This is a genomic window from Stenotrophomonas sp. RIT309 (assembly GCF_000632045.1).
GTDB classification, from domain to species: domain Bacteria; phylum Pseudomonadota; class Gammaproteobacteria; order Xanthomonadales; family Xanthomonadaceae; genus Stenotrophomonas; species Stenotrophomonas indicatrix.
The window spans coordinates 1-53,282 of the sequence record NZ_JFYS01000017.1 but is presented as its reverse complement, the minus strand read 5'-3'; the positions used below and the strand labels follow the sequence as shown (position 1 = coordinate 53,282).

Genomic DNA, 53,282 nt, shown 5'->3' with positions numbered 1-53,282 from the left:
CCGAGCAGGCGCTGCTTGGCTTCGTAGCTGTAAACCACCATGCCGCAGTCGAAGAACGCCGAGGATCCGGCGATGTCGGTCATGCACTTGGCGATCCAGCCGCCGCTGCAGCTTTCAGCAGTCACCAGCTGCAGCGAAGCCTGCTGCAGGCGCTGGCCCAGCGCAGCGGCCTGGGCATTGAGTTCGGCGTCGGTCGGGAAGGCCATCGGGGTAGCTGAAAAGTGAAGAACCTGCACGTTGTACCGCAGATGGCAGGGTGGTGTCGCGGCCGCAGGACATGCCGGCCAACGGCCGGCACTACCTCACCATTCGGGCAGCTTCTCCGGCAGCAGGGCCCGGATCGGCTCGCCATCGGCGCTGGCCGCCAGCTTCTCGGCCTCGGCGATGGGAAGATCGACCTGCAACAGCCAGCCTTCTTCATCAGCCTCTTCACTGCGCACCACTTCCAATTGGTGCAGGCGAGCGCGAAGGCGGCCGGCACTGGGTGGCAGGCGCAACTCGCCGGTGACGTGCTGCAGACCCAACCGCTTGCCGAGTACGGCCTGCAACAGCTCGATGCCCTGCCCGTCGCGTGCGGAAATCCACACCCGCTCACGCCGCGATTCATCCGGCACGCCGTCTTGGCCGTCGTGGCGCACGTCGGCACCCTCGATGCGGTCGATCTTGTTGAACACCAGCAACTGCGGCAGGTCGCCGGCACCGACGGCGGTCAGCACTTCGTCGACCTGGGCGATGCGCTCCTCGCGGTGCGGATCGGCGGCATCGACAAGGTGCAGCAGGAAATCCGCTTCCCGCGCTTCAGACAGGGTCGAGCGGAAGGCCGCCACCAGGTCATGCGGCAGGTCGCGTACGAAACCAACCGTATCGGCCAGCACGACGTTGCCACCGGGCACGGCGATCCGGCGTACGGTCGGATCCAGGGTGGCGAACAACTGGTCGGCCGCATAGGCCTCGGCGCCGGTCATCGCATTGAACAAGGTCGATTTGCCGGCATTGGTGTAGCCCACCAGGGCGACGCGCGGCAGTTCGCTGCGCACACGCGCACGACGCATCTGGGTGCGCTGTACTTCGACTTTTTCCAGCCGCTTCTGCAGCTGTTCAACCCGCTTCTGCAGCAGGCGACGATCGGTTTCCAGCTGGGTTTCACCCGGGCCGCGCAGGCCGATCGAACCGCCACGCTGGCGCTCCAGATGGGTCCAGCCGCGCACCAGCCGTGTCGACATATGGCGCAGCTGGGCCAGCTCGACCTGCAGTTTGCCTTCATGGCTGCGCGCACGCTGGGCAAAGATGTCCAGGATCAGACCGGTACGGTCGATCACCCGGCGCTCGAGGAAACGCTCCAGATTGCGCTCCTGGCCCGGGCTCAACGCGTGGTTGACCAGGATCAGGTCTGCGCCGGTGGCTTCGGCGGCGGCCTTGATCTCATCCAGCTTGCCGCTGCCGATCAGGGTCGACGGGTTGGGGCGATCCAGCCGCGCGGTGATGGTCACCGCGATGCTGGCCCCGGCCGAGCGGGCCAGATCACCGAATTCTTCCAGCACATCGTCTTCCAGCTTGCCGAAATGCGGCTGGATCAACAGGGCGTGTTCGCCCTTTTTCGAGCGGTCAAACATTCACCGCTCCAACATCATTCGTCTGCTTCATCACCCGCCTGACCATCCTCACCTGATTGCACGTACCCACCACCCGGGCCGACCTTGACGTTGCGCGCCGGCACCACGGTGGAAATGGCGTGCTTGTAGACCATCTGGCTGACGGTGTTGCGCAGCAGGACCACGAACTGATCGAACGATTCGATCGTGCCCTGCAGCTTGATGCCGTTGACCAGGTACACCGAAACCGGCACGCGCTCGCGCCGCAGTGCATTCAAGAAAGGATCCTGCAGCGATTGCCCCTTGGACATTGCACACTCCTGATTATTGTTCTTATTGGTAGCCGGCGGTTGCCGCGGCCCCCGAGCCGCTTGCCGGCCCATGATGGTACACGGCCAGCGTCGGTTCAGCGTGCAACGAAGGTCGACACCGCGCCTGCGAGGCGCTCCCCATCCATATGGGGGTCGAACCAGCGCGCATCAAGCTCGCCGCGCAGCCAGGTAAGCTGGCGCTTGGCCAGTTGCCGGGTGGCGAAAATGGACTTGTCCCGGAAGCGGGCCGCGTCCCCGTCCCCGTCCAGGTACTCCCAGGCCTGGCGATACCCCACCGCGCGGACGGCGGGCAGGTCCAGCGGTGCGGCCACCGCCCGCATTTCCGGCAATGCACGCAGGGCGCGCACTTCGTCGAGGAAGCCCTGCGCGAGCATGGCGTCGAAGCGGGCCTCGATGCGCTGGTGCAGGACGGCGCGGTCGCGCGGCGCCAGAATCAGCTTCAACGTGCGCACCGGCAACGGGGCCACCCCGGGGCGGCGCTGCCATTCACTGATCGGCGTGCCGGTCAGCCGGTAGACCTCCAGCGCCCGCTGGATGCGTTGCGGGTCGGTGGCATGGATGCGTGCTGCGGCGGCGGGGTCAACCGCGGCCAGTTCGGCGTGCAGCGCCGCCCAGCCTCGCTCGGCGGCCTCGGCGCTCAGCACGGCACGCATCGCCGGGTCGGCCTCCGGCATCGGCGACAGACCCTGCAACAGCGCCCGGAAGTACAGGCCCGTGCCGCCGGCCAGGATCGGAGTCTTGCCACGGGCGACGATGTCGGCCACCACGCGGGCGGCGTCGGCGGCGAACTCGGCGGCGGAATAGGTCTGCCAGGGATCGCGCAGGTCCAGCAGGTGGTGCGGTGCCTGTGCGCGCTCGGCCGCATCCGGCTTGGCCGAACCGATATCCAGGCCGCGATAGACCAGCGCCGAATCGACACTGACGATTTCACCGTCCAGCTGCTGCGCCAGCGCGATCGCGGTGGCGGTCTTGCCGCTGGCGGTCGGCCCCATCACGGCGATCGCCAGCGGCCGCTGATCCACTGCCATCAGTCTTCGTCCGGCCAGCGGAGGGTCGGCTTGGCGTCCGCCCGCTCGGCAGGTACCGCCTCGACCGCCTGCCAGACCTTCAATGCATCGACCGTCGCTGCCACATCGTGCACGCGCACGATACGGGCGCCGCGCTGCACGGCGATCAGGTGTGCGGCCACCGACGCAGCGACACGCTCTGCCGGCGACTGACGACCGGTCAGCTCGCCCAGGCTGCGCTTGCGCGACAGCCCGGCCAGCATCGGCACGCCCAGTTCAAGGAAACGCTCCGAACGGGCCAGCAGCGTCATGTTGTGCGCCGTGGTCTTGCCGAAGCCAAAGCCGAGGTCGATCACCAGATTCTTCTTGGCGATGCCGGCCATCTCCGCGGCGAACAGCCGCTGCACCAGGAAGCCATGGACCTCGGCGACCACATCGTCGTACTGCGGGTCAGTCTGCATGTGACCCGGTTCGCCCTGCATGTGCATCAGCACCACCGGCACGCCCGCGTCCGCCGCCGCGTGCAGCGCACCGTCCTGGCGCAGGCCGAAGATGTCGTTGATCATCCCGGCGCCTGCAGCAACCGCGGCACGCATCACCTCCGGCTTGAAGGTATCGATGCTGATCGGCACCGCCGTGCGCGCTGCCAGCTGCTCGATGACCGGCACGACACGACGCAGTTCCTCGTCGATCGACACCGGCGCCGCGCCCGGACGGGTCGATTCGCCGCCGATGTCGAGCAGGTCGGCGCCCTCCTCCACCAGCTGCAGGCCATGCGCGACCGCCGCCTCGGTGGTGTCATGGGCACCACCATCGGAGAACGAATCCGGGGTGACGTTGACGATACCCATGACCCGGGCACGGTCCAGGCGCAGGATGCGGCCGGCGCAATCGAGCTGGGGCGAGATGTCGAACATGGCAGATCCTGCGGGCAACGAAGGTTAGTTTAAGGCGGCAGGGCTGCGCCCTGCACCCGCAGAGGCGGTAGTGCCGGCCGCTGGCCGGCAACCCCAACAGCAAAAGCAACCGCAGCATTCTGTGGGATGGCGGGGTCGGTCCGGTTGCGGGGGGGCGCTGCAAGTACGTCCATGCAAGCTCGGTCGCCACATCCATGCGGCTCACGCCTCCGCAATCGGGCCCACCCCGCCTTCGACAGTTTCCCGGTGGCCAGGAGATCCACGCCATGCGTGGATGAATCTCCATCGGAATCGAATATCTCGACAATTGAACGAAGAGCATCCACGCATGGCGTGGATCTACCGTGTCGACCAAGGTCGACACCTACCAGCAGCAGCGGGAAATTGTCGGAGGCGGGGCGCCGCCCTGCCGGCAAACCTCACCGCTGCCGGCGACGCTTCCGGTCCACGTACAGCGTCTTGATGATGCTCAGCAGGATACCCACCGCGATACCCACGCCACAGCCCAGCAGCAGATTGTCCACGGTCAGGCCGACAGCGACGCCGACTACGGTGGCGATCACCATCTCGGCGGTGTGGGAAATCGGTTCAGGCTTGGGGGCGGACATGCGGACTCCAGCGGGCTGTCAGGATCGGATGGGCCGGGGCCCGGAAACAACAAGGCCGGGTTGCCCCGGCCTCGTCTTGCATTGCGTACGGCAGGCCGTCAGATCGATTCGGCCGGACCGGCGATCGGCGGCAACGGACGGGCGTCGCCGCCCTTGTCGTTGTTGCCGCCATCCTTGTTGGACTTGTTCCAGCCCATCGGCGGCGGCGGGTCACGACCTTCCATGATCGCGTCGATCTGCGGCGCATCGATGGTTTCGTACTGCAGCAGCAGCTGCGACATCGTATGCAGCTTGTCGATGTTCTCGGTCAGCAGCTCGGTGGTGCGGGCGTACGCCTTGTCGAGGATGTTGCGCACTTCCTCGTCGATGCGACGGGCAGTGTCGTTGGACACGCTCTTGTGCTGGGTCACCGAACGACCCAGGAACACCTCATCGTCCTCTTCGCCATAGGCGATCGGGCCGAGCTGCTCGGACAGGCCCCACTTGGTGACCATGTTGCGGGCCATCTTGGTGGCACGCTCGATGTCATTGGACGCACCGGTGGTGACCTTGTCGGTACCGAAGATCAGTTCTTCCGCCACGCGGCCACCGTACAGCGAGCACAGCTGCGACTGGATCGCCACGCGGTTCATCGAGTACTTGTCGCCTTCCGGCAGGTACATGGTCACGCCCAGCGCACGGCCGCGCGGAATGATCGTGACCTTGTAGACCGGGTCATGTTCCGGCACCAGGCGGCCAACGATGGCATGGCCGGCTTCATGGTAGGCGGTGAGGGTCTTCTCCTCCTCGCTCATGGCCATCGAGCGGCGCTCGGCACCCATCAGGATCTTGTCGCGGGCACGATCGAAGTGGTCCATGCGGACCTCCTTCTCGTTGCCACGGGCGGCGAACAGGGCGGCCTCGTTACAGAGGTTGGCCAGGTCGGCACCGGAGAAGCCCGGGGTACCACGCGCGATCACCATCGGCACGACGTCGTCGGCCAGCGGCAGCTTGCGCATGTGCACCTTGAGGATGTGCTCGCGGCCCTTCACGTCCGGCAGACCGACCACCACCTGGCGGTCGAAGCGGCCCGGACGCAACAGCGCCGGGTCCAGCACGTCAGGACGGTTGGTGGCGGCGATCACGATCACGCCTTCGCCGCCTTCGAAACCGTCCATCTCGACCAGCAGCTGGTTCAGGGTCTGCTCGCGCTCGTCATGACCGCCGCCCAGGCCGGCACCACGGTGGCGACCGACGGCGTCGATTTCATCGATGAAGATGATGCACGGCGCGTGCTTCTTGGCCTGCTCGAACATGTCGCGCACTCGGCTGGCGCCGACGCCGACGAACATTTCCACGAAGTCCGAACCGGAGATCGAGAAGAACGGCACCTTGGCTTCGCCGGCGATGGCCTTGGCCAGCAGCGTCTTGCCGGTACCCGGAGGGCCGACCATCAGCACGCCGCGCGGGATCTTGCCGCCGAGCTTGGTGAACTTGGACGGGTCACGCAGGAAATCGACCAGTTCGCCGACTTCTTCCTTGGCCTCGTCGCAACCGGCAACATCGGCGAAGGTGACCTTGATCTGGTCTTCGCCCTGCAGCTTGGCGCGCGACTTGCCGAAGGACATCGCGCCCTTGGCACCGCCGCCACCGCCCTGCATCTGCCGCATGATGAACAGCCAGAAGCCGATGATCAGGATGACCGGCAGGAAATTCATCAGGATCGCGCCGAGGGAGATGCCGCTGGACGGCTCTTCCTGCACGATCTCGACGTTCTTGGTGCGCAGCACGTTGATCAGGTCGCGATCGAACGGTGCGGTGATGGTGGACGACTGTCCACCACGGGTGGTGTAGGTGATCTGGCTGGTACCGCCGCGCGTATCGCCGCCGAAGGCGACCTTCTGCACGTTGCCGGTGTCCACCTGGTCCAGGAACTGCGAGTACGAAGCGCCCTGCGCCCCGGCCCCCGAGGTCTTGGGCGAGAAGCTCTGGAAGACCACCATCAGCACGACGGCGACGACCACCCATAGCAGGAGGTTCTTGGTCAAGTCGTTCATCCTCATTGGCTCCGGTGTTCCTCTTAGTGCTGGCGTTGCGTTGGGGTCGAACTTACGGGGTCGAGCTTACTTCATGTGGGCGCGTTTTCCCTGACCCAAGGCATACACCTCGGGAGAGCGCTTGCGCGAGGCTTCCGGCTTGCGGATGGAGACCTTGTCGTACCGGCGGCGCATGTCGCGCACGTAGTCGTCAAAGCCTTCGCCCTGGAACAGCTTGATCAGGAACGCCCCACCAGTCTTGAGGTGGTTGTCGGCAAAATCCATGGCCAGCTCCGCCAGGTGCATCATCCGCGGCTGGTCGACCGCGTCCACACCACTCTTATTGGGGGCCATGTCCGACAGCACAAGGTCTACCGGCTGATCCCCGAGCATGGCTTCAAACTGCGATAGGACGGTTTCTTCCCTGAAGTCACCGTGAAGGAACTCCACGCCGGCCAGCGGCGGCATGTCCAGGATGTCCAGGGCCAGCACGCGGCCTGTATCGCCGATCTGTCTCCGCACCTGCTGAGACCAGCCACCTGGGGCCGCGCCGAGGTCGACCACCACCATGTGCGGCTTCAGCAGCCGGTCACGTTCGAGCAGTTCTTCAAGCTTGTAGGCCGCACGGGAGCGCATGCCTTCGGCCTGGGCCTTCTTCACGAAGGGATCGGAGAAGTGTTCCTTGAGCCAGCGCTGGCTGCTTTTGCTGCGGGTAGCCATTGGAAATAGGGGCTGATGGGGTCGCCATGATACCCTGATCGTCCCATTCAACCGTGTTTTCTGCATGCCCACTGCCTTGACCCCTTCCCAGACCCGTTTCCTGCGCGGCCAAGCCCACGACCTGAAGGCCCTGCTGCAGACCGGCGGCAAGGGCGTCACTCCGGCCTTCCTGACCGAGCTGAACGAAGTGCTGGAACGCCACGAACTGGTCAAGGTGAAGGTTGCCGCCGAAGACCGTGACGCCCGCGACGTGATGATCGGCGAAATCGTGCAGGCCACCGACAGTGCGCTGGTGCAGCGTATCGGCCATGTGGCCGTGCTGTATCGCCCGAGCAAGGAACACCGCCAGATCGTGCTGCCGCGCGGCTGATCGGACCCTGCCATGCAGCTGAACCACGAACTGCCCGACTACGCCTACAGCCTGCGCGCCGCTGACGGTCGCTCGGCACGGGTGAATGATCGCGTTCTGGGCAACAGCTTCTTCCTGACCCCGGACCAGCTGGTCGAACAGTGGCCGGTGACCGATGTCGCGGCGCTGCAGGTGGCTGACCTGGAGCCGATCCTGGCACTGAAGCCGGCGTTGATACTGCTCGGCACCGGAGAGCGCCAGGCGTTCCCGCCGGCGGTTGTCATGGCCGCCTGCCTGTCGCGCGGTATCGGACTGGAAGTGATGAACAATCCGGCTGCCGCACGTACCTTCAACATCCTTGCCGGCGAAGGCCGCAAGGTGGCGGCCGCCTTCATCCTGGAAGGCTGAGGCCCGAGGTCGCCGGGCATGGCCCGGCGCCACCTGAAACACACGTTGCGCATATGTAAGCGTCCGAGCCCATGCTCGGGCAGTGCTGCATTGCGGCGTACAGCCGCCGGGCATGGCCCGGCGCTACCCGTATCTGCCCGCGCTAGCGCGCCGGCAGATACTGTTGCGGGTCGAAAGGCAGCCGAGCACGGCGCGGCTCTACAGGCGCAAGGCAATCGCGGCATCTGTGAGCGTCCGAGCCCATGCTCGGGCAGCGCTCCATTGCGGCGTACAGCCGCCGGGCATGGCCCGGCGCTACCCGCGTATCTGCCCGCGCTAGCGCGCCGGCAGATATTGCTGCGGGTCGACCGGCTTGCCGTTGTAGCGGGTGAGCCGAGGGCGCTTGCGGCCCATGGGACGCGCCCTTGGCGAACGCCCGGCGCGCTGCGCCGGGCCGGGGATCCGCCCGGAGAAAGAGCGGCCGGTTACTTCGCCGGCAGATATTGCTGCGGGTCAACCGGCTTGCCGTTGTAGCGGATCTCGAAGTGCAGCATGTCCCGGTTGGCGCCGGTACGGCCCATCTCGGCGATCTGCTCGCCGGCCTTCACGCTCTGCCCTTCATTGACCAGGCGCTTGCGGTTGTGGCCATAGGCCGACAGCCACTGGTCGCTGTGCTTGATGATGATCAGCTCGCCATAGCCGACCAGGCCGGCGCCGGAATACACCACCACGCCATTGGCCGTGGCCTTCACCGGCGCGCCGCTGGTGCCGGCGATGTCCACGCCCTGCTTGGTTGCATCGCCGGCCACGTAGCGGCCCACGACTGCGCCATCGGCCGGCCAGCGCCAGGCGATGTTGCTCTTGACCGGACCGGCCGGACCCGGCGTCGGCGCGGTACTGCCGCCAGACGTGCTGCCAGCCGGACGCGGCGCGGTGACCACGGTGGTCGGCGCACGACCGCCACCGGAACCGGCCGGATACAGGCGGATCACCTGCCCCGGGTAAATGGTCGACGGGTTGTCCAGGTTGTTCCAGGCGATCAGGTCGGCCGGCGTGATGTCGTGGATGCGGGCCAGCGCATAGATGGTGTCGCCCTTGCGCACGACCACCGTCTGCCCCGGCTTGGGCACCGACGTCTTCGGCGTGCTGACGCCACTGCTGCCGCCGCCACTGGGCCGGACCACGGTGGCGGTGCCACAGGCGGCCAGGGTGGATACCAGCAACGCCAGCGCGCCGATGCGCACTCCCTTGCTCAGACGATCTGCACTCATGCGAACTTCGACCTCCATACAAGCCAGGCGATCAGCACCACCACCAACGCGGTGGCGATCCAGCCCAGCGGTTCAATCCATCGGCGCAGCGCAGCTTCCGCGCGCGCACCACCGATACGGATGACCGCAGCCAGCACGAACACGCGCTTGCCACGACCGATCAACATGCTCAACAGGTACTGCGGCATCGGCACGCCGACGATACCCGATGCCCACGTGAAGACCTTCATCGGAATCGGCATGAAGCCGCCCAGCACCAGGAAGGTGAACACCGCCCAGGGCGACTCCACCATCTTCGCCTGCACGGTAGCGATGCCCTGCTCGATCGCCGGCAGCATGCCCAGCGCCTCGAACACCGGCTTGACCGCTTCGAATGCATAGTGGCCCAGCGCGTAGCCGATCAGCGCGCCGACCATCGAGCCGGCCAGGCTGAGGGTGGCGAACCACCAGCCGCGCTTGGGCTGGGCCACGCACATCGGCGCCAGCATCACTTCCGGCATCACCGGGAAGATGATGGCTTCGAAAAAGCTCAGCACCATCAGATAGGTCGGCGCGCGCTCATGCGCGGCCCACTTCATCGCCCGCTCGTACAGCGGCCCGAAAATCTTCATGCAACCCTGCTCCGTGGATTCAATCGAGCATGCCAGACAGCAGCGGCACGAAGGTGACCGGCGCCAGCACGCGTTGTTCGATGCTGCCGTCATCCTTGCGGTCGAGCTGCACCAGCGACTGTGCGCCGGCGCCACCGACCGGGGCGACCAGGCGGCCACCTGCAGCCAGCTGCTCGACCAGCGCATCGACCAGTGCCGGTGCGGCGGCGGTAACCACGATGGCGTCGAACGGGCCATGCTCGGCCCAGCCCACGCGGCCGTCGTCGTGCTTGGTGCGGATGTTCATGCCCAGCGCGCGGAACCGCTTGCGCGCCTGCCGCAGCAGGTCACCGATGCGCTCGACGGTATAGACCTCCAGCCCCAGCGCGCCGAGCACGGCGGCCTGATAGCCCGAGCCGGTACCCACTTCGAGCACCTTCTTCGGCGCCACCTGCAGCACGGCCTCGGTCATCCGCGCCACTACCCACGGCTGGGAAATGGTCTGGCCGTGGCCGATCGGCAGCGCGGTGTCTTCATATGCGCGCGAGGCCAGGGCCTCATCGATGAACAGATGGCGCGGCACCACCCGGATCGCGTTCAGCGTCGACTCGTCGACGATGCCGGCTTCGCGCAGGCGGTCGACCAGGCGGTCGCGCACGCGCTGCGATGTCATGCCGATGCCGACTGCTTCCGGCTGCAGGCGCAGGCGTGGGCTCATGCCGGCCGGTCCAGCGCGGCGCTGAGGCCGCCGACCCAGCTGGCGACCTTTTCCAGTGCCTGATAGCGGGTCAGGTCAACCTGGATCGGGGTGATCGAAATGTAGCCGGTGCGCACCGCATGGAAATCGGTGCCCGGGCCGGAGTCCTGCTCGCGGCCGGCCGGACCGATCCAGTACACCTCGTTGCCGCGCGGGTCTTTCTGCGCGATGCAGCCTTCGGCGCGATGACGGTTGCCCAGGCGGGTGACTTCGAAGCCCTTGACCTCGCTCCACGGCAGGTCCGGCACATTGACGTTGAGGATGGTGTCGGCCGGCAGCGGATCGGCCTTGAGGCGGGCAACGATCTCCACTGCGGCACGCGCCGCCGTCTCGAAATGCTTGGGGTCGTGGTTACGGGTCACCAGCGACACCGCCACTGCAGGCAGGCCGAGGAAACGTCCTTCCATCGCCGCCGAGACGGTGCCGGAATAGATCACGTCGTCGCCGAGGTTGGCGGCATTGTTGATACCGGACACGACAATGTCAGGCTCGAATTCGAGCAGGCCGGTCAGCGCAAGGTGCACGCAGTCGGTGGGCGTGCCGGCCACCGACACGGTGTAGTGGTCGATGCGCTTGAGCCGGATCGGCAGATCCAGGGTCAGCGAATTGCTGGCGCCGGAGCGATCGCGGTCCGGTGCGACCACCGTGACTTCGTGCCCGGCCTCGCGCAGCACGGATGCAAGCATCCGGATGCCCGCCGCGTCGACACCGTCATCATTGCTGACCAGGATGCGCATCTTCGATTTAACCGCTTGATTTTCCAAGAATTCGATCCCGTCACCTTGCAACGTGGGCGAAGCCGGCCCGTCTCCTCCAGGGAGGCGGCAGCTCCGCAAGTGCGCTGACTATTGTGCCGCAAGCGGGCGCTGGGTCCTACCCTGTCTGCGGTCACGGCCGACATCCAACGGTCATAGGCAGACCCGCGCAGGCGGTTTACCCTGTGCGCATGTCGCACCCTGAAGACGAAGATCCGGCTGCATTGTTCCGTGCCGCCATCGGCGAAGTGACGCCGCTGCGCAAGGAAGTGGAGCCCGCGCCTGCTGCGCCGCGGCCGAGGCCGCGTGCGCGCATGGCCGAGCGCGACGACGCAGAAGCCGCCGGTGAGTTCGCCCGGCTGCTGCGCGACAACGCCCCGCTGGAAGCGGGCGACGTTGCCAGCTACCGGCGCGACAACCTGCCGCCACGCCTGTTCCAGCGCTTGAAGCGCGGACAGTACTCGGTGCAGGACGAACTGGACCTGCACGGCGCCACCGCCGCGCAGGCCGAGATGATGCTGCGCCAGTTCCTGCTGGAGGCGCACGCCCACGAGTACGGCTGCGTGCGCATCATCCACGGCAAGGGCCTGCAGTCCGATGGCAGTGCGCCGGTGCTGAAGAACCTGGTGGACCGCCTGCTGCGCCTGCGCAACGACGTGCTGGCGTTCCATTCCGCCCCGACCGGACAAGGCGGGACCGGTGCCATGCTGGTGCTGCTGGCGCGGCGCTGACGTTCTGCCGGTGGGATTCATCCACGCATGGCGTGGATCTACTGACGGCCCGTCCACGCATGGCGTGGATCTACTGTGGCGGGCGGAGGAAGGTGGATCCACGGCATGCGTGGATGCTCTTCGCCTCCGCCACCATTTCCGTCAGGCCTGCGACGCGTCCTCGACCGGGCCGAGCTCGTGCAGGACCGCGGTGGCATAGCAGCCTGGCGGCAGCGCAAAGGACAACTCCAGTACGTCAGCGGCCAGCCACTGGTGCTGCAGCAGCGCTGGACGCAGCCGCAGCGCGCGCCGCTCCTGCTTCAGCCGCGCCTCTTCCAGGCCGGCGCGCAGCGCCTTTGATTCGTCATCATCCAGCGCTGCCAGTTCCAGCTCACGGGCGGCGTCGCTGCTGCGCAGCTCACCCTCACCCCACAACGGAGCACTGGGGTGGATGTCGAAACGTGCCAGGCGCTCGGCCAGCACGTCGCTGTAGGGCTCGGGGCCGAACACGCTGCGGCTGCCATCAAGCATCCACACTTCGCCCTGCAGCGGCTGGTCCCAGCTGCCCTGCTCCACGCGTGCAGCGAGCACGCGGTTGAACAAGGCCGAACGCGCCGCCGACAACAGCAGCGAACGCTGGTCCTTGCGCATGCGCCGGCCACCGAACATCGCCAACGCAGCGGGAACGTTGCCGCCATCGCGACCGAAGCGCTGCTCGCCGAACCAGTTCGGCAGGCCACGCGCGGCGATCTGCTGCAGGCGCTCGTCGATTGCCGCCGCGTCACCCTGCACATCGCGCAGCACCAGCCTGAAGCGGTTGCCCGCCAACGCACCGCGCTGCAGCTTGCGGTTGTGCCAGGTGGAGTCGATCACCTCGATCTCGTCACTGGCCAGCTCGGCCAGATCGGGCGCGACGCGCTTGGGCAGATGTACGCTGAAACGCTGGGTGGTGACCGCGTTGCGGTCCTTCATGCCGGCATAGCTGACCGCCATTTCCGGCAGGCCTGCCCACTTGGCCAGTACCTTGGCCACGTGCACCGTATTGGCGCCACGCTTGCGGATATGCAGCAACAGATGCTCGCCTTCACCGGTCGCTTCGAAAGCGGGCAGCTCATCGACCTGGAAATCTTCCGGCGTGGTGCGGATGCGCGCCTGCAGCAGCGGTGCACCGAACGCGAGCGGCAACGGGATCATGCGGCCACCAGCAGCACGACCGCCTGCGCAGCGATGCCTTCGCCACGGCCGGTGAAGCCCAGCTTCTCGGACGTGGTGGCCTTGACGCTCACCGCATCCAACGGCAGCTGCAACAGTTCACCGATGCGCTCGCGCATGGCCAGCGCATGCGGGCCGACCTTGGGCCGTTCGCAGATCACGGTGATGTCGGTGTTGCCGACACGCCAGCCGCGCTCGCGCAGCAGGCCATCGCAATGGCGCACGAATTCGCTGCTGTCCGCGCCCTTCCAGCGGTCGTCAGTGGGCGGGAAGTGCTGGCCGATGTCGCCCAGCGCGATCGCACCGAGCATGGCGTCGCACAACGCGTGCAGGATGACGTCGCCGTCGCTGTGCGCGAGCACGCCGCAGCTGTGCGGCACCGCGATGCCACCGAGCATGATGTGGTCGCCTTCACCGAAGGCATGGACGTCGTAGCCCTGGCCGATACGGACGGGCGGGAACGGGGAGGTGCTCATGGATGCAGCCCTTGCAGCAGGGCCGCGCGGGCGGTCAGCCGGCGCGGCGGGAGAGTACGAATTCGAAACGATCGAGATCGGCCGGCGTGGTGACCTTGAAGTTGTCCTCGCTGCCTTCCACCAGCAGCGGGCGCTGGCCCTGGCGCTCCATGGCCATGGCATCGTCGGTCACATCGACACCGGCGGCAGCGGCCTCGGACAGTGCGCGGATCAGCTGGTGGCGGCGGAACAGCTGCGGCGTCAGTGCGCGCCACAGGCGCTCACGTGGCTCGGTGCCGTCGATGCCACCATCATCACCAGCACGCTTGAGCGTGTCGCGTACCGGCGCGGCCAGGATGGCGCCGACCGGATCGGTGCGGCCCACTTCCAGCAGGCGGCCAAGATCGGCCTGCGACAGGTTCGGACGCGCCGCGTCGTGCACCAGCACGAATTCATCGGCACGCACGCTGTCCGGCAGGGCCTGCAGCCCCGCCAGCACCGAGGCGGCGCGGGTGGCGCCACCGGTGCAGGTCAGCACCGGTTTGCCGGCCCATTCGCTCCAGCCCGGCCAATCGGCATCGTCCGCACCGATCACCACCATCGCCCCGGCCACGGCCGGGTGTGCCAGCAGTGCGTCCAGGGTGTGGGCGAGCAGGGTCTGCCCGCCCGCCTGCAGGTACTGCTTGGGCAACGGCGCACCAAAACGCGTGCCGCGCCCTGCGGCCGGAACAACCACCCAGATCGCCGCGCTCATGGCACGTCCGCCGGATGGTCACCGGCCGGGGCCGCAACCGGCGCAGGCTGCGCCGGACGCGTCGGTGCATCTTCCACGACGCGATAGAACTTCTCGCCGGGCTTGATCATGCCCAGCTCGCTGCGCGCGCGTTCTTCGATGGCGGACTGGCCTTCCTTGAGGTCCTTCACTTCGGCAGCAAGCGCATCGTTGCGCTGCTGCAGACCGTCATTGTCCCGCTCCTGGTTGGCGACCTGGGCTTCGAGCATCATCACTTCACCCGAATTGCCCGGGCCGAACCAGAAACGGTACTGCAGCCATGCCAGCAGCAGGGCCAGCAACAACAGCAGCCAGCGCCAGTCGCGCATCGGCTCAGCGCTTCAGCGACACGAACGCGTCACGACCAGCGTAACGCGCGCCGGCACCGAGGGCTTCCTCGATGCGCAGCAGCTGGTTGTACTTGGCCACGCGATCGCTGCGGCACAGCGAGCCGGTCTTGATCTGGGTGGCGGTGGTCGCCACCGCAATGTCGGCGATGGTGGTGTCCTCGGTTTCACCCGAACGGTGCGAGACCACGGCGGCGTAACCGGCACGGTCGGCCATGGCGATCGCTTCCAGCGTTTCGCTGAGGGTACCGATCTGGTTGACCTTGATCAGGATCGCGTTGGCGGTGCCCGAATCGATGCCTTCCTGGAAGATCTTCGGATTGGTGACGAACAGATCGTCGCCGACCAGCTGCACCTTCTTGCCGATGCGATCGGTCAGCAGCTTCCAGCCCGCCCAGTCGTTCTCGGCCAGGCCGTCTTCGATGGTGATGATCGGGTACTGCGCGGCCCAGTCAGCCAGGAAGTCGACGAACTGCTCGGAGGTCAGTCGCTTGTTCTCGCCGACCAGGTTGTACTTGCCGTTCTCGAAGAATTCGCTGGAGGCCACGTCCAGGCCCAGCAGCACGTCTTCACCGGCTGTGTAGCCGGCCTTGCCGATGGCTTCGAGGATGGTGTCCAGCGCTTCGACGTTGCTGCGGAAGTCCGGCGCGAAGCCGCCTTCGTCGCCCACCGCCGTGCTCAGGCCGTGGCCCTTCAGCACCGACTTCAGCGAATGGAAGATTTCGGTACCGGCACGCAGCGCTTCGGAGAACGAGGTGAAGCCGACCGGCAGCACCATGAACTCCTGGAAATCGACGTTGTTGTCGGCGTGCGCGCCGCCGTTGATGATGTTCATCATCGGCACCGGCAGCGACGGGGTCGCGCCGGTCTTGCCGGCAAGGTACTGCCACAGTGCCTGCTTGCTGGAGGCAGCGGCGGCGTGCGCGGCGGCCATGGAAACACCCAGCAGTGCGTTGGCACCCAGGCGGCCCTTGTTCTCGGTGCCATCCAGATCGATCAGGCGACGGTCCAGGCCGGCCTGGTCGGTAGCCTCGAAGCCCTTCAGTGCGTTGGCGATGGCGCCGTTGACGTTGTCGACGGCCTTGCGCACGCCCTTGCCGAGGTAACGGGTCTTGTCGCCGTCACGCAGCTCCACCGCTTCCTTGGTGCCGGTCGATGCGCCGGAGGGAACCGCGGCGCGACCGAACGAACCGTCCTCCAGGGTGACTTCGGCTTCCAGCGTGGGGTTGCCACGGCTGTCGAGGATTTCACGGGCATGGATGCTGCGGATCGTACTCATGGTCGGGCCGGTTACCTGTATGGAGAGGGGGCGACAAAAACGAATGCCGCGTGATTATCCCCGGCTACCCCTCACTTGCCAAATGGCGTGATGGGCCTCAGCCCCAGCTGGACCCGATCACGATCAGCAGCAGCGACACCAGCATCACCAGCAGGGCACCGGCAATGGTCGCGCACACCGGCCCGCGCCGGCGTCGCCAGGCCATCACCATCGCCACCAGGCTGCCCACGAAGGACAGCACCAGCGTGACCAGCGCGCCCAGCATCCAGTACTGCATGGCCTGCACGCCGTTGTTGCCATCCCCCGGCGGACGGAAGCTGGCGGCGAAGGCCAGCACGCCCACGAGCAAGCCGCCCCAGGCGAGCACCGACAGCAACAGGGCGATCAGGCCCCACGGCCAGCTGCGCGAGGGTTCAGGCATCGTATTCATCAAAGAAGATCGTGCAGCAGGATGCCCGCCCACAGCGACAGCAGGACCATCGCCAGTGCAGCGGTAACCCTGCCCCGGTTCAGGCGCCAGCCGAGCACTGCGGCGAAAAGCCCTGCGGAAATGGTCAGCACTTCGGCCACCGCCAAGGCGATGACGAAGGGCATCAGGTTCACTACCGGACCGCCGGCACTCGACGGGCGCATGCCGGCACCGAACAGCATGCCGATGGCGAATACACCGGACACCGACAGCAATGCCAGGCCGAGTGCGATCGGGCCCCACGGCCACTGCCGCCAGCGCCGGCGACGACGCTGGATCTCCAGCGCCGCCTGCGGGTGCTGGCTCACGCGAAGCGCGAGAAGCCGTGCTTCTTGGTCACCGCGTCGAGCTCCATCAGGGTCTCGAGCAGGGCTTCCATCTGGTCCAGCGGCCACGCGTTGGGGCCGTCGGACAGCGCCTTGGACGGGTCCGGATGGGTTTCGGCGAACAGGCCGGAGATGCCCACGGCAACCGCGGCACGCGCCAGTACCGGCACATGCTCGCGCTGGCCACCGGAACTGGTGCCCTGCCCGCCCGGCAACTGCACCGAATGGGTGGCGTCGAACACCACCGGGCAGCCGGTATCGCGCATCACCGCCAGCGAACGCATGTCGCTGACGAGGTTGTTGTAGCCGAAGCTGGCGCCACGCTCGCAGACCATGATCTGCTCGTTGCCGGTGGCCTTGGCCTTCTCGACGACAGGCTTCATGTCCCACGGCGCCAGGAACTGGCCCTTCTTGATGTTGACCGGCTTGCCGGCCGAGCACACCTTGCGGATGAAGTCGGTCTGGCGGACCAGGAACGCCGGGGTCTGCAGCACGTCCACCACCGAGGCCACTTCGTCCATCGGGGTGTATTCGTGCACGTCGGTCAGCACCGGCACGCCGATCTGCTTCTTGACCTCGGCCAGCACCTTCAGGCCCTCTTCCATGCCCGGGCCACGGAAGGCCGTGCCAGAGGTGCGGTTGGCCTTGTCGAAGCTGGACTTGAAGATGAAGTTCACACCGAGCCTGTCGGTCACTTCCTTCAGCTTGCCGGCGGTATCCAGCTGCAGCTGCATCGACTCGATCACGCAGGGGCCGGCGATCAGGAACAGGGGCTGGTCCAGCCCGACCTCGAATCCACACAGTTTCATGGCGTTTCCTTGTTGTCCGCTACACCGGCAGTGCCGGTGCGCTGGGGTTGAAGCGAGCAAGATGGGGGCCGGCGGCCCCCATGACAAGTCAGGCGCGCACTTCCTGCAGCAGCTTGCCACCGGCCTTGCGCTCGCGCGCGGCACGGATGAAGCCGATGAACAGCGGGTGGCCATCACGTGGCGTGGACAGGAATTCCGGGTGCGCCTGGCAGGCCAGGAACCACGGGTGCTGGTCGCGCGGCAGTTCAACCACTTCCACCAGGGTGTCGTCCATCGACTTGCCGGCGATCACCAGGCCGGCGTCTTCCAGCTGGGTGCGGTAGCGGTTGTTGAACTCGTAACGGTGGCGGTGGCGCTCGGCGACCACGTCCTTGCCGTACAGTTCGCGGGCCAGCGTGCCCGGCTTCAGGCGCTGCTCCTGCAGGCCCAGGCGCATGGTGCCGCCCAGGTCACTCTTGTCGTCACGCTTTTCCACGTCGCCGGTGGCAGTGCGCCATTCGGTGATCAGGCCGATCACCGGGTTCGGCGACTGGCGATCGTTCTCGGTGCTGTTGGCGTCTTCCAGGCCCACCACGTGGCGCGCGTAGTCGACCACCGCAGCCTGCATGCCGTAGCAGATGCCGAAGTACGGCACCTTGTGCTCACGGGCGTACTGCGAGGTGAGCACCTTGCCTTCGAAGCCACGGTCGCCGAAACCACCCGGCACCAGGATGCCGTCGACATCGGCCAGCGCGGACATGTCGCTGCCTTCCAGGTCCTGCGCTTCCAGCCACTTCAGGGTGACCTTGGTGCGCTGGCGCAGGCCACCGTGCTTGAGCGCTTCGCCGACCGACTTGTAGGCGTCCTGGTGGTCGATGTACTTGCCGACCACCGCGATGGTCACCGCATCCAGCGGATGCAGGGTGGCATCGACGGCGTCTTCCCACATCGACAGGTCGGCCGGGCCAGCCTTGTCGGCCAGCTTCAGCTGGTTGATGACGATCTCGTCCAGGCCCTGTGCGTGCAGGCCCATCGGAATGCGGTACAGCACATCTACGTCGGGCACGCTGATCACCGCGCGCTCGGAGACGTTGGTGAACTGGGCGATCTTGCGACGCTCCGAATCCGGTACCGGCTGTTCCGAACGGCACAGCAGCACGTCCGGCTGGATGCCGATCGAGCGCAGTTCCTTCACCGAGTGCTGGGTCGGCTTGGTCTTCAGCTCACCCGCCGCAGCGATGTACGGCACCAGGGTGAGGTGCATGAACAGCGCCTTTTCCGGGCCGCGCTCGGTGCGTACCTGGCGGATCGCCTCCAGGAACGGCAGCGACTCGATGTCGCCGACGGTGCCGCCGATCTCCACCAGGGCCACGTCGAAGCCCTCGGTGGCTTCGTCCATGCAGCGACGGATCTCGTCGGTGATGTGCGGAATGACCTGCACGGTCGCGCCTAGGTAGTCGCCGCGGCGCTCCTTGCGGATCACTTCCTCATAGATGCGGCCGGTGGTGACCGAGTTCTTGCGGCTCAGGCGGGTGCGCACGAAGCGCTCGTAGTGGCCCAGGTCGAGATCGGTTTCGGCGCCGTCGTCGGTGACATACACCTCACCGTGCTGGAACGGGCTCATGGTGCCCGGGTCGACGTTGATGTACGGATCGAGCTTCATCATCGTGACCTTCAGGCCACGCGCTTCGAGAATGGCGGCCAGTGACGCGGCGGCAATACCTTTGCCGAGCGAGGACACCACGCCGCCGGTTACGAAAATCAAGGGAGTCATGGCTGCAAGCATCCTGTCTGGAAATGGAAAACAGCAGCGCCACGCCTGCCCGGGGGGCGGGCGTGGAGCAGAAAGGGGGTTTTCCGGTTCGCTGGAGCAGCGAGGGAGGTGCGGGCCCGGCCAGCGCAATGCGCCAGCGGGGAACCACCCTGCGAGGTCGGGGCGGCCGTGCCGGTCACTTCGACCGTCACCTGCGACCCGCTTTGCTGGAGGCCACGCTTGGCCGTGCCAGCCCATTCGCAAATGGTGGACACGCACTTACTCCCGGAAAGCCATAGTTTACAGATAGATGGCCGCCAACCCAAGGGGCAGATGGCGCCATCGGCAAAAAGAAACGCCCCGCTGGGCGGGGCGTTCGAGGGGGAAACCCTTGTGGCAAGGGCCTCGGAGGGGCAGAAGAATTACTTCTTCTTGCGTGCCTCTTCCTCTTCTTCCTGCTGCGGCACCGGCTGGCCCTTGGCCTTCATCTCGGCATTGGCCTGCGCGCGGCGCTTGGCCTTGGCCTCGGCTTCGGACTGCGCCTTGTCGGCCTGGTCACCCTGCTGCGGAGCAGGCTGGCCGGCGTTCTGCGCCAGCACCATCGGCACTGCAACAGCGGCGGCAGCCAGGATCGCAATGGTCAGCAACTTCTTCATGGAGTCCTCCTCGCGGTATGGCTCGGATGTGGGGGGCGCCGGTGTTCGGTTCCAGCGGTTGCCATTTTACCCCCTCCCCGCCAACGAGGCTGAACCGCAGGCGTGCAAATTCCCGGTCCAGACCGCACACTTGCCCGTCGCTCCACGCTTTCGAAGACAGATGAACGCCCGCTATAACGCCGCCGATATTGAAGTCCTGTCCGGCCTTGACCCGGTCAAGCGCCGCCCCGGCATGTATACCGACACCGCGCGCCCGAACCACCTGGCGCAGGAAGTGATCGACAACTCGGTGGACGAGGCCCTCGCCGGCCATGCCCGCTCGATCGAGATCACCCTGTTCAAGGACGGCAGCGTGGAGGTCAGCGATGACGGCCGCGGCATGCCGGTGGACATCCATCCGGAAGAGAAGATCCCGGGCGTCGAGCTGATCCTGACCCGCCTGCATGCCGGCGGCAAGTTCAACAACAACAACTACACCTTCTCCGGCGGCCTGCATGGCGTCGGCGTCAGCGTCGTCAACGCGCTGTCGACCCTGGTGGAAATCCACATCAAGCGCGACGGTGCCGAACACCGCATCACCTTCCGCAACGGCGACCGCGCCTCGCCGCTGGAAGTGGTCGGCACCGTCGGCAAGAAGAACACCGGTACCCGCCTGCGCTTCTGGCCGGACCCGAAGTACTTCGATACGCCCAAGTTCGCCGTGCGTGCGCTCAAGCACCTGCTGCGCGCCAAGGCCGTGCTGTGCCCGGGCCTGACCGTCAAGCTGACCGACGAAGCCACCGGCGAGGTCGACACCTGGTACTACGAAGACGGTCTGCGCGATTACCTGAAGCTGGAGCTGGGCGATCGCGAGTCGCTGCCGGCCGACCTGTTCGTGGGCAACCTGAAGAAAGACACCGAGATCGTGGACTGGGCCGTGGCCTGGCTGCCGGAAGGCGAGCTGGTGCAGGAAAGCTACGTCAACCTGATTCCCACCGCACAGCACGGCACCCACGCCAACGGCCTGCGCACCGGCCTGACCGAAGCGCTGCGCGAGTTCTGCGACTTCCGCAACCTGCTGCCGCGCGGCGTCAAGCTGGCCCCGGAAGACGTGTGGGACCGCGTGTCGTTCGTGCTGTCGCTGAAGATGACCGACCCGCAGTTCAGCGGCCAGACCAAGGAACGCCTGTCCTCGCGCCAGGCCGCCGGTTTCGTTGAAGGTGCCGCGCACGATGCGTTCAGCCTGCTGCTGAACCAGAATGTGGAGCTGGGCGAGAAGATCGCGCAGATCGCCATCGAGCGCGCCAGTGCGCGCCTGAAGACCGAGAAGCTGGTCGTCCGCAAGAAGGTCACCCAGGGCCCTGCCCTGCCCGGCAAGCTGGCCGACTGCATCAGCCAGGACCTGTCGCGCACCGAACTGTTCCTGGTCGAGGGCGACTCGGCAGGCGGCAGCGCCAAGCAGGCCCGCGACAAGGATTTCCAGGCGATCCTGCCGCTGCGCGGCAAGATCCTCAACACCTGGGAAGTGTCCTCCAACAGCGTGCTGGCCTCGGAGGAAGTGCACAACCTGGCGGTGGCCATCGGCTGTGACCCGGGCAAGGAAGACATCAGCGGCCTGCGCTACGGCAAGGTGATCATCCTGGCCGACGCCGACTCCGACGGCCTGCATATTGCAACGCTGCTGACCGCACTGTTCCTGAAGCACTTCCCGGCGCTGGTCGATGCCGGCCACGTGTTCGTGGCGATGCCGCCGCTGTTCCGCATCGACGTGGGCAAGCAGGTGTTCTACGCCCTGGATGAGGAAGAAAAGCGCTCGATGTTGGACAAGATCGAACGCGAGAAGATCAAGGGCGCCATCAACGTGACCCGCTTCAAGGGCCTGGGCGAGATGAATCCGCCGCAGCTGCGTGAATCCACCATCCATCCGGACACCCGTCGCCTGGTGCAGTTGACCATCGACGATGGCGAGCAGACCCATTCACTGATGGACATGCTGCTGGCCAAGAAGCGCGCGTCGGACCGGAAGGGCTGGCTGGAGAGCAAGGGCGATCTGGCTTCGCTGGAAGTCTGATTCCCGAACCCGTGGTAGTGCCGGCCGCTGGCCGGCTGCTTTTCGTGAACCAGCGGGATACCTGGGTTGCCGGCCAGCGGCCGGCACTACCAGACCTCTTCGTGCTGCCGGCCAGCGGCCGGCACTACCGGGCCGTTGGATCGGCCGCCATCGGCAAACCCTGCGGGTCCATAATGCGCGTTCATCCGCGTGGACGACCCCATTGCCCGCCAACTCACTGCCGTTCCCCGGGCTGCCGCTGCACAGCGCGCGCCTGGTGCTGAGCCCCATTCGCCGCGATGACGCCGCGGCCCTGTTCGCCCTGCAGTCCGACCCGGACGTGATGCACTGGTGGAACCACCCGGCGTGGACGCGTCCGGCCGAAGCACGTGCGCAGATCGACGACGACCTGGCTGCACAGGCCATCGGCACGCAGTTGAAGCTGGCCCTGCGCGAATCGGTGGACGGCCCCCTGCTGGGCATCTGCGTGGTGTTTGCCCTGGATCGGGATGCGGCGCGCGCGGAAATCGGCTATCTGCTGGCACCTGGCAGGCAGGGCCACGGCTACATGCATGAAGCGCTGCAGCAGGTGCTGGCCTATCTGTTCAACACCCTGCAACTGCACCGGGTGGAAGCGGAGATCGATCCACGCAACCACGCCTCGGCACACGTGCTCGAACGCCTGGGCTTCCACCGCGAAGGCCTGCTGCGGCAGCGTTGGCGTATCCAGGGTGAACTGGCCGACTCGGCCGTGTACGGACTGCTGGCCGACGACGCGGTGCGCTCAGCCACCGTCGCTTGACCGGATCAGGCCACAACGCCGGCCCATGCCTTTGGACACATACGGTGCGCGGCACCCCGCCCTAGCATCGGGGTCCCTTCCGCTGCCGTTCCGGTGCCATGAAGTTCCTGCTGCACTCTGCCGCGCTCTGCGTCGGCCTGCTGATCGCCCCTGCCTGCGTGCTGGCCGCGCCTGCTGCTGACGGCGCCTCCGAATCGAAAGAAGAAAAGACGGAAGCCGCGCCCCTGCCGGCCGATGCGTCGGCTCGCCAGAGCATGCGCTTGGCGGGCCGCACCCTCGACTACACCGCCACCGTTGGCACCCTGCCGGTACGCGATGCGAAGGGCAAGGTGATCGCCGATGTGGTGTTCACCGCCTACACGATGCCGGGCAAGGACCGACCGGTGACCTTCGCGCTCAATGGCGGCCCCGGCGCATCTTCTGTGTACCTCAACCTGGGCGCCATCGGCCCGAAGGTGGTGACCTTCGGTTCGGAAGGCGACAGCGCATCGGCGCCGGCGAAGCTGCACGACAATCCCGGCACCTGGCTGGACTTCACCGACCTGGTGTTCATCGATCCGGTCGGTACCGGCTTCAGCCGCGCCCGCATCGGCGATGAGGAAGCGAAGAAACAGCTGTATACGCCCAGTGCCGATGTCGAGTACCTCTCGCGCACGATCTACGACTGGCTGCTGCGCAACCAGCGCATGGCCTCGCGCAAGTACCTGACCGGCGAGAGCTATGGCGGCTATCGCGGCCCGCGCATCACCCACTTCCTGCAGACGCGCCTGGGCGTGGCGATGAACGGCCTGGTGCTGGTGTCGCCTTACCTGAGCCCGACCCTGGAAGACAACGCCGATGTCTCGCCGATGGCGTGGATGCAGACCCTGCCGTCGATCGCTGCCGCGCACCTGGAACGCCAGGGCAAGCTGACCGACGCGGCGATGCGCGAGGTGGTCGAGTACACCCGCGGTGACTACGCCACCGCGTTGATGAAGGGCCGCAGCGATCCGCAGGCGACCGAGGCGATGCTGCGCCGGGTGGCCGAGTTGACCGGCCTGGACCCGCAGTTCGTGCGCCGCGCCGGCGGTCGCCTGGAAACCCAGGCCTACCTGCGTGAGGTGTTCCGCGACAAGGGCACGCTGGGCAGCCGCTACGATTCCAACGTCACTGCGTTCGATCCGTTCCCGAACGATCCGGAGCAGCGCGCCAACGATCCGCTGCTGGACAGCATCATCGCCCCGACCACCACCGCGATGGTCGACTTCGTTACCCGCGAGGTCGGCTGGAAGGTGGATGCGCGCTACCAGGCACTGAACTACGACGTGAACCGTCTGTGGGATCGCAATGGTGACCTGCGCGAGGGCGCGGTGACCCAGCTGCGCCAGGCCGTGGCGATCGACCCGCATCTGCAGGTGCTGATCGTGCACGGCTGGAATGACCTGTCCTGCCCGTTCATGGGCTCGATCCTGACGGTGGACCAGATGCCGACGATGGGCAGCAACCCGGACCGCGTGCAGGTGCGCAGCTATCCGGGCGGGCACATGTTCTACAGCCGGGCTGACAGCCAGGCGGCGTTCCGCAGGGATGTGCAGGCGTTGTTCCAGCGCAATTGAGGGATTGTCGGCCGGGCCTGCGGCCCGGCACCCGCGGACAGCAGCGGCAGCGGCAGCGGCAACGGCAACGGCAACGGCAAAAGCGGGCTTTCCGTGGGTTGGCGGGGTGGGCCCGGTTGCGGGGGACGCCGTAAACCCCCAGACCGGCCCAGCCGCTGTCGGCTGTGCGTTCGGGCGCTTGCGAAGCAGTGCTTCGCAAGCAAAGCGCCCTCACCCTTGGGGGCTTGGCCGCGGCATCCATGCCGCGGACACCCCCGAAACCGGACCCACCCCGCCTTCGACAGGTTCCGGCTGCTGTTGGTGGGTGTCGACTTCCTGCTGCTGTTGGTAGGTGTCGACCTTGGTCGACACTGTAGATCCACGCCATGCGTGGATAACGGAAACCGGATGCTTCATGAAATGAAAAAGCCCGCCGGAATCCGGCGGGCTTTTTGTTTCCAGCGTTGGCGTGGAACTCAGGTCCAGCCGAGCAGCTCGAACAGCTTCAGGATCAGGTAGGCGCAGCCGCCTGCCGCCGGGATGGTCAGGATCCAGGCCCAGACGATGCGTTCGATCACGCCCAGGCGCAGCGAACGCGGGTTCTTGGCGAAGCCTACGCCCATGATCGCGGTGGAGATGCTGTGGGTGGTCGATACCGGCATGCCGAAGTGCGCCGCCAGGGTCAGCACGGTGGCCGAGCTGGTTTCCGCGGCGAAGCCGTGGATCGGGTGCAGCTTGACCATCTTGTGGCCCAGGGTCTTGATGATCTTCCAGCCGCCCGAGGCGGTACCGGCGGCCATCACCACCGCACAGGTCAGCACGATCCACATGGCAATGCCGTCGCCGGCGTGCGCGTCCGGATGCATGAAGGCCAGCCACGACGGCAGGTCGTTCAACGCGCCGGTCGCCTCGGCACCGATCAGGGTCATCGCGATGATGCCCATGGTCTTCTGCGCATCGTTGTGGCCGTGGGCAAAGCCCATGTAGGCCGCCGAAGCGATCTGCGCCTTGCCGAAGAACGCATTGACGATGCGCGGACGTGCCAGCCGGCCGATCGCGCCGCCGATCTTGGCCAGGCCTGCGATCAGCGCCCACAACAGCACCATCACTGCGATGCCGAGCAGGAAGCCTGCGATCGGCGAGGTGATCATCGGCACGAACACCTTCCACAGCAGGCCCTTGTTCTGCGCCCAGCTGCCAAGCCGTTCGGACCAGATCAGCGCGTCCCAGTTGTTGTGGGCCGCAGCCAGGCCGGCGCCGCACAGGCCACCGATCAACGCGTGCGAGGACGAGGACGGCAGGCCCTTCCACCAGGTGATCAGGTTCCAGATGATGCCGCCGAGCAGCGCGCACAGGATCACCTGCGGGGTCACGTCGACCACGTTGGTGTTGAGCAGGCCCGACGCGATGGTCAGTGCGACCGCGGTGCCGGTCAGGGCACCGATGAGGTTCATGAAGGCGGCAAGCATCACCGCCCAACCGGGCGACAGTACTTTGGTTGCCACCACGGTAGCGATGGAGTTGGCGGTATCGTGGAAGCCGTTGATGAACTCGAAGACGAGCGCGGCCAGGATCACCACCAGGACTAGGGTGAGCATCGGTACCGGCCCGTCAGCTGTTCTTCAACACGATCTGGTACGCCACCACACCGGCCTCGCGGCAGCGGTCGATGGCCTTTTCCAGGATCTCGAAGAATTCCTTGAGCAGGAACATCTGCAGGTTGTCCAGGCGACCGGAGTAGATGTCGCGGTACAGCTCGAGCATCAGACGGTCGGCCTCGTTTTCCAGCGAGCGCAGGCGCTCGTTGAGCGCGGTCATCCGGTCCAGGTTCATGTGGCGCAGGTCGGCGACCATCTCCACCACCACGCCAGCGGCCTGCTCCAGCATCGCCGCGCGCGGCGCGAAGTCGATGTGTTCCAGGTGGGTGGTGGCCAGCGAATAGCGATCGGCGAACTTCTCGATCTGCTTGGGAATCTTGTAGAGGGCCGAGCCCAGCGCTTCGATGTCTTCGCGCTCGATCGGGGTCATGAAGCTGTCCACCAGCGCCTGGCTGATCTTGTCCGAGGCCGCGCGTTCGCGCAGACGGGCCAGCTTGAAGGCATCCAGGGCGGGCTGGCGATCGGCGTCGCGCAGCATCGAATGCAGTGCCTTGGCGGCATCGGAAGCCGCGACGGCAGCCTCATCGAGCAGGGTGTAGAACTGTTTGCCGGAACCGAAAATGGTCTGCAGAGAGAACATTGAGAAACCTGTCAGCCGTCGCGGGAAGGACGGCACCAGTGCGAATTATGACGGCTAGATGACCATCACGGGTATCCCTGCCCCTTTCCGGGGGTCGGGACGCCCAAAACTGAACAGGCATTTGCCACCCAGCCACGGCCCTTTGCTAAGATGCCAGCGCGCCTTCGGGCGCACCTTATGGACGACGACCCTTATCCCCCAGCGCCGCGCCGGACCCCGTTCCTGAGCGCCTGCCGCCATCGCAAGCACCCGCCCTCCCTGCCACCAACCGGGGACGATGCCCGTGTTTGAAATGATCCTGATTGTTTTCGCGCTTGTTCTGCTGAACGGCTTCTTTGCCATGTCCGAGATGTCGGTCATGACCTCGCGCAAGAGCCGGCTGAAGCAGCTGGCCGGCACCTCCAAGCGCGCGGCCAAGGCCCTGGAGCTGTCGGAGAAGCCGGAAGCCTTCCTGTCCACCGTCCAGATCGGCATCACCGTGATCGGCGTGCTGACCGGCTTCCTCGGCGGCGAGGCACTGGGTGAAGCCATCGGCGGCTGGATCCAGGGGCTGATGCCGGGCTTCGCCTACGCCGGCGGCATCGGCAAGGCCCTTGCGGTCACCTTCATCACCTTCATCACGCTGATCTTCGGCGAACTGGTGCCCAAGCGCCTGGCCCTGACCCGCTCGGAGGACATCGCCGGCCTGGTGGCGCTGCCGATGAGCTGGCTGGCCAAGCTGGCCTTCCCCTTCGTCTGGCTGCTGTCCAAGACCACCCAGCTGGTGCTGCGCCTGTTCGGCCTGGGCAAGGACGAGGTCGCGTCGGTGACCGAAGAGGAGATCCGCATGCTGGTGGCCGAGAGCCACGAGGCCGGCGTGATCGACAGCCACGAGCGCGACATGATGAACCGCGTGATGCGCCTGGGCGACCGTACCGCCGACAGCCTGATGACCCCGCGCAACCGGATCGCCTGGCTGGATACGCTGGGTGGCCTGGACAAGAACCTGGAGATCATGGCCGAGCACGAGTTCTCGCGGTACCCGGTGTACCGCGACAACGACATGGACGTGGTCGGCGTGCTTGAGCTGAAATCGCTGGCCACGCGGATGGCACGCGGCGACAACGCGCTGTTCCAGACGTTGCGCGAACCGCTGTACGTCTCCGAATCCACCCATGCGATGAAGCTGCTGGAGATCTTCCGCGAAGAACAGCAGTCGATGGCGCTGGTGGTGGACGAGTACGGCGAGATCCAGGGCCTGGTAACCATCAGCGATTTGATGGGCGCGGTGGTCGGCCGCCTGCAGGCAACGGAAAATGCCGACGAGGACGCGCTGGTGGTGACCCGTGAGGACGGCTCGCTGCTGGTGGACGGCTCGCTGCCGATCGAGGACCTGCGCGAGCTGATCGGCAGCAACGACCTGCCCGACGCCGAGGATGGCGATTACTACACCCTGGCCGGCATGTGCATCCACTTCTTCGGCCGCATCCCGCACGCGGGCGAGTACTTCGACTGGGCCGGCTGGCGCTTCGAGGTGGTCGATCTGGACGGTGCGCGCGTGGACAAACTGCTGCTTCGCACCCTGTCCGACGAGCAGGCCGATGAGCTCACCGCCTGACGCCGGCCCCGGCGCTGCATCGCCGGAGTACCGCAACGAGGGCATCCGGACCCTGCTGGCGATGTTCGCCTTCGGTGACCCGGCCCAGCACATGAAGCTGGGGCAGATCCTGCAGGATCTGCAGCAGAGTGCCTTTGGTGTATTCCTGTTCGTCGCCATCCTGCCGGCCTTCATCCCCATCCCGGGGCTGGGCGGCGCAGTCAGCGGTCCCTTGGTGATCCTGATCGGCCTGCAGATGCTGTTCTGCATGCGCCGGCCCTGGCTGCCCGGCTTCATTGCCCGTCGCGGGCCGAAGCGCGGCACCATGCACCGGTTCCTGGATCGCATCGATGGTGCCCTGCGCCGCCTCGACCGCATGCTCAAGCCGCGCATGCCGCAACTGCTGACCCCGGCTCCCGCCCACGCCTTCAGCGGCCTGCTGCTGGTGCTGCTGGGCCTGCTGCTGTCGCTGCCGATTCCGTTCACCAACTATCTGTTCGGCTTCCAGTTGCTGCTGTTCGCGCTGGCCCTGCTTGAACGCGACGGCGCGCTGATGTTGTTCAACTGGGTGGCTGCGCTGGTGGCGATCGCATTCTTCGGCTTCAGTTCCGGGCAGCTGGTGGGCTACACCGTCGACCTGTTCCAGCGCTGGTTCTGAGCGCCTGCCGCTGCGCTCGCCGGGCATGGCCCGGCGCTACCCTGAGCCCCGCCCGGTAGCGCCGGGCCATGCCCGGCGGGTTACTGCAATCAACGCAGATCGATGAATCCGTTGTCGCCCAACCGTGCCGGCTCATCCTGCACCGCCGACAACACGAAACTCAACGCCGAGCCGAGCAGCGTGCCCGGTCCGTCCCAGTACTCGGCGGTCTCTGCACGCACGTGGATCAAGCGCAGGCTCGGGTCATCCGGGCCGCCCGGGAAGAACAGCTTCATCGCCGGCGACCACAGCTCTTCGACCTTCGCGCGGTCATCGATGATCCGTGCCACGCCGGCTACCGACACATACGTATTCTTCGATGGCGAGGCATAGGCCACGTTGACCCGCGGGTCGAGCGCGATCTCGGCCACCTTCGGGCTGTCGGCCGCAGTGGCGAACCACAGGTCGCCATCGAAGGCGACCTGCTGGGTGCCAAGCGGACGGCTGTAGAGGCGCCCATCGACACCACGGGTGGTGAACATCGCCACCTCCACGTCCTTGATCAGTTCAGCCAGCTGGGCAATGTGCTCGGTACGCGATTCGTCCATGGGGGACTCCGGAAGTGGGAGTCCCCATCAGACGCGTCCGCACCGCAAATTGCCGTGACGCAATTGTTCAGCCCGCGTGGCGGGCATGCCAGGCGTGCATTGCCAGCTCGAACGAGCGAAGGCGCGCGCGGTGGTCGTACAGGTTGGCGGTAAGCATCAGTTCGTCGGGCTGATGGCGTTCGACGAACGCCGCAATGCCATCGGCGACCTGCTGCGGATCACCCAGCACGGTGCACGCCAGCGCCCGCTCCACGCCGAGCTTCTCGTGGGGTTCCCAGAACGCTTCGATGTCATCGATCGGCGCCGGAATCTTGCCCGGACGGCCGCGACGCAGGTTGACGAAGCTCTGCTGCTGGCTGGTGAACAACCGCCGCGATTCGGCCTCGCTGTCACTGGCCACCACGTTCAACGCCAGCATTGCGTGCGGCTGCTTGAGCGTGGCCGAAGGGCGGAATTCGCGGCGATACACCGCAAGCGCTTCATCCATGGAATCGGGGGCGAAGTGCGAGGCGAATGCATACGGCAGGCCCATCGAGGCGGCCATGCGTGCGCCGAACAGGCTGGAACCGAGGATCCAGGTCGGCACCCGCAGGCCGCCGCCGGGTACGGCCTGCACCGCCTGGCCGGGCTGCACCGGTTCGAAGTAATGCAGCAGTTCGCGTACGTCCTGCGGAAACTGGTCGGCGCTGTCGAAATAGCGGCGCAGGGCGCGGGCGGTCGGCTGGTCGGTACCCGGCGCGCGGCCCAGGCCCAGGTCGATGCGATCGGGGTACAGCGAGGCCAGCGTGCCGAACTGCTCGGCCACCTGCAGCGGCGCATGGTTGGGCAGCATGATGCCGCCGGCGCCGACACGGATGCGTTGGGTGCCACCGGCCACATGACCGATCAGCACCGCCGTGGCGGCACTGGCGATGCCAGGCATGTTGTGGTGTTCGGCCAGCCAGTAGCGGCGGTAGCCCAGCGCATCGGCATGCTGGGCGAGCTCAAGCATGTTGGCAAAGGCGGCAGTGGTATCGCTGCCCTCGCAGACCGGGGCCAGGTCGAGAATCGACAACGGGATCATCAGGCGGTTTTCCGTCACAAGATCCCCGTTTGATGGGGGCGCCCTGCCCCCACGGCCAGTGCCGGTGGCGGGACGCTGATTCCTGCCTGGCCGGTTCAGGGCCGCAGGCCAATGTGGAAGGGTCAGAACGCGCTGGGGCGTGGCTCGGGCAACGGCTCGTCCACCAACGGCTTCAGTTCGGCATCCAGCGCCACCCGTTCGTCGAACACGAAACAACGACCTTCGTAGCCCTCACCGCCGACTTCCTCGAAGTAGCCGAGGATGCCGCCATCGAGCTGCAGCACGTTGTCCATGCCGTCGTTGAGCATCCACAGCGCCGCCTTCTCGCAGCGGATGCCACCGGTGCAGAAACTGACCACGGTGCTGTCCTTCAGCGCTTCACGATGGGGCGCCAGCGCCTCGGGCAGATCGGTGAACTTGTGGATGGGCAGTACCAGCGCGTCCTTGAAGGTGCCGTACTCGATCTCCTGCAGGTTGCGCGTATCGAGCATCACCACGCGCTTGCCAGCATCATCATGCCCCTGCCGCAGCCAACGCTGCACGGTGGCAGGATCGATGGCCGGCGCGCGCGGGTAGTCCAGCGGCTGGCCATCGTCACGACGGAAGCTGATGATCTCGTCCTTGACCTTGGCCTTCAGCCGCGCGAACGGCTGGTGCTCGCTGAAGCTGGTCTTGACCCGCATATCGGCGAAGCGCGCATCAGCACGCAGTTCCGCGTAGAAGCCATCGATCGCGGACGGCGCACCCGCCAGGAACAGGTTCAGCCCCTCGCCCGCCACCAGGATCGTCCCCTGCAGGCCGGACGCCTCGGCACGCGCCTGCAGCTGGTCGCACAGGGCCTGGGGGGCGTCGATGACGGCGAAATGATAGGCAGCGGTATTGGCGATCATCCCGCCATTTTAGCGCCTGACCGCCCCCGCATCAGCCTCCACCGTTCATCCACGCATGGCGTGGATCTACCACAGTGTCGACCAAGGTCGACATCTACCGACAGCACCCGGAACGCGTCCGGGGCGGGGCGGTATAGGCAGGCGGGACCGTTGGCGCCATGGATGGCGCCATCGAGCCCCCAAGGATGGGTCTACGGCGTGTCCCGCCTGCCTATACCGCCCCGCCCACCACGGAACGCCCGCTGTTGCTGTTGCTGTTGCCGTTGCCTCTGCGGGTGCCGGGTGCAACCCGGCCGAACCCTCTACCCCCGCAGCAGCATGAACGGCAGCAGCACCAGTGCCGCCGCCACCGCCATGCCCAGCAGCACCAGCACCACGAACACAGGGCGGCGGCGCAACAGGCTGCCAAAGGTCTCGGCAGTGCCGTCGCGCAAGGCCTGTTCGCGCTCGGCACGGACCCGCACGCCGCGGGCCGCCTGGTAGTCGGCCATCAGCGCCTTGGCACGCGGCTGGTCGGCATCCTCGCGCAGCCACAGGCCACCATTGGAGATGCCCCACGGACTGGGTTCGGTGCGGTACCAGGCGATGCCGTGCTGGTCCAGCAGCGTGCAGACATCGGCATATTCGTCGTTGCCGACATTGCGCAGATTGAGCAGGAGTTTTGCCATGCCACCATGATACCCGGCGCCGATGCGCTAACCTTGCCGCCCTCGACTCATCGCCCCTGGAGACGCCTGATGCGCCGCCTGCTGCTTCCCCTGCTGCTGTCCCTCGCCGCCGTTGGTTGCTCGTCGGAGCCGTCCGGCCCGCCGCCGGGAGGCACCATTGCCACGTTCGAGCGCATCGACACCCAGCCGGGCAGCGGTGCCGAGGCCGTGCCGGGCCAGAAGGTCAGCGTGCATTACACCGGCTGGATCTACGACGAGCGCGCCGACAACAAGCACGGCAAGACCTTCGACAGTTCGGTCGAGCGCGGCGAGCCGTTCACCTTCACGCTGGGTGCGGGCCAGGTCATCCGTGGCTGGGATGAAGGCGTCGCCGGCATGAAGGTCGGCGGCAAGCGCACGCTGATGATTCCGCCGGAATTCGGCTATGGCGACCGCCAGGTCGGCCCGATTCCGGCAGGTTCGTCGCTGGTGTTCGACGTCGAGCTGCTCAATGTCCAACAGTGACGTCCGCCCGCCGCGCCGCATCGCCGTCATCGGCGGCGGCCCGGCCGGGTTGTTTGCCGCCGAGCGGCTGCGCGCGGCAGGCCTGGATGTCGATCTGTACGAGGCCAAGGGCTCGCCGGGCCGCAAATTCCTGATCGCCGGCAAGGGTGGGCTCAACCTCACCCATTCCGACCCACGTCCACTGTTCGACAGCCGCTACCGCGAGCAGGCAACCCGCGTCGGCCGCTGGCTGGATGGTTTCGACGCGCAGGCGCTGCGCGACTGGGCCGCTGGCTTCGGCGTGGAGACCTACGTCGGCAGTTCCGGCCGGGTGTTCCCGGTCGACCGCAAGGCGGCACCGTTGCTGCGCGGCTGGGTCCGCCGGCTGAAGGAACAGGGCGTGCGCCTGCACGTCAACCATCGCTGGCTGGGCTGGAGCGACGACGGCGCACTGCGTTTTGCCACCGACAACGGCGAACTGGAGGTGCGCGCCGATGCGACCGTACTGGCACTGGGCGGCGGAAGCTGGCCGCAGCTGGGCAGTGACGGTGCCTGGGTTCCGGCGTTGCAGGCCCGCACCGTGGACATCGCGCCGCTGCAATCGGCCAACTGTGGATTCGATATTGCGTGGACACCGTTCTTCGCGCAGCGCCATGCGGGCGCACCGCTGAAGCCGGTCGTCGCACATTGGCATGGCCTCGACGGTGAGCCGCACACCCTGCAAGGGGAGTGCGTGGCCAGCGAGTACGGTATCGAAGGCAGCCTGATCTACGCCCTGTCGGCCGATCTGCGCGAAACCCTCAACCGCGACGGCCACGCCACGCTGTGGCTGGACCTGGTTCCGGGCCGCGACGAGGCACGGCTGCTGGCCGACCTTTCGCAACCGCGCAAGGGGCGAAGCTTCGGCGAGCACCTGCGTCGCCAGGCTGGACTGGACCCAGTGAAGACCGCGCTGGTGTTCGAAACACTGGGCAAGGATGCCGGCAACGATCTGGCCGCGGTGATCGCCACGTTGAAGCGCCTGCCACTGCTCCTGCTGCGCCCGCGGCCGATGGCCGAGGTGATCAGCACGGCCGGCGGCGTGCGCCTGGACGCGCTGGACGAGGGCCTGATGCTGCGTGCCTTGCCCGGCGTGTTCTGCGCCGGAGAGATGCTGGACTGGGAAGCACCGACCGGCGGCTACCTGTTGACGGCGTGCTATGCCAGCGGACTGCGTGCGGCAGAGGGCGTGACCGCGTGGTTGGCCACGCGTTGATCAACGCGCGATAGCGCCGGAAATTTCACCCCGGCCGGCGCATCTTCACCGACGCCAATGACACGCCACTGGGATGCGGATACAGCTCCTCGCGCTCGGCGACGAAGCCCTGCCGCTGGTAGAACGGCACGGCGTTGAGCGAGGCCGACAGCACAACCTCCCGCGTCGGGTCGGCCAGGGCCAGCAACCGCTGCATCAGCGCCTGGCCGACACCCTGCCCGCCCCGATCCGGATCAACGAACAGCGCATCGATCTCGTTGCCCTCGGTATCGAACACACCGAACCCCAGCACATTGCCCCGGTCATCCTCGGCTACGACGCAGCCGCCCTGCCCCAGCAGCCGCGAATACTGCACCGGCGGCGGCGATGCCGACCAGGGTGCAATCACCTCCGGCGGATAGTGGCTGCTGCACAGCTCACGTACGCAGCGCGTTCGCAGGGCCCACAGCGTGCCCACATCATCGTCGGTACCCGTCCTGAACTGCATGCAGCCTCCTTGCATGGATGGTTTTCGTGCAGTCGAGCATGGGCTCGGTCCTGCAACGCGGGTCATCGCGACTTGCTGGCACGCAGCGCCTGGATCTTCGGTGGCGGCTGGAACGAATCGCTGCGTGCGTCCGCCCAGAACGAATGGAACACCGCGTGGTCGGGCACCTTGTGCAGCAGCTCGCCCGGTTCCAGGTAACGATACAACGAGGCCAGCGAACGGATCTCAACCGGCGACACCCGGCGAAGGATGTGTTCCGGGCCTAGCTCGGCCGGATCGTTCAAGCCCGCCGCGCACAGCAACTCCTTCAGCGCGTGCAGGGTGTGCTCGTGGAAGCTGTACACGCGCGTGGCCTTGTCCGGTGCATCCAGATGCTTCCAGCGTGCCGGATCCTGGGTCGCGATGCCGGTCGGGCACTTGTCGGTATGGCAGCTGAGCGACTGGATGCAGCCCAGCGCGAACATGAAACCGCGCCCGGCATTGCACCAGTCGGCGCCCATCGCAATGGTGCGGGCGATATCGAACGCGCTGGTGATCTTGCCGGCAGCGCCGATACGGATGTGCTCGCGCAGGTCCAGGCCGACCAGGGTGTTGTGCACCAGCAGCAACGCTTCGTGCATCGGCACCCCCACGTGATCGACGAATTCGGCCGGTGCCGCGCCGGTACCGCCTTCGGCGCCATCGACGACGATGAAATCAGGCAGCAGACCGGTCTCGTGCATTGCCTTGGCAATGCCGAACCATTCCCATGGGTGGCCGATGGCCAGCTTGAAACCAACCGGCTTGCCACCGGACAGTTCACGCAGGCGGGCCACGAACTGCAGCAGTTCAACCGGCGTGGAGAACGCCGAATGGCGCGATGGCGACACGCAGTCCACGCCCATCGGCACGCCACGCGTCACCGAGATCTCGGCGGTCACCTTCGGCGCCGGCAGCACCCCGCCATGGCCGGGCTTGGCACCCTGCGACAGCTTGATCTCGATCATCTTCACCTGATCGTGGTTGGCATTGGCAACGAAGCGTTCCTCGCTGAAGCCGCCCTTCTCGTCACGGCACCCGAAGTAGCCCGAGCCGATCTCCCAGACCAGGTCACCGCCCATCTCCCGGTGATACGGCGAAATCGAGCCTTCGCCGGTATCGTGGTAGAAACCCCCCAGGCGTGCGCCTTCGTTCAATGCGCGGATCGCATTGGCCGACAGCGAACCGAAACTCATCGCCGAGATGTTGAACACGCTCGCCGAATAGGGCTTGGCACAGTTCGGACCGATCAGCACGCGGAAATCATGCTTGGCGATGGTGGTCGGCGCCAGCGAATGGTTGATCCATTCGTAGTCCACCGCATATGTGCTGCGCAGGGTACCGAAGGGCACCGTGTCCATCTGGTTCTTGGCGCGCTGGTAGATCAGCGCACGCTGCTGCCGCGAGAACGGCACATCCTCCAGATCGCTCTGCACGAAGTACTGGCGGATCTCCGGGCCGATCGATTCCAGGCCATAACGGAAGTGCGCCATCACCGGATAGTTGCGGCGCAGGGTGCTGCGCTTCTGCAGCAGGTCCCAGGTCCCCAGCGCCACCATCGCAGCTGTAATGCCGACGCCCCAGTACCAGGCCGGCCAGATCGTGGCCAGCCACAGGCAGATCGGAAACATCAGGATGGCGAGCAGGTAGACGATATACCGGTGCATGGCGTTCCTCGGTTGCAACTGCCCCGAGTCTACCGCGCAAGCACCTACAGGCGATCGTCGACCACGCTGCGCGGCCAGGCGGACTTCACGTCATAGACCAGCCCACCGGGCGCCAACAGGCTGCGGATATGGGCATCGTCCATCGCCTTGAAGCTCTCATGCGCCACCGCCAGCACCACCGCGTCGTAGCTGCCGGGCACCGGCTCGGCCAGCCAGTTCACGCCCTCGTCCGCCATGGCAGCTGGCCCCACCCACGGATCGCTGACGTCCACCTGCGCGCCGCTGCCGGCCAGCCGCTGGGCCAGTTCCAGCGCGCGGCTGTTGCGCAGGTCCGGGCAGTCCTCCTTGAAGGTCACGCCCAGCACCAGGATGCGCGAGTGCGCTGGCATGCGGCCACGCTCGGCGAGCATCGCCAGCACGCGTTTGGCCACATGTTCGCCCACCCGGTTGTTGACCTGCCGGGCGGTGTGGATGAGGTCGGGGTGGTAGCCCATGCTTTCGGACTTGTGCAGCAGGTAGTACGGGTCCACGCCGATGCAGTGGCCTCCCACCAGCCCCGGCCGGAACGGCAGGAAGTTCCATTTGCTGCCTGCGGCGTCGAGCACATCCTGGGTGTCGATGCCGAGGCGATCGAAGATCAGGGCCAACTCGTTGACCAGCGCGATGTTGACGTCACGCTGGATGTTCTCCACCACCTTGGCCGCTTCGGCGACCCGCATCGACGGCACCGGGAACGTACCGGCGGTGATGATCCGCTGGTACAGGCCATCGACCACCGCAGCCACGTCCGGCGTTGAACCGGAGGTGATCTTGCGGATGTCGGCCAGGCGCCGCTGGCGGTCACCCGGGCTGACCCGCTCGGGACTGTAGCCGCAGTAGAAATCCTCGTTGAAGCGCAGCCCCGAGCCCTGTTCCAGCAGCGGCACGCAGACTTCTTCGGTGGTACCCGGGTAGACGGTGGATTCGTAGATCACCAGATCACCGACGCGCAGATGGCTGGCGATCAGTCGCGTCGCCGAGCGCAAAGGCTCCAGATCAGGCTGCTCGTAGGCATCGATCGGCGTGGGCACGGTGACGATGTAGACGTTGCAGGCGTCGAGCTGCGCCGGATCGCTGCTGTAACGCAGCAGCGACGCGCTGGCCAGTTCGTCCGGCTCCATTTCCAGCGTGTGGTCCTGCCCGCCGGCCAGTTCGGCGATGCGCGCAGCATCGATGTCGTACCCCAAGGTGGGCAGCTGGCGGCCGAACGCCACTGCCAACGGCAGCCCGACATATCCCAGGCCGATGATGGCCGGGGACGGGCTCTGTGCTGCGCCGATCGGCGCACTCATGCGCGGCGTCCAACAGGCGGCGATGGTGTCCACTGGGTCATGCGGGGATCCGGGAGCAGGCAAACGTGCCGACAAGGTTAACCGCGGCAGCGGCGCCAGACCACGCCCGGATCAGGATCCGAGGCTGACGGCAGCCGGCTCGAGTTCGCCGTGCCGCCCCGTCCAGGCCCGCAACAACAGGCAGAAGCCATGATCCGGGGGCTCCTGCCCCAGACTGAAACCATGCCACGGGGCCGCCACGATGCTGCCCAGCGTCGCCGCATCCACGTGCCGGTTGGCCATCGTCCAGCGCGGGAACCAGCGGCTCGGGATCGGGCCTGCGGCAAGCTGGATGATGCTGCCGTGGCGACGCGCGTTGCCGATCCGCGCGTGCACCGAAGCCAGCCCATCCCGTGGGCCTTCGATGTACTGCAGGAAACGGCTGCCATCGAACATCAACGCCCCGGTCACCCCGGCCATGCGGTTGAACGCGGTCGCATCGGCCAGCAATGCATCGAGCTCGGGCACGTCCAGTCCCTCCCTGGCCGTGCTGACATAAGCGTACGCATGCAACGGCATGTCCATCACTCCCCTCCTGAGTGCAGAGGAATATGACAGGAAGCACGAGGACTTCAAGCGTTGGCTATTCCGGCGGCGACTCGACCTGATAACCGCGTTGCACCAGCGCATCCAGATAGCCCTCGCCCAGCAGCAGGCTGACCGGCACCGTCGCGAAGGTGCCTGGATGACGGCTCAGCGCCGCATCCACGCCCTGCAGCCAGCGCGTGCGTACCTGCTGCGGCATATCGCTCCAGCCGCGCCGGCGCACGAAGGCCGAATCCTGCAGCAGTTCGCGGCAGGTCTGGGCCATCGCCGAACCCGACAGCCGGCGCAGTGCCGCGACATCCCCCAGCGCCCAGGCGTTGGCGCGCTCGCGCAGCACCGGTGCCTGGAATTCCACCGTGTCGAGCGTGCGTTCGAAACACGCGCGGTCATCGACTTCGGTGGCCTGCAGCTCCTTCAACGTGCCACGGATGTCGTCGACCTTCAGCTTGACCTGCACGTCTTCCGGCTTCAGATCGTGCGCCTTGTACGCGCGCCCGAGTGCTTCCTTGACCTGCTTGCCATCACGCAGGCCGTTGCGCTTGAGGAAGGCCTGGTACAAGCGGCCGGAGGCCACCAGCGGACGGTCCTTTTCCACGCCACGGTCATTGCCTAGGTAGGTCTGTTTCAGGCCGAGCCAGCGCGCGTGCGTTGCCGGCGGCAGGATCTGGTCAAGCGTGCGCCCCTGCGGATCGCGCGCGGTCTTCAACGCCAGTGGCAGCAGGGTCAGACCCTTGAACACACCGATCTTCGCATCGAGGGCGAAACCCGGATCGCCCAGCACATGGTCGACGCTGGCAATGGTCCGCTCCACTTCGTCGGAGCGCCATTGCACACCGCTCGGCAACGGCGAGACCGTGCCCAGGATCCACAACACATGCCCCTGTGGAGCGGTGACCTTCCAGAGGCCGGGGCCGGGTTGTTCGCCGGTCACCTGCACCGTCGCCATGTCCACCACCGCCCCGGTGGGCGCAGGCCCCTGCTGCGCGGCGGCCGGGCCGATCGCCAGCATCAGCCCCAGCACGGCACTGCATCCGATCCATCGCCTGCCACGTGCACGCATATCGCCATTCCCGGGAACGTTGGCGGACTGTACCCAGCGCCGCGTCCGGTTGCGTAAAAGCCGTGTTAGCCGGCGGCAGCGGCGGCGATTCCGTTACAATCGGCGCGCGCTGCAGGCCCGGATGGCGAAACTGGTAGACGCATCGGACTTAAAATCCGCCGACCGCAAGGTCATGCCGGTTCGATTCCGGCTCCGGGCACCAACGGTTTCGGGCGATTTCTTGCAGCTCCCAGCGCTCCGCAATTTTCGACTTGCTCCGCAAAAGCGAGCTGGCCGTGCTCACACGCCCCGGCGCAGTTCCCTCAGACCTGTCCTCACCCGTGTCTTCATCGGGTCCTTCGCCCTTGGCTTCATCACCGCCGGCGAACGGATTGGCGCCAGCGCTTCCTTTACTCGTTCCAGGTCCCTCGCCCCCCTCGATCAAGCAGCGTGCCTGCTGCAGCTGTTTGTGTAGGCGGCAGGGCGGGCAGCGGCGGTAGAGGCTCGCTCGGAGTGTCGTCCACCATCCGAGCCACAGCTGCTCGCAGCCGCATCCGGGGGTCCAGCCTGCCCGCGCACCAGCGCTCGGCATGGCGTTTACCCTGGAAGATGCAGGCCGCCCGCTCATTCCTCGTCTCCCACATCTTTATGGAACACGGCAGAAACGAGCCGTATAGTCTGTTGATGAAGAGCAATGGAGCGATGATGAACGCTATCTCGCATGGCCCCGTATCGCTGGGGCGCAAGAATGGAGGCTATGGGAACGAGCCGACGGCGGCGACGAGACTGTCGTATTTGCCCCGAAATGCTCATCGCGCAGGCTTTCACAGTCATAGCTCTTGTCCAGCTGAACACCGATCAGGGCAATCCTGTCGGCAGCTTCACGCACCGAGAACCATGCTCCGCAGGAAAGCTGTACAAGCATGCCCCCATGGTTCGTCAATCCGCGACATGGACGGCTCATGCTGAAATCTCTCGCAAGCCTTTCCCATGCGGCATTGATCGCTTTGATCAGCTTGGTCCTTTCAGGCTGCCACAAGGAACGCTCGTATCCTGTTTACCGCGAAAATCCGGTACCTGCGGATGCGCTGCCCATCATCATCCGGGTCCATGACGCGCCACTGGAGATACCAACTCCCAAGGTATCCGTCACCTACCAGATAGATCCACTTTGCCTCCCCCCGATCAACAATTACGAGGGTGTGCAATACGAACCGAACCAGCACACGATTGATCCCCCAGTACGGCGTATAAGTGCTACAGAATTCAGCAGCACCGTGTTCAAGGACGGAATGGAAGTTGCTGACTATTACGGTAATGGCCCGTGCACATGGACACCTGCTCTCGTAGAAGCTTCGTTCGCCTTCATCATCGATGATCGGCCAATCCGTGCATCAGTCTCAGCTCTATTCAGTGAGATTGAAGGCGGGAAAACCTTCACCGCCTATATAAAGCGCGCATTGCCCGCCATGACCACGGGGCAAACGCCAAGCCGGACTCCAACCGAACCTTCGAGTTGGTACGAAAAGATGCCACAAGACAAGCGCAAGGAATACTTCCCAATCGAAGTATCCACACGGGTTGAAGGAACAACGCCATGAACGCTAGGGAAAACGCCACGCTTTCGAACCATGTCTATAAGGACCCCCTCCCGCCCCCCGATTCCGACATCGCCATTGATGGAACGAAATACACGGTTTTGGCCCGTCGCGACTCCGGGAACGGATATCAAGGTGTTGTCTACCTCAACATAGAAACAAAAGAAGTCATCGCTGCCCATCGTGGAACCGAGTTTGATCGCCAGGCAGTACTTGATGGCGGCATCGACGCTGCGATGGTCACCGCCAGAATCAATTCACAGCTTGGCGATGCTCTTGCGCTCACCAAGCAGGCAACCAAACTGGCTGAGGGAAATGGGTATGGGCCAGTGCACGTCACCGGCCATTCACTGGGCGGCGCGCTCGCACAGATCACCGCGCACCACTACAACCTCCCCGGCGACGCGTTCAATCCGTACGGCGCTGCCGGGTTGGCCTATCGCCTTCCGGAAGGCCAGCCAGCCAATGCGGCGCCGTTCACCAACCATGTCATGGCAGGCGACTTGGTCAGTGCGGGCGGCCCGCATTACGGCAAGGTTGAGATGTACGCGCTCCCCAAGGAACTGGAGGTTCTGCGCACCGCCGAGCAGGGCCAACGCATCGCGTCCCTCGGAGCACCTGGGCTGAAAAGCGGCCACCTCATGTCCGCCGCTGTGGCGGTCCAGTTGGGGGATTCCCATCGAATGGTTCATTTCCTTGATCGGATGACCGACAAGGGGCCGGTGCAGTCTGTACTGGACGACCCCAGAGCCCGGGTCACAGACCCTGAAGACCTGCGCCGGATTGCCGACTACCGCAGTGATATTCATCAGCTGCGTATGGGAGCGACCGTGCTTGTCGGCGGCGGCCCCGGACTCATGCGCGACGGGGTCAATTACCTGCGCGGCACCGAGGAAGCCGGTGCATACGCTCGCCAAGAAGCTGAAGCGGAGCAGCGCGCCCACAATGCGCTCAAGCCCGGCGGGCAGCTGGTCCCGGATGCAACCGACAAGGGCTCGCCCTCTCTGAGCAATCCAGGCTTCTCTCCCAAGAGCCCGTTGCAAGAAAGCATCGAATCAACCTTGGACAAGGCAGGCCTGGATCCCAGGAAGGAAGGCCACTTGGAACATGCGCTCTACCGGCAGATTCGCGATGGCGTATCCGCCTTGGACGCCAAGCACGGGCGCGGCTTCGATGAAATCAGCGAGCGAATGACGGCCAGCTTGCTGGCAACAGCTAAGAGCAGCGGTTTGGAGCGCGTCGATCACGTCGTGCTGGGCACTCCGCCGAGCAATGTTTCGGGCCCGCGCATGTTCGTCGTGCAGGGCGAGCTCGACAATCCGGCACACCTGCGGGCGTCGGTTGCGATCAGCGAGGCCGTCAACACACCCGTGGAGCAGTCGCTCGCCAAGGTCGAGCAGATTTCACAGGCACAGCAGGTCGCCCAGCAGGACCACGCCCAGGAGCAGACGCGAGCCGCGATGCGCATGAGCTAGCCCAGCGCCTGCCCGGATCGTGGGCATAGAGCGCGGCGACCTCCTGCAGCGAAACGGTGGCACCCGTCATGCGGACCAGCTTCTGGTAGGCGGCTTCCATTCAGGCGGAATAGCACACCCAATCAAGCATTGACGCTCCCACAAAGGGTCCGCACCGCTGGTTGCGCACAGCAGCCCGCCGGAGGGAATGCGGCCACTCAGCTGCCGTTTCCGCGATCAGGACGCCTTCAGGCCGGCATGGCAGAATCGAACGCCCCGCCCCGGCCGCCGAACCGCGCACAAGGAGATCAGCCATGAAGTGGATAAGGATCGCGTCATCGCTGGCGCTGGTCGCGATGCTCGCCCAGGCCACCGCACCGGCATCGGCGCAGAGTCGTTCGGACAGTCATCGCAACCTCGACGGAAGCCTGGATATCCGCAACAGTGACGGATCGTCCAGCCGCATCAAGCGCGACTTGTCCGGCCGGGTGACCGCCGAGCACAGCAACGGCAGCCGTTCGACCACCACCACCGACCTGAGTGGCCGCAAGCGCACCTCCCACAGCGATGGCAGCTACTCCAACAGCAGCACTGACCTGAGCGGCAACATCCGCACCCAGTACAGTGACGGCAGCTACTCGGTCAGCAAGCGTGACCTGAGCGGCAGGTGGCGCACCGAGTACAGCGACGGCTCCTACTCCACCAGCGTGCGCGATCTGAGCGGCAACTGGAGCACCACCTCCAGTGGTGGCATGGCCGCTCGCCCCCCCGAACGGGGCGTCGGAAAGCGCTGAGACCTGCGCTCAGATCGCCCGCGAATAACGCGGCTGCTCCTGCGCAGCGCGCAGATAGGGATCGAAGCACATCGCCAGCAGGCGCAGCAGCGGCCGCCCCGGCTCGCTGGCACGCACCACGCCATCGCGGTACTCGGCCAGGCCATCCTGCTGCAGGCGCTGCACGGCCTGCAGGTCTTCGGCGAAGTAGGTCTCGAAATCAATGCCGTGGCGTTGGGCCAGTGACATTCCATCCACCTCACCCTGGCACATCAACTGCTGGATCAGCTCGGCGCGCAGCTGGTCGTCGGCACTGAGTGCGACGCCGCGCCAGACCGGCAGCTGCCCCTGGTCCACCGCGCTCTCCCACGACGGCAGGTCCCGCGGATTCTGGCTGTAGGTGGCACCGATGTGACTGATCGCACTTACGCCAAGGCCGAGCAGATCGGTGTCGGCGTGGGTGGTGTAGCCCATGAAGTTGCGATGCAGCTGGCCGGCGCGCTGGGCACGCGACAGATCTTCTTCCGGCAAAGCAAAGTGATCCATGCCGATGTACTGGTAGCCGGCTGCGGACAGGCGCTCCACCGCCAGGCCCAGCAGCGCCAGCTTGTCTTCCGGCGAAGGCATCCGGCTTTCGTCGATCTGCCGCTGCGCGCGGAACAGGTGCGGAAGATGCGCATAGCCATACACCGCCAGTCGATCCGGACGCAGCGCCAGCACCAGTTCCAGGGTGCGGCCGAAGCCCTGCAGACTCTGCCCTGGCAGGCCGTAGATCAGATCGACGTTGACCGAACGCATGCCGCTGTCGCGGCAGGCACGCAGGATATCCAGCGTCTGCCGTACGCCCTGCACCCGGTTGATCGATTCCTGCACCTCCGGGTCGAAATCCTGCACGCCCAGGCTGGCGCGGTTGAAGCCCAGCCGGGCCAGCATCGCCACATCGCTGGTGTCGATGAAACGCGGGTCCAGTTCGATGGAAAAATCACGCTGCGACGAGCCGCTGAAATCGAAGCGGCGGCGCAGGCCCTCGACGAGTGCGGTCATCGCATCGGCATCGAGGAAATTCGGCGTACCACCGCCGAGGTGCAGCTGGATCACTTCACGACCATCGGCGAACTGCGGTGCCAGCAGGTCCGCCTCGGCCAGCACGCGTGACACGTAGCTGTGGCCACGCCCGCGGTCGCGGGTGATCACCCGGTTGCAGCCACAGTAGAAGCAGGGGCTGGAGCAGAATGGCACGTGGACGTACAACGACAACGCGCGCGCCAACGGGTTGCTGTCGGCGATCGCCTGGCGCAGCGCGGGTGCATCGAAGCCGTCATGGAAGTGCGGCGCGGTGGGATAGGAGGTGTAGCGCGGGCCGGGACGGTCATGCCGTCGCAGCATATCGGGATCGAAGGTCCAGGCCAGGCCACCGGCAGCGGGAGAGAACGTGTCCATGGCGCCAGCATCGCCCCAAGCCTGGCGGTACGCCTTGACCCAGATCAATCCTTGGTGGGCACGCCCAGCACCGGCAGCATGACCTGCGGCCAGCGCAGCATCTGGTAGCGGCGCCAGAAGGTGTCGGCGATGCGGGCGGCCACATCGTCGGCCAGCGCCTGCATGGGCGGGTTGTTGCATTCGGCCGTGGTGATGTGGAACAGCACCAGCCAGCGGTCGAACAGATCCTTTTCCAGATCGATCGCCATGTGCTTGGACATCGGCGAGCCCTTGAACCTGCGGGTCCCGCGCAGCATCGCCGACCAGAAATCGACGAGCTGGGCCAGGTGTTCCGGCCAGTCGCGCACATGCCCTTCGAATACCGGCCCCAGACGCTCCTCTTCACGCACGCGCGCATAGAAATCGTGGACCAACCGGGTCACTTCCTCCTCGCTGCACAACTCTGGCGAAGCAATGGGAAGGGCAGTCGTGGGCGTTGCGTTCATCAGGGCACCAAGTGCGGATCGGCAGTGTGCCGCATGCCGCCACCACCGCTGTTGATCCAGATCAATGTCAGCGCACTGCGGCGCACCTAGGCTGGCACGCTTGCAGGAAGCATGCCCTGCGGATGCTGCGCCACCCACGGCGAAGTATACGCGCCGCCCTCTTCTTCAACTCGAACCCGCATGAACACACCGACTTCCAGCCGCCAGCGGCGTATCCAGCATTGGGGTGCAGTCCTGTGGCCCAGCTTCATCGCCGCCGGCCTGGCCTGCGTGGTGTTCTTCGCCTTCGTCGATCCACTGCGGCTGCAGGCGATCAGCTTCCCGGGTACGGCCATCAGCCGTGAGCTGGGCTACACCGCAGGTTTCTTCATGTTCTGGGCGGTCACCGCACTTTCCAGCGCGGTGACCGGCTACCTGCTGCGGCCGATGCCGAACGAAGAGGATGAGGAGCTGCCACTGGGATGAGCATCACCGCATCCTCGCCCCTGCGCGCATGGCGTTGGCGCCGCACCTTGGGCCTTGCATTGCTGGTCCTGTTCCATGCGCTGCCGTGGCTGCAGTGGGATGGACGCCAGGCCCTGCTGCTGGACCTCAACGCGCGCCGCTTCGACCTGTTCGCCTGGACCCTGTGGCCGGATGACATCGGTGTGTTGCTGGGGCTGCTGGCGGTGATGGCGGTGGGTCTGGCCCTGCTCACCCACTTGGCTGGTCGCGTGTGGTGCGGACATGCCTGCCCGCAGACGCTATGGACACGAGCGTTCGACGGAATCGCGCAGGCATTGGCCCGCGTGCTGCCGGCGAAGCTGGCGCGGCCGGCCACCCAGCTGGCCTGGTTGCTGCTGTCGCTGTGGACCGGGATCACGTTCGTCGGGCTGTTCAGCCCGATCCGCGAACTGGTCACCGGCGCGTTCGATGGCGCATGGAGTGGCTGGGAGACCTTCTGGGTGCTGTTCTATGCCGGCGCCACGTGGGGCAATGCGGGGTTCCTGCGCGAGCAGGTGTGCCGATCACTCTGTCCGTTCGCGCGCATGCAGCCGTTGCTGACCGACCCGCACACCCCGCGCATGTTGTATGACCCCCGCCGCGGCGAGCCGCGCGGCGCCCGCCCGCCGGCATTGGGCGGCGTGCTCGGCCGCGGTCGCGGCCTGCTCGATCCGACCACCGCGCAGGACTATGTCTTCCGTGCCGCGCATCCGCTGCTGGCCGGACCGATGCCCACCTTCAGCGCGGATCGGCTGGGCGACTGCCTCGATTGCATGGCCTGCGTGCGCGCGTGCCCGATGCAGCTGGACATCCGCCATGGCCCACAGGCCGACTGCCTGGCCTGCGGTGCCTGCCTGGAAGCGTGCACGCAGCAGCAGCATCAGGCAGGTTTCGGCCCAAGCCTGGTGCGCTACTGCAGCCCGCAGGTGATGGCAGGCCAGCCGCGCCGGTGGTGGCGTCCCCGCACCACGGCCCTGGCTTCGTTGCTGCTGGCGCTGCTGGTGTGCGGCGCTTGGCGCCTGCTCTGAATCAGCCCGGGTCGCCCGGGCGCGGCGGTACCAGCTGGGCGCGGCGGACGATGCCCAGTTGTTCGATGATCAGCGCCATTTCATTGGTGACATCGGTTCGCCCGGTCCCCTGCGGAACGAGACGATCAAGCACCTGCTGGTAGGTATCCCAGAACGCCGGGCCGCATCCGTGTTTGTGATAACTGGCTTCCAGTTCGCGGCGTACCCGTTCAGCCAAGCCATGCATGCCGTATTCCATACGACCTCCGTTGGACTTGTTCTGCATCGTTGACGGTCGACCGATTCACTTGCGAGCTACTGAAAGACTCCCGGCCTTCACAGTCGGTTGATGCCAATTAGTCATAGATTTCACGACACGTCAATTACAGGCCGCGACTTTCGCGATTGAAATTATTAATCGTTCATGAAAGGCCGTAGCGACCGGAATCAGAAACGTCCGTGCCGATGTCGACAAAGTCAGCCGGCGAACCCGGGTAGCCATCACAGATCGGACCATCGCTGGGGATACGTCGATCGATTCTGTCTATGTTGCTAAGCATACTTAGCAAATCGATCTTGGCGGCCTGTCTGCGACAACCCTCGACGCATCTCATGCGGTTTCGTCGTGCGAGTCATCATCCATCGGGAACAACGCAGGGTATCGCTGCTGCAGGATGTAGCGCCTCAGCGGCGGGATGGGAAAGCCTCTGGGCCATTGCGAGACAGCGGATCTGCTGATTCCAAACAACCTGGCGAGCTCTGCGTCGGTGGAAAAGCCCAGCCGCGTGCGGACCTGCCGCTTGCTCCAGAATTCGTCCATTTTCGATCCCTTTCATCATCAAACTTATTCTTGCGCCAAGGCCTCTTTCGCTTCCACGCGTTAAGCTGGCTTGCATAGATGAATACTCTTGGACAACGACTCGCGGTCGCCATGAAGGACGCCGGGCATGCACGCCCTGCCGACCTGGCGCGTGCCGCCGAAACGACGACGGCAACGGTCAGCAACTGGCTCAACGACCACGTCAAGGCCAACCACGTGAAAGCCGAACAGCTGTTCCGCATTGCCGATGCGGTGAAGCTGGACCCACGCGAGCTGCTCTTCGGCCCGCTGGGACGGGGAGTCGGCGAGCGCGGCACGGCCTACATGCACATGCCCAGCGAAGCCCATCTGGATGTCTGGCAAGCGGCCTATGAGCTGGTCGCCCACATCCTTGACGAGCGCGGACTTGAGGTGGGCTACCGTCGCGAGGCCACGCTGGGGTTGATGGCCCACGACCTGCTGATGGAGGGCGTCAGCCGCGGCAAGGTCGCACGCGTGGTGATGACTGCCCTGCCCTGACCCATCGCGGGCTGGTAGCATGGCCGTCGATGGGGATGGGGCTCCCCCAATAACCGCCTGAGATGGCTGATGGCTCCTGCTGAGACGAACCCGGCGTTCGTCGATGGCAGGCCGTGCCCGCCATTGCGTCCGCCGTCGAACCTGCGAACACGCACTCGAGGCAAGCAATGCAGACGTTCAACAACTATGTGCTGGTATTCCTGGGCGGCGGTGTCGGCGCCTGCCTTCGCCATGCCTGCAATCTGATCGGCGCCCGCGTGGCTGCCGGCAGCACCTGGCCCTGGTCGACGTTCCTGGTCAACATCAGCGGCGCCGTGCTGATGGGCGTGGTGGTAGAGGCGTTTGCGCTGCGCAATGGCGCGTCGCCGCAACTGCGCCTGCTGCTGGCCACCGGCATTCTTGGTGGCTACACCACGTTCTCCACCTTCTCGCTGGAAACCGGCCTGCTGCTGCAGCGGGGCCAGCATGGCCTGGCCGCACTGTACGCCGGCGGCTCGGTAGCACTGGGCCTGGCCGGGCTGTTCGCCGGCATGAAGCTGACCCGGCTCGCGCTGGGGTAACAGTCAGCCGGCAGCAGCGCGCGCCTGTCCGCGCCACTGCCGTGGCGATTGCCCGGTGTGTGCCTTGAACGCCCGAGACAACGCGGCCTCGCTGCCATAGCCAACCTCGTCGGCGATCCGTTTCAACGGTCGCCCCTGCCGCAACGCCTGCTGCGCCAGGCCTACCCGCCAGCCCTGCAGATACTGCCCGGGCGTGGTTCCCATGGCCTCGCGGAAACTGGCGGCGAACACGCTGCGCGACATGCCTGCAACATCGGCCAGATCTTCCAGTGTCCAGGCCTGGGCGGGTGCCTCGTGCATGGCCACCAGCGCCAACCGCAGCCGTGGATGGCCAAGCCCGGCGAACAGGCCGCCGCGCATCTCGCCCCCCTCCATCAACTGCCGCAGCACCTGGATCATCACCACCTCGAACAGGCGGTTGACCATCACCGTGCGACCGCAGCGCTGCTCGAATGCCTCCTCGAACAACAGCTCCAGGGCGGCATGGCCGCCATACAGTTCGGCCAACGGCAGGCAGATGAAATCGGGCAGCGCGGCACTGATCGGGTTGAGCCTGCCGCCCTCGAAATGGAGATTGGCGCAGGCCATGTCCGCGCCATGCTGTGGATCGGTGTGGAAGCGGTGTGGCAGCGGGCGCGGATACAGCAGCAGGCTGGGAACGTCGACCTGCACCGTCTGCGTGCCATGACTGACCTGCAACGGACCGCGCCGCACCAGGTGCAGCTGGCCGGCGTCGCCTTCGGCCTCCAGGCTGTTGATGCCGCACAGCGCGCCGGCATGGAACACCGAGGCGGTGACCGCGAAGCGTTCGAGCAGGATGGCGAGGCGATCGACCATGGCGGGACCCCAGATCAAATGGAAGGGAGCAGATACGGCAGATCGTATCGAATTCGATTGCATTGCGTCAGGGGCTAGCCACCGTGCAGGGGCAGCGCTATACAGGCGGCACCTTCCGCGCAGACCGCACCGGCCAGGGCAAAGACCATGATGCGAACCTTCCACCGGCTGGTCCTGGCACTGGTCCTGCTGCTGCCGCACGTGTCGCAGGCCGCCGCGCCGCCCGCCCCGTCACGCACCTCCAGCGGTGAGCTGCAGGGCGCGCGCTGGCGCCTGGACGTGCCCGCCGGCTGGAACGGCGAACTGGTGATGCTGGCGCATGGCTATGAACCGGTGGGCGTGCCGCAGCCATCACCGATGCCGGCCAACGACAGCACCGCCAGCCTGCTTGCAGCGGGCTATGCCGTGGCGCAGAGCGCCTATGCCAGCCAGGGCTGGGCAGTGGCAGATGCGATCGTGGACATGGAACGCCTGCGCGCGCACGCCGCGTCCGAATTGAAGGACGTGCGTCGCACCTGGATTCTCGGCTTTTCGATGGGCGGTGCGGTGGCCATCGCCACCCTCGAACGCCTGCCACGGCACTACGCCGGAGGCGTGTCGCTGTGCGGGGCCAACCTGCCCGGCGAACAACTGGCCAACGACCTGCTGACCACTCTGGTGGCGTTCGACTATTTCTTCCCCGAGCCCAAGGGACTGCACCGGCAGGGCCTGGCATCGGCGGAAGCTGCGGCACTGCCGCAGATGGAGCTCTATCAAGGCATCGCCGCCGCGCTTCAGACCCGGCCGGACGTGGCTGCGCAACTGGCTGCACGGCTGCAGGTAAGCGTGGAGGCATTGCCGGGCACGATCAGCCTGCACGCGATGATCCTGCACGAACTGGCCACGCGCGCCGGCGGCATGCCGGTCGGCAACGTGAGGACCGTCTACCGCGGATTCGGTGACGACAAGGCGTTCAACGCGGGCGTGCAACGGCTGGCACCTGCTGCGCCGGCACAGCGATACGTGCGCGAAAAGCTGGCGTTGACCGGCGCGCTCAAGCGACCGCTGGTGATCCAGTTCAACAACAACGACCCGAGCATCGTGCCGCGCATGCAGGCGGTGTATCCGCAACTGGCCGAGCACGCTGGCGCCACGCCATTGCCGCGCGTACTGCCTGCGGTGGGCGAAGGCCACTGCGGCTTTGCGGATTCACAGGTGGTCGAGGCGTTGAAGGCAGCCGCGGCTCCCTTCTGAGCAGCCGACCGCATCAGTGGCCGAGCGTACCCATGGTGAAGGTGTAGCCGGAGCGCATGAGGAAGTCGCGCATGCGCAGTTCGGCGCGGCGCGGAGACGGAAGATCCGGCGGACCATACAGGGCATAGACCACGCCAGCGCCCTCGATACTCTCCCGGCGCACATCACAATGACGGCTCTCCGAGGCGACGACCCAGCCATCCTTCAGTTGATCGGGGCCGATGGACTGCCCGTTCTTCAGCCGGAATGTAAGCCAGCGCACATCTGCGGTTGACCTGCTCATTGCCGACCAGCCGCATCGTGCATGCGGCCCCTCATGTCCTTGCCTGCCATTGCTGCTCCCGAAGACCAGGACTCCGACCATACCCCGTCGCAATGTCGTGGCCGGCTGAGACTGCCAGCGGCACGCGGCGGGCCTCAGGCGTGTACGTCGAACAGCCTGCGGAATGCCTCCTGCCCGGCAGGTGTGACCTGCAGGTCACGCCGCCCCGCGAGGCGACGCAGCCAGTGGTTCTGCAGGAAACTCTCCAGCAGTGCTTCACCCACCATGCCAGCCATGTGCGGGCGCCGCTCGGTGCAGTCCAGGCAGCCGCGGCAGTATCGCGCGGGCGTCACCTGTGGCGATCGCGCGATCAACGCTTCCAGCGGCTGCCCCACGGCGCGCAGGATGGAGGCGCCATGGGACGTCATCTGCCAATGGTCTGCAGCCGTGGAGATCGCCCCGATGGTCAGCAGGTGGTCGCAGATGGCGACGGCGTATTCACCCGCCAGATGCCGGTAGCAGGTGCGCGCCCGGCGGAAGCCGGCATCAACTCGTACCGCTCGTGGAGAAAGCGGCGGCCGTTGATCGCTGAAACGCAGGATGCCTTCCAGCATGTCGGCGACCTCGGTCGAGGCAATCCGGTGATAGCGGTGGCGTCCCTGCACCTCCACGGCCAGGATGCCGCCGTCGAGCAACCGCCGTAGATGACTGCTTGCCGTCTGCGGCGAGATGCCAGCCACGCCGGCCAGCTCGGACGCCGTGTGCGCCCGGCCATCCATCAACGTCAACAGCATGGCCGCGCGTGCGTGGTCACCGACCAGCGTGCCGACATGGATGAAGGAGCGGGACGTCTGGACCATGGCCGCATTGTGGCATGCCGCTTTCCGCGCATCGTTCGACCCGGATCGAAGCATGCGCGCCCCTGCACAGGGCACAGTCATCGCCGGCACCCCACGAGCTCAGGCATGTCACCGGAAGACCTCCAACGCCGCTGCATCACCCCCTCCGTGCTCTACCCGGGAACACCGGTGGTGCTGATGACCACGTTGAATGAAGACGGCAGTGCGAACATCAGTCCGCTTTCGTCATTCTGGGCGCTGGGCGACCGCGTGGTGCTCGGTATCGGCGAACAGGGCCAGGGCTGCAGCAATCTTCTGGCACGCGGCGAATGCGTATTGAACTTCGCAGATGCCACGCAGGCCGCGCAGGTTGAGGCCATCGCCCGCGCCACTGCTCGTAACCCCGTGCCGGAGTCGAAGCGCGCCATGGGGTACGTGCATGTGCCTGACAAGTTCGCACTGGGCGGCTTCAGCCGCGTCGACTCGGTGCAGGTGGCCCCGCCGGCGATTGCCGAATGCCCGCTGCAGGTGGAGGTCGCGCTGCTTGCCTCGCATCGGTCCAGCGGAACCCAGGATCAGGGCTTCATGATCGTCGAAGGACGGATCTGCCGGGTGCATGCGCACGAGGCGATCACCGTTGCCGGTACCCAGCACATCGACGTGCAGCGCTGGGCACCGTTGATCTATCTGTTCCGCCACTATGTGGGCACCACCACGCCGATGGCGCGCAATTTCCGCGCTGACGATCCTTTGCCGCTGACTGCATGAACCCTTGGCTGCACGCTGCCAACGAGGAGGCAGCAGAGGCCTCTGATTCAGATGCGGGATCGACGCAGCTCCAGCGCGGCGAAGGTGTACCAGCCGAACGCCGGCAGCAGCGCGATGCGCTGGGTGAGGCCGCGATAGGGCTCCGGGTCGAAGCCGGAAAGCATCAGCCACAGATAGGCCATCCCCAGCAGCGAAGTGACGCGCGCAATCCAGACCATACGCGTCGACGCAGCAGGGCCCAGCTCGGCCAGGAACAGCAGCGGGGTCAGGATCGAGAAGATGCCGATGCCATAGAGGCCATGCAGCGGACTGCCCGTGGTGAAGACGCCATTGCTGACCATGGACACGCCGAACAGGAGGGAAGTGAGCACAGTGAGCGCGAAACGGCGACCTTGCGCGAGCAACGCAAGGCTGAAGACGATGATGGCCGAGCCACTGACCACCGCGCCGACCTGCACCGCCTTGGCTGGCAGCCCCGGCATCAGGCCCAGCTCGCTGAGGTGCTGGGAGAGCGGGTGGTAGCCGGGCACGGTGAATGCGAAAGCGATCAGCGCCAGCATGGCGCCGAGGGGAACGTATACCGCCTGCTGGATGGCCAGGTTCCGCACTGCAGTCACCACCGCTGAAGAGGAGTGCGGCGACGTTAGCAGCCGGTCCCGCCGGGTCGCATGTGCAGTTTGGTACCCCTGCTGGCGCCAGGGGACGCGCAAAGAAAAAGCCCTGACCGGAGTCAGGGCTTTTCAATTGGAGGCCTCAAGCGGAATCGAACCGCTGTAAACGGATTTGCAATCCGGTGCATAGCCACTCTGCCATGAGGCCAACGTACTGCGATCAGGAACGACGCCCCTGACATGACAAAACCCCGCGATGGGGCCTGTCGGAACATGGAGCGGGAAACGAGACTCGAACTCGCGACCTCAACCTTGGCAAGGTTGCGCTCTACCAACTGAGCTATTCCCGCATAAGCCGTATGGTACCGGAAGCCCGGGACACACACCAGCCATTTCACAACAGTTTTCACTTTTCTGACTGCGCGAAGAGCCTTGTGGCTCAACGTGCCCCGCCTTGCCGTGGCGGGAGAAAAACAAGGCCCCAACCGGGGCCCTGTGCAATCTGGAGCGGGAAACGAGACTCGAACTCGCGACCTCAACCTTGGCAAGGTTGCGCTCTACCAACTGAGCTATTCC

General features: G+C 66.0%; 60 protein-coding genes, 3 tRNA genes and 1 riboswitch (1 of these 64 running past the window's edge). Of the genes, 20 read left to right on the top strand and 43 right to left on the bottom strand.

Translation table 11 applies throughout. The features are described from left to right. The 8 genes from BW38_RS09440 to rlmE form a co-directional block, all read right to left on the bottom strand. Positions 1 to 206, bottom strand: the 5' portion of a protein-coding gene (locus BW38_RS09440; protein WP_025878918.1) for a nicotinamide-nucleotide amidohydrolase family protein. It extends 289 nt beyond the left edge of the window; the window shows 206 of its 495 coding nt (coding positions 1-206); it begins with the start codon at positions 204 to 206; its stop codon lies off the left edge, out of view. A gap of 96 nt (positions 207 to 302) precedes the next feature. Continuing rightward, a complete protein-coding gene (gene hflX / locus BW38_RS09445; RefSeq protein ID WP_025878917.1) occupies positions 303 to 1,613 on the bottom strand; it encodes a ribosome rescue GTPase HflX in 1,311 nt (436 codons plus the stop codon). 14 nt (positions 1,614 to 1,627) lie between these two features. After that, entirely contained in the window at positions 1,628 to 1,903 is a 276-nt protein-coding gene (gene hfq, locus BW38_RS09450; protein ID WP_025878916.1) for an RNA chaperone Hfq, read from the bottom strand. A gap of 95 nt (positions 1,904 to 1,998) precedes the next feature. Continuing rightward, positions 1,999 to 2,952 (bottom strand): tRNA (adenosine(37)-N6)-dimethylallyltransferase MiaA, encoded by a 954-nt coding sequence (gene miaA / locus BW38_RS09455; protein ID WP_032976514.1) that lies wholly within the window; start codon positions 2,950 to 2,952, stop codon positions 1,999 to 2,001. Next, entirely contained in the window at positions 2,952 to 3,848 is an 897-nt protein-coding gene (gene folP, locus BW38_RS09460) for a dihydropteroate synthase (protein WP_032976513.1), read from the bottom strand. Before folP ends, miaA begins: the two co-directional genes overlap by 1 nt. A gap of 419 nt (positions 3,849 to 4,267) precedes the next feature. Next, positions 4,268 to 4,456, bottom strand: coding sequence for a hypothetical protein (locus BW38_RS09465; protein WP_025878913.1), 189 nt, complete (start codon positions 4,454 to 4,456; stop codon positions 4,268 to 4,270). Between the two features lie 98 nt (positions 4,457 to 4,554). Continuing rightward, positions 4,555 to 6,492 (bottom strand): ATP-dependent zinc metalloprotease FtsH, encoded by a 1,938-nt coding sequence (ftsH, locus tag BW38_RS09470; protein WP_025878912.1) that lies wholly within the window; start codon positions 6,490 to 6,492, stop codon positions 4,555 to 4,557. A gap of 66 nt (positions 6,493 to 6,558) precedes the next feature. Next, on the bottom strand, positions 6,559 to 7,191 hold the full coding sequence (rlmE, locus tag BW38_RS09475) for a 23S rRNA (uridine(2552)-2'-O)-methyltransferase RlmE (RefSeq protein WP_025878911.1): 633 nt from the start codon (positions 7,189 to 7,191) through the stop codon (positions 6,559 to 6,561). A gap of 64 nt (positions 7,192 to 7,255) precedes the next feature. On the opposite strand from rlmE, the gene yhbY reads away from it, so the two are divergent. Beyond that, positions 7,256 to 7,561 (top strand): ribosome assembly RNA-binding protein YhbY, encoded by a 306-nt coding sequence (gene yhbY, locus BW38_RS09480; protein ID WP_025878910.1) that lies wholly within the window; start codon positions 7,256 to 7,258, stop codon positions 7,559 to 7,561. Positions 7,562 to 7,573: 12 nt separating this feature from the next. Beyond that, entirely contained in the window at positions 7,574 to 7,948 is a 375-nt protein-coding gene (locus BW38_RS09485) for an Mth938-like domain-containing protein (RefSeq protein WP_032976512.1), read from the top strand. A gap of 464 nt (positions 7,949 to 8,412) precedes the next feature. Here BW38_RS09485 and BW38_RS09490 read toward each other — a convergent pair whose 3' ends face one another. The 4 genes from BW38_RS09490 to surE are packed head-to-tail and all read right to left on the bottom strand — an operon-like array spanning position 8,413 to position 11,282. Beyond that, on the bottom strand, positions 8,413 to 9,198 hold the full coding sequence (locus BW38_RS09490) for a peptidoglycan DD-metalloendopeptidase family protein (RefSeq protein ID WP_032976511.1): 786 nt from the start codon (positions 9,196 to 9,198) through the stop codon (positions 8,413 to 8,415). Next, positions 9,195 to 9,809, bottom strand: a complete 615-nt coding sequence (locus BW38_RS09495; RefSeq protein ID WP_025878907.1) for a DedA family protein — start codon at positions 9,807 to 9,809, stop codon at positions 9,195 to 9,197. The genes BW38_RS09490 and BW38_RS09495 overlap by 4 nt, the downstream gene beginning before the upstream one ends. 19 nt (positions 9,810 to 9,828) lie before the next feature. Next, positions 9,829 to 10,506 carry a protein-L-isoaspartate(D-aspartate) O-methyltransferase gene (locus tag BW38_RS09500; RefSeq protein ID WP_025878906.1) on the bottom strand — a complete coding sequence of 226 codons (678 nt, stop codon included), beginning with the start codon at positions 10,504 to 10,506 and terminating at the stop codon, positions 9,829 to 9,831. Continuing rightward, positions 10,503 to 11,282, bottom strand: coding sequence for a 5'/3'-nucleotidase SurE (gene surE / locus BW38_RS09505; protein WP_032976510.1), 780 nt, complete (start codon positions 11,280 to 11,282; stop codon positions 10,503 to 10,505). The genes BW38_RS09500 and surE overlap by 4 nt, the downstream gene beginning before the upstream one ends. A gap of 209 nt (positions 11,283 to 11,491) precedes the next feature. Here surE and BW38_RS09510 point away from each other — a divergent pair, with 209 nt between their 5' ends. Next, a complete protein-coding gene (locus tag BW38_RS09510) occupies positions 11,492 to 12,031 on the top strand; it encodes a Smr/MutS family protein (RefSeq protein WP_032976509.1) in 540 nt (179 codons plus the stop codon). 141 nt (positions 12,032 to 12,172) lie between these two features. Here BW38_RS09510 and truD read toward each other — a convergent pair whose 3' ends face one another. The 10 genes from truD to BW38_RS09560 all read right to left on the bottom strand — a co-directional run bounded on the left by truD (position 12,173) and on the right by BW38_RS09560 (position 20,067). After that, complete coding sequence (gene truD, locus BW38_RS09515; protein WP_032976508.1) at positions 12,173 to 13,204, bottom strand: tRNA pseudouridine(13) synthase TruD; 1,032 nt, start codon at positions 13,202 to 13,204, stop codon at positions 12,173 to 12,175. After that, complete coding sequence (ispF, locus tag BW38_RS09520) at positions 13,201 to 13,698, bottom strand: 2-C-methyl-D-erythritol 2,4-cyclodiphosphate synthase (protein ID WP_025878902.1); 498 nt, start codon at positions 13,696 to 13,698, stop codon at positions 13,201 to 13,203. Before ispF ends, truD begins: the two co-directional genes overlap by 4 nt. Positions 13,699 to 13,732: 34 nt before the next feature. Then, entirely contained in the window at positions 13,733 to 14,431 is a 699-nt protein-coding gene (gene ispD, locus BW38_RS09525) for a 2-C-methyl-D-erythritol 4-phosphate cytidylyltransferase (protein ID WP_032976507.1), read from the bottom strand. Next, a complete protein-coding gene (gene ftsB / locus BW38_RS09530) occupies positions 14,428 to 14,778 on the bottom strand; it encodes a cell division protein FtsB (protein ID WP_025878900.1) in 351 nt (116 codons plus the stop codon). The genes ispD and ftsB overlap by 4 nt, the downstream gene beginning before the upstream one ends. Positions 14,779 to 14,782: 4 nt before the next feature. Next, positions 14,783 to 16,075, bottom strand: coding sequence for a phosphopyruvate hydratase (eno, locus tag BW38_RS09535; protein ID WP_032976506.1), 1,293 nt, complete (start codon positions 16,073 to 16,075; stop codon positions 14,783 to 14,785). 97 nt (positions 16,076 to 16,172) lie between these two features. After that, positions 16,173 to 16,505 (bottom strand): hypothetical protein, encoded by a 333-nt coding sequence (locus BW38_RS09540; RefSeq protein WP_032976505.1) that lies wholly within the window; start codon positions 16,503 to 16,505, stop codon positions 16,173 to 16,175. Continuing rightward, entirely contained in the window at positions 16,505 to 16,852 is a 348-nt protein-coding gene (locus tag BW38_RS09545; protein ID WP_032976504.1) for a hypothetical protein, read from the bottom strand. The genes BW38_RS09540 and BW38_RS09545 overlap by 1 nt, the downstream gene beginning before the upstream one ends. After that, on the bottom strand, positions 16,849 to 17,679 hold the full coding sequence (gene kdsA, locus BW38_RS09550; RefSeq protein ID WP_012510652.1) for a 3-deoxy-8-phosphooctulonate synthase: 831 nt from the start codon (positions 17,677 to 17,679) through the stop codon (positions 16,849 to 16,851). The genes BW38_RS09545 and kdsA overlap by 4 nt, the downstream gene beginning before the upstream one ends. An 88-nt stretch (positions 17,680 to 17,767) precedes the next feature. Continuing rightward, positions 17,768 to 19,432 (bottom strand): CTP synthase, encoded by a 1,665-nt coding sequence (locus BW38_RS09555; RefSeq protein ID WP_025878896.1) that lies wholly within the window; start codon positions 19,430 to 19,432, stop codon positions 17,768 to 17,770. A gap of 401 nt (positions 19,433 to 19,833) precedes the next feature. After that, the gene (locus tag BW38_RS09560; protein ID WP_025878895.1) at positions 19,834 to 20,067 is read right to left on the bottom strand and encodes a hypothetical protein; all 234 of its coding nucleotides are present in this window, start codon (positions 20,065 to 20,067) and stop codon (positions 19,834 to 19,836) included. A gap of 160 nt (positions 20,068 to 20,227) precedes the next feature. On the opposite strand from BW38_RS09560, the gene parE reads away from it, so the two are divergent. The 3 genes from parE to BW38_RS09575 all read left to right on the top strand — a co-directional run bounded on the left by parE (position 20,228) and on the right by BW38_RS09575 (position 24,493). After that, a complete protein-coding gene (parE, locus tag BW38_RS09565; protein ID WP_025878894.1) occupies positions 20,228 to 22,117 on the top strand; it encodes a DNA topoisomerase IV subunit B in 1,890 nt (629 codons plus the stop codon). Between the two features lie 202 nt (positions 22,118 to 22,319). Next, a complete protein-coding gene (locus tag BW38_RS09570) occupies positions 22,320 to 22,898 on the top strand; it encodes a GNAT family protein (protein WP_032976503.1) in 579 nt (192 codons plus the stop codon). 98 nt (positions 22,899 to 22,996) lie between these two features. Beyond that, positions 22,997 to 24,493, top strand: coding sequence for a S10 family peptidase (locus BW38_RS09575; RefSeq protein ID WP_032976502.1), 1,497 nt, complete (start codon positions 22,997 to 22,999; stop codon positions 24,491 to 24,493). Positions 24,494 to 24,948: 455 nt separating this feature from the next. Here the strand turns inward: BW38_RS09575 and BW38_RS09580 are convergent, their stop codons facing one another. Beyond that, positions 24,949 to 26,070 (bottom strand): inorganic phosphate transporter, encoded by a 1,122-nt coding sequence (locus tag BW38_RS09580; RefSeq protein WP_025878891.1) that lies wholly within the window; start codon positions 26,068 to 26,070, stop codon positions 24,949 to 24,951. 13 nt (positions 26,071 to 26,083) lie between these two features. Continuing rightward, positions 26,084 to 26,710, bottom strand: coding sequence for a DUF47 family protein (locus BW38_RS09585; RefSeq protein ID WP_025878890.1), 627 nt, complete (start codon positions 26,708 to 26,710; stop codon positions 26,084 to 26,086). 292 nt (positions 26,711 to 27,002) lie between these two features. On the opposite strand from BW38_RS09585, the gene BW38_RS09590 reads away from it, so the two are divergent. After that, a complete protein-coding gene (locus tag BW38_RS09590; RefSeq protein ID WP_032952108.1) occupies positions 27,003 to 28,307 on the top strand; it encodes a hemolysin family protein in 1,305 nt (434 codons plus the stop codon). After that, positions 28,291 to 28,944: an exopolysaccharide biosynthesis protein gene (locus BW38_RS09595; protein WP_025878888.1), complete on the top strand. Its 654-nt coding sequence runs from the start codon at positions 28,291 to 28,293 to the stop codon at positions 28,942 to 28,944. Before BW38_RS09590 ends, BW38_RS09595 begins: the two co-directional genes overlap by 17 nt. Before the next feature lie 89 nt (positions 28,945 to 29,033). Here the strand turns inward: BW38_RS09595 and BW38_RS09600 are convergent, their stop codons facing one another. From BW38_RS09600 to BW38_RS09615, 4 genes are all read right to left on the bottom strand, one after another. Further along, positions 29,034 to 29,531, bottom strand: coding sequence for a pyridoxamine 5'-phosphate oxidase family protein (locus tag BW38_RS09600; protein WP_025878887.1), 498 nt, complete (start codon positions 29,529 to 29,531; stop codon positions 29,034 to 29,036). 67 nt (positions 29,532 to 29,598) lie between these two features. Beyond that, positions 29,599 to 30,594, bottom strand: coding sequence for an LLM class flavin-dependent oxidoreductase (locus BW38_RS09605; protein WP_032976501.1), 996 nt, complete (start codon positions 30,592 to 30,594; stop codon positions 29,599 to 29,601). 122 nt (positions 30,595 to 30,716) lie between these two features. Further along, on the bottom strand, positions 30,717 to 31,484 hold the full coding sequence (locus BW38_RS09610; protein ID WP_032976500.1) for a sulfurtransferase: 768 nt from the start codon (positions 31,482 to 31,484) through the stop codon (positions 30,717 to 30,719). Positions 31,485 to 31,786: 302 nt separating this feature from the next. Then, complete coding sequence (locus BW38_RS09615; protein ID WP_032976499.1) at positions 31,787 to 32,152, bottom strand: DUF6164 family protein; 366 nt, start codon at positions 32,150 to 32,152, stop codon at positions 31,787 to 31,789. A gap of 69 nt (positions 32,153 to 32,221) precedes the next feature. Between BW38_RS09615 and BW38_RS09620 the strand changes: the two genes are divergently transcribed. Both BW38_RS09620 and BW38_RS09625 read left to right on the top strand, forming a co-directional pair. Further along, positions 32,222 to 32,656, top strand: coding sequence for an FKBP-type peptidyl-prolyl cis-trans isomerase (locus BW38_RS09620; RefSeq protein ID WP_025878883.1), 435 nt, complete (start codon positions 32,222 to 32,224; stop codon positions 32,654 to 32,656). Further along, positions 32,643 to 33,890 (top strand): TIGR03862 family flavoprotein, encoded by a 1,248-nt coding sequence (locus tag BW38_RS09625; protein WP_032976498.1) that lies wholly within the window; start codon positions 32,643 to 32,645, stop codon positions 33,888 to 33,890. The genes BW38_RS09620 and BW38_RS09625 overlap by 14 nt, the downstream gene beginning before the upstream one ends. Positions 33,891 to 33,915: 25 nt before the next feature. Here the strand turns inward: BW38_RS09625 and BW38_RS09630 are convergent, their stop codons facing one another. From BW38_RS09630 to BW38_RS09650, 5 genes are all read right to left on the bottom strand, one after another. Beyond that, positions 33,916 to 34,377, bottom strand: a complete 462-nt coding sequence (locus BW38_RS09630; protein ID WP_032976497.1) for a GNAT family N-acetyltransferase — start codon at positions 34,375 to 34,377, stop codon at positions 33,916 to 33,918. Between the two features lie 62 nt (positions 34,378 to 34,439). Further along, complete coding sequence (locus BW38_RS09635; protein WP_025878880.1) at positions 34,440 to 36,062, bottom strand: FMN-binding glutamate synthase family protein; 1,623 nt, start codon at positions 36,060 to 36,062, stop codon at positions 34,440 to 34,442. A gap of 44 nt (positions 36,063 to 36,106) precedes the next feature. Then, positions 36,107 to 37,393, bottom strand: a complete 1,287-nt coding sequence (locus BW38_RS09640) for a nucleotide sugar dehydrogenase (RefSeq protein ID WP_032976496.1) — start codon at positions 37,391 to 37,393, stop codon at positions 36,107 to 36,109. 111 nt (positions 37,394 to 37,504) lie between these two features. Beyond that, complete coding sequence (locus BW38_RS09645; protein WP_234003447.1) at positions 37,505 to 37,957, bottom strand: BLUF domain-containing protein; 453 nt, start codon at positions 37,955 to 37,957, stop codon at positions 37,505 to 37,507. A 58-nt stretch (positions 37,958 to 38,015) separates the two neighbouring features. Then, the gene (locus tag BW38_RS09650; protein ID WP_051585028.1) at positions 38,016 to 38,999 is read right to left on the bottom strand and encodes a TraB/GumN family protein; all 984 of its coding nucleotides are present in this window, start codon (positions 38,997 to 38,999) and stop codon (positions 38,016 to 38,018) included. Between the two features lie 154 nt (positions 39,000 to 39,153). Between BW38_RS09650 and BW38_RS09655 the strand changes: the two genes are divergently transcribed. From BW38_RS09655 to BW38_RS09665, 4 genes are all read left to right on the top strand, one after another. After that, positions 39,154 to 39,240 (top strand) — tRNA-Leu (locus tag BW38_RS09655). Positions 39,241 to 39,979: 739 nt separating this feature from the next. After that, positions 39,980 to 40,618, top strand: a complete 639-nt coding sequence (locus BW38_RS21500; protein ID WP_081794570.1) for a hypothetical protein — start codon at positions 39,980 to 39,982, stop codon at positions 40,616 to 40,618. Further along, on the top strand, positions 40,615 to 42,090 hold the full coding sequence (locus tag BW38_RS09660; protein WP_032976494.1) for an XVIPCD domain-containing protein: 1,476 nt from the start codon (positions 40,615 to 40,617) through the stop codon (positions 42,088 to 42,090). Before BW38_RS21500 ends, BW38_RS09660 begins: the two co-directional genes overlap by 4 nt. A 293-nt stretch (positions 42,091 to 42,383) precedes the next feature. Beyond that, on the top strand, positions 42,384 to 42,863 hold the full coding sequence (locus tag BW38_RS09665; RefSeq protein WP_051585027.1) for a hypothetical protein: 480 nt from the start codon (positions 42,384 to 42,386) through the stop codon (positions 42,861 to 42,863). A gap of 9 nt (positions 42,864 to 42,872) precedes the next feature. Here BW38_RS09665 and hemN read toward each other — a convergent pair whose 3' ends face one another. Beyond that, positions 42,873 to 44,282 (bottom strand): oxygen-independent coproporphyrinogen III oxidase, encoded by a 1,410-nt coding sequence (gene hemN / locus BW38_RS09670; RefSeq protein WP_032976532.1) that lies wholly within the window; start codon positions 44,280 to 44,282, stop codon positions 42,873 to 42,875. A gap of 44 nt (positions 44,283 to 44,326) precedes the next feature. Next, on the bottom strand, positions 44,327 to 44,767 hold the full coding sequence (locus BW38_RS09675) for a group III truncated hemoglobin (RefSeq protein WP_032976493.1): 441 nt from the start codon (positions 44,765 to 44,767) through the stop codon (positions 44,327 to 44,329). 180 nt (positions 44,768 to 44,947) lie between these two features. Here BW38_RS09675 and BW38_RS09680 point away from each other — a divergent pair, with 180 nt between their 5' ends. After that, positions 44,948 to 45,232, top strand: coding sequence for a hypothetical protein (locus BW38_RS09680; protein ID WP_032976492.1), 285 nt, complete (start codon positions 44,948 to 44,950; stop codon positions 45,230 to 45,232). Further along, on the top strand, positions 45,229 to 46,278 hold the full coding sequence (locus BW38_RS09685) for a 4Fe-4S dicluster domain-containing protein (RefSeq protein ID WP_032976491.1): 1,050 nt from the start codon (positions 45,229 to 45,231) through the stop codon (positions 46,276 to 46,278). The genes BW38_RS09680 and BW38_RS09685 overlap by 4 nt, the downstream gene beginning before the upstream one ends. Before the next feature lies 1 nt (position 46,279). Here the strand turns inward: BW38_RS09685 and BW38_RS09690 are convergent, their stop codons facing one another. Continuing rightward, positions 46,280 to 46,516: a hypothetical protein gene (locus BW38_RS09690; protein ID WP_025875165.1), complete on the bottom strand. Its 237-nt coding sequence runs from the start codon at positions 46,514 to 46,516 to the stop codon at positions 46,280 to 46,282. Positions 46,517 to 46,867: 351 nt separating this feature from the next. Further along, positions 46,868 to 47,077, bottom strand: a complete 210-nt coding sequence (locus BW38_RS09695; protein WP_025875167.1) for a transcriptional regulator — start codon at positions 47,075 to 47,077, stop codon at positions 46,868 to 46,870. Between the two features lie 78 nt (positions 47,078 to 47,155). Between BW38_RS09695 and BW38_RS09700 the strand changes: the two genes are divergently transcribed. Next, complete coding sequence (locus BW38_RS09700) at positions 47,156 to 47,596, top strand: helix-turn-helix domain-containing protein (protein WP_223485056.1); 441 nt, start codon at positions 47,156 to 47,158, stop codon at positions 47,594 to 47,596. A 22-nt stretch (positions 47,597 to 47,618) separates the two neighbouring features. After that, positions 47,619 to 47,682, top strand: a riboswitch (Fluoride riboswitch). Positions 47,683 to 47,763: 81 nt separating this feature from the next. After that, positions 47,764 to 48,156, top strand: a complete 393-nt coding sequence (crcB, locus tag BW38_RS09705; protein ID WP_025875171.1) for a fluoride efflux transporter CrcB — start codon at positions 47,764 to 47,766, stop codon at positions 48,154 to 48,156. 3 nt (positions 48,157 to 48,159) lie between these two features. On the opposite strand, the gene BW38_RS09710 is transcribed toward crcB, so the two are convergent. Next, positions 48,160 to 48,993 (bottom strand): AraC family transcriptional regulator, encoded by an 834-nt coding sequence (locus tag BW38_RS09710; protein ID WP_032976490.1) that lies wholly within the window; start codon positions 48,991 to 48,993, stop codon positions 48,160 to 48,162. A gap of 150 nt (positions 48,994 to 49,143) precedes the next feature. Here BW38_RS09710 and BW38_RS09715 point away from each other — a divergent pair, with 150 nt between their 5' ends. Further along, positions 49,144 to 50,226 carry an alpha/beta hydrolase gene (locus BW38_RS09715; protein ID WP_032976531.1) on the top strand — a complete coding sequence of 361 codons (1,083 nt, stop codon included), beginning with the start codon at positions 49,144 to 49,146 and terminating at the stop codon, positions 50,224 to 50,226. A gap of 13 nt (positions 50,227 to 50,239) precedes the next feature. Here the strand turns inward: BW38_RS09715 and BW38_RS09720 are convergent, their stop codons facing one another. Both BW38_RS09720 and BW38_RS09725 read right to left on the bottom strand, forming a co-directional pair. Further along, the gene (locus tag BW38_RS09720; RefSeq protein WP_025875177.1) at positions 50,240 to 50,509 is read right to left on the bottom strand and encodes a hypothetical protein; all 270 of its coding nucleotides are present in this window, start codon (positions 50,507 to 50,509) and stop codon (positions 50,240 to 50,242) included. 134 nt (positions 50,510 to 50,643) lie between these two features. Next, complete coding sequence (locus BW38_RS09725) at positions 50,644 to 51,348, bottom strand: winged helix-turn-helix domain-containing protein (RefSeq protein WP_032976489.1); 705 nt, start codon at positions 51,346 to 51,348, stop codon at positions 50,644 to 50,646. Between the two features lie 105 nt (positions 51,349 to 51,453). Here BW38_RS09725 and BW38_RS09730 point away from each other — a divergent pair, with 105 nt between their 5' ends. Then, a complete protein-coding gene (locus BW38_RS09730) occupies positions 51,454 to 52,095 on the top strand; it encodes a flavin reductase (RefSeq protein ID WP_032976488.1) in 642 nt (213 codons plus the stop codon). 47 nt (positions 52,096 to 52,142) lie between these two features. Here the strand turns inward: BW38_RS09730 and BW38_RS0120720 are convergent, their stop codons facing one another. The 3 genes from BW38_RS0120720 to BW38_RS09740 all read right to left on the bottom strand — a co-directional run bounded on the left by BW38_RS0120720 (position 52,143) and on the right by BW38_RS09740 (position 53,056). Beyond that, the gene (locus BW38_RS0120720) at positions 52,143 to 52,703 is read right to left on the bottom strand and encodes a DUF998 domain-containing protein (RefSeq protein WP_152543308.1); all 561 of its coding nucleotides are present in this window, start codon (positions 52,701 to 52,703) and stop codon (positions 52,143 to 52,145) included. 137 nt (positions 52,704 to 52,840) lie between these two features. Continuing rightward, a tRNA-Cys gene (locus tag BW38_RS09735) sits at positions 52,841 to 52,914 on the bottom strand. A gap of 66 nt (positions 52,915 to 52,980) precedes the next feature. Continuing rightward, positions 52,981 to 53,056 (bottom strand) — tRNA-Gly (locus BW38_RS09740). Positions 53,057 to 53,282: the final 226 nt, after the last annotated feature.

Excerpts from the sequence above, each read along its gene's own strand:
- hflX (WP_025878917.1), bottom strand. The coding sequence starts at position 1,613 with ATGTTTGACCGCTCGAAAAAGGGCGAACACGCCCTGTTGATCCAGCCG.
- hfq (WP_025878916.1), bottom strand. The coding sequence starts at position 1,903 with ATGTCCAAGGGGCAATCGCTGCAGGATCCTTTCTTGAATGCACTGCGG.
- miaA (WP_032976514.1), bottom strand. The coding sequence starts at position 2,952 with ATGGCAGTGGATCAGCGGCCGCTGGCGATCGCCGTGATGGGGCCGACC.
- folP (WP_032976513.1), bottom strand. The coding sequence starts at position 3,848 with ATGTTCGACATCTCGCCCCAGCTCGATTGCGCCGGCCGCATCCTGCGC.
- BW38_RS09465 (WP_025878913.1), bottom strand. The coding sequence starts at position 4,456 with ATGTCCGCCCCCAAGCCTGAACCGATTTCCCACACCGCCGAGATGGTG.
- ftsH (WP_025878912.1), bottom strand. The coding sequence starts at position 6,492 with ATGAACGACTTGACCAAGAACCTCCTGCTATGGGTGGTCGTCGCCGTC.
- rlmE (WP_025878911.1), bottom strand. The coding sequence starts at position 7,191 with ATGGCTACCCGCAGCAAAAGCAGCCAGCGCTGGCTCAAGGAACACTTC.
- yhbY (WP_025878910.1), top strand. The coding sequence starts at position 7,256 with ATGCCCACTGCCTTGACCCCTTCCCAGACCCGTTTCCTGCGCGGCCAA.
- BW38_RS09485 (WP_032976512.1), top strand. The coding sequence starts at position 7,574 with ATGCAGCTGAACCACGAACTGCCCGACTACGCCTACAGCCTGCGCGCC.
- BW38_RS09490 (WP_032976511.1), bottom strand. The coding sequence starts at position 9,198 with ATGAGTGCAGATCGTCTGAGCAAGGGAGTGCGCATCGGCGCGCTGGCG.
- BW38_RS09495 (WP_025878907.1), bottom strand. The coding sequence starts at position 9,809 with ATGAAGATTTTCGGGCCGCTGTACGAGCGGGCGATGAAGTGGGCCGCG.
- BW38_RS09500 (WP_025878906.1), bottom strand. The coding sequence starts at position 10,506 with ATGAGCCCACGCCTGCGCCTGCAGCCGGAAGCAGTCGGCATCGGCATG.
- surE (WP_032976510.1), bottom strand. The coding sequence starts at position 11,282 with ATGCGCATCCTGGTCAGCAATGATGACGGTGTCGACGCGGCGGGCATC.
- BW38_RS09510 (WP_032976509.1), top strand. The coding sequence starts at position 11,492 with ATGTCGCACCCTGAAGACGAAGATCCGGCTGCATTGTTCCGTGCCGCC.
- truD (WP_032976508.1), bottom strand. The coding sequence starts at position 13,204 with ATGATCCCGTTGCCGCTCGCGTTCGGTGCACCGCTGCTGCAGGCGCGC.
- ispF (WP_025878902.1), bottom strand. The coding sequence starts at position 13,698 with ATGAGCACCTCCCCGTTCCCGCCCGTCCGTATCGGCCAGGGCTACGAC.
- ispD (WP_032976507.1), bottom strand. The coding sequence starts at position 14,431 with ATGAGCGCGGCGATCTGGGTGGTTGTTCCGGCCGCAGGGCGCGGCACG.
- ftsB (WP_025878900.1), bottom strand. The coding sequence starts at position 14,778 with ATGCGCGACTGGCGCTGGCTGCTGTTGTTGCTGGCCCTGCTGCTGGCA.
- eno (WP_032976506.1), bottom strand. The coding sequence starts at position 16,075 with ATGAGTACGATCCGCAGCATCCATGCCCGTGAAATCCTCGACAGCCGT.
- BW38_RS09540 (WP_032976505.1), bottom strand. The coding sequence starts at position 16,505 with ATGAATACGATGCCTGAACCCTCGCGCAGCTGGCCGTGGGGCCTGATC.
- kdsA (WP_012510652.1), bottom strand. The coding sequence starts at position 17,679 with ATGAAACTGTGTGGATTCGAGGTCGGGCTGGACCAGCCCCTGTTCCTG.
- BW38_RS09555 (WP_025878896.1), bottom strand. The coding sequence starts at position 19,432 with ATGACTCCCTTGATTTTCGTAACCGGCGGCGTGGTGTCCTCGCTCGGC.
- BW38_RS09560 (WP_025878895.1), bottom strand. The coding sequence starts at position 20,067 with ATGAAGAAGTTGCTGACCATTGCGATCCTGGCTGCCGCCGCTGTTGCA.
- parE (WP_025878894.1), top strand. The coding sequence starts at position 20,228 with ATGAACGCCCGCTATAACGCCGCCGATATTGAAGTCCTGTCCGGCCTT.
- BW38_RS09575 (WP_032976502.1), top strand. The coding sequence starts at position 22,997 with ATGAAGTTCCTGCTGCACTCTGCCGCGCTCTGCGTCGGCCTGCTGATC.
- BW38_RS09580 (WP_025878891.1), bottom strand. The coding sequence starts at position 26,070 with ATGCTCACCCTAGTCCTGGTGGTGATCCTGGCCGCGCTCGTCTTCGAG.
- BW38_RS09585 (WP_025878890.1), bottom strand. The coding sequence starts at position 26,710 with ATGTTCTCTCTGCAGACCATTTTCGGTTCCGGCAAACAGTTCTACACC.
- BW38_RS09590 (WP_032952108.1), top strand. The coding sequence starts at position 27,003 with ATGATCCTGATTGTTTTCGCGCTTGTTCTGCTGAACGGCTTCTTTGCC.
- BW38_RS09595 (WP_025878888.1), top strand. The coding sequence starts at position 28,291 with ATGAGCTCACCGCCTGACGCCGGCCCCGGCGCTGCATCGCCGGAGTAC.
- BW38_RS09600 (WP_025878887.1), bottom strand. The coding sequence starts at position 29,531 with ATGGACGAATCGCGTACCGAGCACATTGCCCAGCTGGCTGAACTGATC.
- BW38_RS09605 (WP_032976501.1), bottom strand. The coding sequence starts at position 30,594 with ATGATCCCGTTGTCGATTCTCGACCTGGCCCCGGTCTGCGAGGGCAGC.
- BW38_RS09610 (WP_032976500.1), bottom strand. The coding sequence starts at position 31,484 with ATGATCGCCAATACCGCTGCCTATCATTTCGCCGTCATCGACGCCCCC.
- BW38_RS09615 (WP_032976499.1), bottom strand. The coding sequence starts at position 32,152 with ATGGCAAAACTCCTGCTCAATCTGCGCAATGTCGGCAACGACGAATAT.
- BW38_RS09620 (WP_025878883.1), top strand. The coding sequence starts at position 32,222 with ATGCGCCGCCTGCTGCTTCCCCTGCTGCTGTCCCTCGCCGCCGTTGGT.
- BW38_RS09625 (WP_032976498.1), top strand. The coding sequence starts at position 32,643 with ATGTCCAACAGTGACGTCCGCCCGCCGCGCCGCATCGCCGTCATCGGC.
- BW38_RS09630 (WP_032976497.1), bottom strand. The coding sequence starts at position 34,377 with ATGCAGTTCAGGACGGGTACCGACGATGATGTGGGCACGCTGTGGGCC.
- BW38_RS09635 (WP_025878880.1), bottom strand. The coding sequence starts at position 36,062 with ATGCACCGGTATATCGTCTACCTGCTCGCCATCCTGATGTTTCCGATC.
- BW38_RS09640 (WP_032976496.1), bottom strand. The coding sequence starts at position 37,393 with ATGAGTGCGCCGATCGGCGCAGCACAGAGCCCGTCCCCGGCCATCATC.
- BW38_RS09645 (WP_234003447.1), bottom strand. The coding sequence starts at position 37,957 with ATGGACATGCCGTTGCATGCGTACGCTTATGTCAGCACGGCCAGGGAG.
- BW38_RS21500 (WP_081794570.1), top strand. The coding sequence starts at position 39,980 with ATGCTGAAATCTCTCGCAAGCCTTTCCCATGCGGCATTGATCGCTTTG.
- BW38_RS09660 (WP_032976494.1), top strand. The coding sequence starts at position 40,615 with ATGAACGCTAGGGAAAACGCCACGCTTTCGAACCATGTCTATAAGGAC.
- BW38_RS09665 (WP_051585027.1), top strand. The coding sequence starts at position 42,384 with ATGAAGTGGATAAGGATCGCGTCATCGCTGGCGCTGGTCGCGATGCTC.
- hemN (WP_032976532.1), bottom strand. The coding sequence starts at position 44,282 with ATGGACACGTTCTCTCCCGCTGCCGGTGGCCTGGCCTGGACCTTCGAT.
- BW38_RS09675 (WP_032976493.1), bottom strand. The coding sequence starts at position 44,767 with ATGAACGCAACGCCCACGACTGCCCTTCCCATTGCTTCGCCAGAGTTG.
- BW38_RS09680 (WP_032976492.1), top strand. The coding sequence starts at position 44,948 with ATGAACACACCGACTTCCAGCCGCCAGCGGCGTATCCAGCATTGGGGT.
- BW38_RS09685 (WP_032976491.1), top strand. The coding sequence starts at position 45,229 with ATGAGCATCACCGCATCCTCGCCCCTGCGCGCATGGCGTTGGCGCCGC.
- BW38_RS09690 (WP_025875165.1), bottom strand. The coding sequence starts at position 46,516 with ATGGAATACGGCATGCATGGCTTGGCTGAACGGGTACGCCGCGAACTG.
- BW38_RS09695 (WP_025875167.1), bottom strand. The coding sequence starts at position 47,077 with ATGGACGAATTCTGGAGCAAGCGGCAGGTCCGCACGCGGCTGGGCTTT.
- BW38_RS09700 (WP_223485056.1), top strand. The coding sequence starts at position 47,156 with ATGAATACTCTTGGACAACGACTCGCGGTCGCCATGAAGGACGCCGGG.
- crcB (WP_025875171.1), top strand. The coding sequence starts at position 47,764 with ATGCAGACGTTCAACAACTATGTGCTGGTATTCCTGGGCGGCGGTGTC.
- BW38_RS09710 (WP_032976490.1), bottom strand. The coding sequence starts at position 48,993 with ATGGTCGATCGCCTCGCCATCCTGCTCGAACGCTTCGCGGTCACCGCC.
- BW38_RS09715 (WP_032976531.1), top strand. The coding sequence starts at position 49,144 with ATGCGAACCTTCCACCGGCTGGTCCTGGCACTGGTCCTGCTGCTGCCG.
- BW38_RS09720 (WP_025875177.1), bottom strand. The coding sequence starts at position 50,509 with ATGAGCAGGTCAACCGCAGATGTGCGCTGGCTTACATTCCGGCTGAAG.
- BW38_RS09725 (WP_032976489.1), bottom strand. The coding sequence starts at position 51,348 with ATGGTCCAGACGTCCCGCTCCTTCATCCATGTCGGCACGCTGGTCGGT.
- BW38_RS09730 (WP_032976488.1), top strand. The coding sequence starts at position 51,454 with ATGTCACCGGAAGACCTCCAACGCCGCTGCATCACCCCCTCCGTGCTC.